Genomic DNA, 57,223 nt, shown 5'->3' on the forward strand with positions numbered 1-57,223 from the left:
GAGCCAGATAGCCGCACAGGTGGAGGACGATTCAGGCAAGCCGATCGAGGTGGTCACCGTGGGCGACGCCATGCCCTGCGCCCAGACCGATGCCCTGCTCAACGCGGCTCGACAGGCCCTGGTCAATGCTGTAACCCACGGCGGTGAACCCATCTCCGTCTATTGCGAGGCCCGCAGGAATCAGGTTGAGGTCTACGTGCGCGACCACGGTTCAGGCTTCGATATGGATGCGATTCCAGCCGACCGTCTGGGAATCCGAGAGTCCATCATCGGCCGGATTCGGCGGCGTGGCGGCAGGGTCGAGATCGTCTCCCGCCCTGGTTGGGGCACCGAGGTCAGGATGCATATGCCGCTGTCCGAGGCCAGCCAACACCAGGAGGGCAAGGTTGGTCAGACTGAAAAGGGGACTGAGGCCCAGCAATGATAGGATGCATGGTGAACCATTCATTCACAGACGCATGCCGGTCCGATCCCACCCACACTTGAGGACCCCGCGTCGGGAAAGGCGGGCTGAACCACGCCCATGACCACGACTGCAGCAGAGCCCCATCAAGCCGAGGATGGGCCCGCAAGTATTCGCGTGGCCGTCGTCGACGACCATGAGATGTTTCGTACCGGAGTCATCACCACCCTGCAGCCGCATTTTCACGTCGTGGGCCAAGCGGCAGACGTGGAATCCTCCATCCTCATGGTCAGGCAGACCCGGCCCGATGTGGTTTTGCTGGATGTGCACGTGCCCGGTGGCCAAGGCGGCGGAGGTGCCGAAATCTTAAGCCGCTCGCATCCCCTCTCCCCCAGGTCGGTCTTTCTGGCTCTTTCCGTATCCGACTCGCCCAGGGACGTGGGCTCGGTCATCCGCGCCGGAGCCCGCGGTTACGTGACCAAGACCATCTCTGCCAAGGACCTGGTCTCCTCAATCCGCCAGGTTCACGAGGGGTACGCGGTCTTCTCCCCAAAGCTGGCCGGATTCGTGCTCTCCGCCTTCCAGGAGGACGAGGCAGCAGATGCTGGTCTGGCGGAAGACGACGAACTGAATCGGCTCTCCGCACGCGAGCAGGAGGTCATGCGCCTGATCGCCCGTGGCTACACCTACCGCGAGGTAGCCTCTGAGCTGTTCATCTCCATCAAGACGGTTGAGACCCACGTCTCCAACGTTCTGCGCAAACTCCAGCTATCCAACCGAACCGAGCTGACCCGCTGGGCCGCTGACCGCCGCATCGTCTGAAAGTCCGCTCAACAGGCGATGCCGCGCTGACGAAGCAGATGACGCAGACCGCGGATGTCATGGGCAACAATCCCATCCATGCCCAATCGGTCAGCCACAGCAACATGCTCAGGATCCGCATCAACGAAGATCGTATGTCCGGGGCTGATGGCGAAACGACGCAGGGCCAGACGATAGAAGAGCGGATCAGAAAGGTCCAGATGCTCCTGTGATGAAATCAGGACACCTTTCAGGGAAGAGAGCGGCGAAAGCACCTTGGATACCGACTCGATCAATTGACGAGTCGTTGCCGACAGGCCCCAAAGCGTCAACCCGGCTCGCCGCAGATTTCCCAGCAGCTCCGATGCTCCAGGAAGCAGGCCCTTCACTGCCAGGGTGTAGTTTTCCAGACAGACCCTAACCACCCAGGTGACCGCAGGCCCGTGAGTAGTTTCATAGTCGGCCAGTGCCTGCTGTGGGTCCACGCCCAGATTGATCTGTCTTCTGACGCAGGCGAAGCCCCAAGGGTCCTCCGGGTCCAGCACCATATCGACCACCCCGTCAGGGTACTGCCCGACCAGGGCTCGGCGCGGGTCCCAATCCACCAAGGTCCCAGGCAGAGCGAAGAGAATGCTGCCGCCGGGAGCTACTGGATCGGGGCGGTCATCGCTGAATTTATCCTCGCCTGGCAGGTCGTCCAATACGCCTTGGCCAGATCCCTGCTGGAACTCCTTATGCTGCCTTGCCATGCCCCCAGAATAAACATCCGGACCTACAGGGCCTGTGCCGGATTCCAGTCGACATGTAGTCAATCACTATGTGGAAGCCCATTGCATGGATATATTGAGGTCAGCAATGGTCGGATTTTATACTTTGCGACCTGCCCAGGGCGAAGTCCCGCCTGGCATGAAAGGAGCCGTCATGCATCGACTGCTGCTCACATCCTCATTCTCTGCTACCGCTGAAAGGTTGCCCACCTTTCTGGAAAGCTCTCCTAAGAATCGTACTGTGGCTTTCATCCCCACGGCCAATCTTCCACAGCGTTCGGATAGTTATGTCCAGGAGGCTCGTCGAGCCTTCACCGACATGGGCTGCCGGATCGACGACCTGGAAGTCTCAACAGCCGATCCGGAGACCATACGTCGCAGCCTGGAGGAGGACGATCTGATCTACCTGTCCGGCGGCAACACCTTCTTCCTGTTGCAGGAGTTGCGTCGCTCAGGCGCTGCTGATCTGATCAGACAGCAGGTGGATCAGGGCAAACCTTACATCGGCGAATCGGCTGGCGCTGTGGTGACCGGTCCCGATATCGGCTTCCTGGATGCCATGGATCCGCGCTCGGCCGCCCCGAATCTGGACTCCACCGCCGGGCTGGGTCTGGTGGACTTCCGTCTCCTCCCCCACCTTGATTCCGAACCCTTCGCCGAGGTGACCAGGAAAATTCTGGACCGCTACGGCGACGATGCGCCCATGGTGGCCATCAACAACAGCCAGACCGTGGCAGTCCACGGGCAGTGCCTGACCATCCTTTAGAGAACATCAGTCAGCGACACAGGCTTTCCATGACCCGTCGGGCCTGATCCAGACGATCACCGGGACAGAGCAGGATGACACCGTCTCCGGCGAGCAACCTCAGATCACCAGCAGGAATCAGCCGATGCTCACCCCGGCGAAGACCGATTACGGCACATCCGTGCGGCCAGGGAACCTGCCCAAGCAGACGACCAGCCGCCGGACTGCCATGCTCTATGGGGAACTCCACAGTGACCCTGTCAGGAACCTGAGCATCGGGAGCACGTCCTCGGCGATAACGCTCCAGCAGAGCCTCGTAAATAGGCTGGACACCCAGCAAATCGGACACCATCAAAGCCGTAAAAGCGCACAGGGCCACAGGGAGCATGTGGACCAGAGAGCCTGACATCTCCACCGTCAGCAGGATGGAGGTTATGGGGGCCTTGACCGAGGCCGTCAGAGTGCCCGCCATGGCACAGACCGCGCAGACCGGAATGATCCGAACGGGCATTCCCAGGGCGGCCGCACCCATCCCGCACAGTGATCCGGTCAGCGTGCCAACTGCCAGGATGGGCATGAAGATGCCCCCGGGGGCACCGCTGCCGAAGGAGGTAGCCGTAAAGAGCATCTTGACCAGAAGCAGAACCAGCAGGTTGATGGCCACCGACCAAGCCACCTCACGAACACCTTCCGCCTTGCCAATCAGGTCCTCGCCGCCACCCAGGACAGCAGGCAGCAACAATCCGACCGGTAGGGCCAGGAAGAGGGAGATCACCGGTCCCAGCTTCGATGGCAGGTGCTTGTAAAGGCTCTGAGCACCCAGCAGCAGACGGTTCATGGCAGCTCCCACAAGGCCGGCCACCAGCCCAAGGGGGATCATCAGCAGATACTGGGCAATGGTCAACTGGGGCATAGCGGTAAAGTCCAGGACCGGACGCAGGCCGAAACGGTTTTTGGCAATGAAATCAGCACTCAGGCAGGCCATGGCTGCTGACAGAAGAATCATTGGAGAAAAGGACCGGTGGATCTCCTCCAGGGCGAAGACCATCCCCGACAAGGGCGCGTTGAATGCTGCAGAGAGGCCGGCAGCCGCGCCGGAGGTCACCAGGCAGGTCTCCTCCACACGTTCTCGGCGCAATCCTCGGGAAACCAGCTGGGAACCGGCCGCGCCGATCTGCACCGAAGGCCCCTCGCGCCCCAAAGACAGGCCGAACATGCCGCAGGCCAGACCGCCCAGGAATCGTACGCCCAGTACAGGCAGGGCAGGCATGCGCATGCCGTGGATGACCACACCCTCCACCTGCGGGATGCCGGAGCCGGAGGCCATGGGAACCCGGCCGACCATCCAGGCCAGGGCCAGGCCCACCAGCAGGGCGGCCAGCAGCCAAGGAAGAATCATCAGAGGCCGGTCACGCATCTGTGCGTAGGCCCATCGAGCGAACTGTGTGCCGTAGCCGATGCCCTGCCGGTAGAGCACCACCAGCACTCCCACCAACAGTCCGCAACAGGCGGCCCTGAACGCTACCAGCCATTGGCTGGCACGACCCGGCCTTGTGGCCTGCACCGAGTCGGAAGGATAGGTCTGATCCATTTCATCTGCCGACGACCCTCTGTTAGACAGATTCAGCCTCACCGGCCTGCTCCTTCCCGCCTTCGCGCACAACGGTTTCCAGCATCCCCCAAGGCAAAGACCAGAAGCAATGACCCAGTCGACGACTTCAACTCTCCGGCAGTATGAACACCCGGGATGCCAGCTTCCGAGCAAGATCCAGCAGCGAGACCCGGCCCGGCACCGTATCCAGACACTGGTGCAGGGTGGCAGCCGAGGCCATGTGCAGCCTTCGGCATCCGACCACTTCCCGCACCTGGTGCAAATCAGGGCGCACTATGCCCTTGGACACCAGAAGCATTAGCAGACCTCCAGCGTCCTCTAACAGCAGGAACTTGGAGAGGTTTTCTACAGAGAGCCCCAGCAGATCAGCAATGCCCAGTTCCATGCCCTGGTCGATAGTGTCCAAGGGCGGATGCTGAACGACGCGCCAATTCGTCCTCAAACCGTCCAGTAGCTCTCGCATAGCCATGGGAACAATCCGGTTTCCCGCGTCCACTGGTCTCTTACCCATACTGCTCAAAGCGTCAAGATCTGCTCTTGCAGCAGGTTCAGTGTTGTCATTGTCTAGGCTCATGAGCACCTTGTCAGTCGTTGGCCACCTCTGAGTCGGGCTTCAGCTCCTTCTCCTTCTGGCCTATCCGCTTTCTGTCTATGCGATAGTAAGCGTTGAAGAGACCGCCGGAGGTCAGCAGGAAGACAAGAAGAACCAGAAGCCATATGTTCTCTTCGGCATCGTATGTCTCAAGCAATTCATAAGAGGAGGAGATCATCTTCAGCCAACCTGCAACTGACACGAAGTACCAGGCAGTCGCCTGGTCAAGAAAGCTCAGCGCCCGTCGCCGTTCCGACCGGGTCCTGGTGGCCTGGCGGAGAATTTCGTGCCCGCGTTTGCGTTCCAAGTGGATCTTGACGATGGGGGCCAGCCACCACCAGGGCGAGACCTCATCCCAATTCTTGCTGAGCTGATCAAAGTCGTCCAGGAGCTCCTGATATTCCTGCAGCTCCATCAGCCCCTGGAAGAGAGGGAATGTGAAAAGCAACCAATCCCCGATCAGAGAGACAATGGCGATGAATTGATCCACGACCCGACCTTTCCCTTGCAGAGTCGGCGCCCAAGGGTCGGCTCGCGTGATTACGCATGGCTACCATCCATCATTGTAGGCACCAGGTTCCAGCCCAAACCGCTCTGCGAACACGGGATTTTAAGCGAATACAAGAATGCCCCGGAATGAGCTCCGGGGCATCCACCAGGCGGACAGGGCGGGATTCGAACCCGCGGTGGCTTGCGCCACAACGGTTTTCAAGACCGTCTCTTTCGGCCGCTCAGACACCTGTCCATAAGACGTGCCGATCAGGCACGCCACTTATCATACGACATCAAGGTTGGTCCAACCACCAACGGAATGTCGACCAATCCCGGCAGAGGCGGTTCAGGCCTCCCAGGTCTTGGGCTCGATGACCTCCTTGCCACCCACATAGGAGCGCATGGCCTCAGGGATGACGATGGAACCGTCGGCGTTCTGGTGGTTCTCCAGGATGGCGACCAGCCAGCGGGTGGTGGCCAGGGTCCCGTTCAGGGTGCTGACAGGACGCGTGGAGCCGTCCTCCAGCCGCTCACGTTCGTTGAGGCGGCGGGCCTGGTACTCGGTGCAGTTGGAGGTTGACGTCAGCTCACGGTAGCGACCCTGGGTGGGCACCCAGGCCTCGCAGTCGAACTTGCGCGCGGCTGAGGACCCCAGGTCTCCTGCCGCGGTGTCGATGATCCGGTAGGGCACGTCCACCTTGGCCAGCATCTCCTGCTCCATGGCCAGCAACTGCTGGTGCTGGTCACGGGAGTCCTCCTGCTTGCAGTAGACGAACATCTCCACCTTGTCGAACTGGTGGACGCGGATGATGCCCATGGTGTCCTTGCCGGCAGAGCCAGCCTCCCGCCGGTAGCAGCTGGACCAGCCGCAGTAGCGCAACGGGCCTTGGCTCAGATCCAGAATCTCATCCTCGTGCATGCCGGCCAGGGAGACCTCCGACGTGCCCACCAGATACTGATCGTCAGGCTCACGCAGACGGTAGATCTCGTCGGCGTGGGCATTCAGGAAGCCGGTGCCGGCCATGACCTCAGGACGGACCAAGGTGGGCGTAATGGTGGGAATGAATCCATGCTCCATGGCCTGGTCCACGGCCATGGTCAGCATGGCGATCTCCAGCCGGGCCACGTCCCCCCTCAGGAAGTAGAAGCGGGAGCCGGAAATCTTGACACCCCTGCGCATGTCGATGCCAGCCACGCCCACGCCCAGGTCCAGGTGGTTCTTAGGCTCGAAGCCCTCTCTGGTGAAGTCGCGCGGGGTGCCGACCTTCTTGACCACCACGTAGTCGTCCTCGCCGCCCTCCGGCGCCTCGGGTTCCACTACGTTGCTGAACTTCCACATGAGATCGGTGTACCTGGCGTTGGCCTGGTCGGAAGCTGACTTGCAGGCATTCACCTTCTCGGACAGGCTCTTGGTCCGGGCCAGAAGGTCGGCTTTCTCATCAGGAGACGCCGAACCCATGCGCTTGCCGAGCGACTTCTGCTCGGCCCTGCAGCTCTCGTAATCCTGGAGTGCAGCCCTGCGCTCGCTGTCCGCCTTCAGCACCTCGTCGACGAGTTCGACCGATTCGCCGCGTTTGCGCTGTGATTCACGGACAACATCCGGATGTTCCTGAATGAACCTGATATCTAACATATCTGAATTGTATGACTTTCAAGGGACACGAAAACCGGCCCCGCACACCTCATTCCAAGTCCCATGGCCTCTGCTGCAACCGGCCCGGCCGCCGCCGACCAGCCAGGGGAAGCAGCACGCCGGGAAGGCAGACGCGAACCATCCGTCCCTTATATGCGTCTGCCACGCATCACTTGCCGAATACAGTCTTGCGGAACCGTTTGCCGGTGGGAGTGCCAGCCAGTCCGCCTATGCCGGTCTCTCTCAGTGATGAGGGCATGCTTTCGCCGATGGACTTCATGGCTGCGATGACCTCGTCGGGCGGGATCCTGCTGACGCCACCCGACAGGGCGATGTCAGCAGCGATCAAAGCATTGGCTGTACCGATGGCGTTGCGATTGACGCAAGGCACCTCCACCAGTCCGGCCACGGGATCACAGACAAGTCCCAACAGATTGCTCATGGCTATGGCGAAGGCCTGGGCGCTGGCATCAGGATCGCCTCCTGCACCCTCAACCGCAGCAGCTGCAGCCATGCCGGATGCGCTGCCCACCTCGGCCTGGCAGCCGCCTGTAGCTCCTGAGATCATCGCCTTGTTGGCCGTGACCAGCCCGAAAGCGCCTGCCGTGAACAGGCAGCGGATCAGCCCATCGTCATCCAGCCCCAGTCGGTTCTTGAGCACGGTGAGCACTCCGGGCAGGGTTCCCGAGGAACCGGCCGTGGGCGTCGCGCAGATGATGCCCATGGCCGCATTGACCTCATTGGTGGCCATGGCGGCCTCAACGGCCTGCAACATGGCATCGCCGCTCAGACTGGTTCGCGTCTTCCGGTAATGCTCCAGCAAAGCAGCCTGGCCACCGCTCAGCCCAGTCTTGGAAAACACGCCATCGCCCTGGGACCCCCTGGCCACGGCAGCCTGCATGACCTGCAGGTTCTTGGCCATTCTCGCCCAAATCTGCTCGCGCGTCTGATGCGAACGCCGGACCTCCTCGTCGATGGCCACTTCGGATATCGACGAGCCGCGCTCTTTAGCCATACTCACGAGTTCAGCGATCGAAGTGAACATGCGCCATGCCTCCTAGTCGATATAAATCATCCGGGACGAGTGACCGGCGATTTGCTTCTGCCGCTGCGTAGACAGCGGATTGTCCAAATCGAACTCGTACACTGCCATGCCGGCCGGACCCGCGGGCTCATACCTGGTCTGCTTGGTCACGCCCTCTTCCCGGAGCAGATCGCGTATGCCCTCCAACTGCTGACCGGAACCCTTGTCGGATTCATCCAGTTCCACCAACAGGATGGGCAGCAGCCCTGGAGGAGTGATCAGGCAGCCGTCCAGGTTGATACGCCGCACTTCAATGGTTCCGCCTCCGATGGAACAAGCCGCGTAGATCACCCGACCGGCTGGGCCCTGCAAGTCCAGGACGGCGGTGTTCGGGTGGTCGATGGGACTGGGTTCGTCCTCCTCGTGGAAGGTCAAATCCATGCCCTGTCTGCGGGCGATGCCGATGGCATCCGGCACCCGGGAGTCATCCGGCGCAAAACCCAGCAGGCCGCTGATGATGGCATAGTCGGTACCGTGGCCGCTGTGCGTGCGAGCGAAGGAATCATAATAATGAATGTCGGCACGGCTGGGGACACCGCCGGCAAGGATGTGCCCAACCCGTCCAATGGCCACTGCCCCGGCTGTGTGCGAGCTGGAGGGTCCAATCATGATGGGTCCTATGATGTCGAACACGCTCTTGTACTTATCCATGCCCGCCTCCTCTTCCCATACCCCCGGGCTTTCCCGGACTTCCAGCGCACGAAGCCGTTGCAGCTCCAGACCGAAGGGACCACATGGACCGAATGACATCATAACTTTCCGCTTTTCATAACTCAATCAGCTCATACTGTCAGCGTGATTGCTGTAGAGGGTTCGTTCACGTCGGACACACCCAAGGGGTTCGGGTCGACACCACGAGCAAAATGGAGTCATGCCAATTCCAGCGGTCGTCATCCTCGGCATCCTGGCGGTGGCGGCCATTGTCGTCACAGCAGTGGTGTTGATCATTCGCGCCCAAAGACGGCATAGGTTCGCCATGCAGATCCTGGCCCGGGATGACGACCAGCTCAGCTACGCTTTCGTCATCAACCCCTCCAAGCCCCAGGCCGCTGCTGCCCGCGAGCGCATCCAGCAATACTGCCGGGACAAGGGCATCCGCGAATTCAGTTTCATCGAAACCCAGCTGGATCGGGACGGAAAGGCCTGCGCCCGCATGGCACTGGAGCGCGGAGCCAACGTAGTCGTTGCCGTGGGCGGGGACGGGACCGTACGCACCGTAGCCAGCGCCATGGCATCCAGCGACCATGTCATGGGCATCATCCCTATAGGGACCGGGAATCTCTTTGCAAGGAACATGGGCATTCCCGTTGGCGATCTGGACGCCGCCCTGGCCGTGGCCACCTCGTACGGATCCACCCAGGTCGACGTGGGTCGCATGGCTCTGCTGGACCAGGACGATCAGGAACAAGGCCGTGGTCATGCCTTCCTGATCATCGCCGGCATCGGCTTCGACGCCCTGATGATTGATGACACCGACCCCAATCTGAAGAAGACGGTCAGCTGGCTGGCCTACTTCATCAGCGGCGCCAAACATCTGTTCGCGCCCAAGTACACAGCCGACATCACCATCACCCGGCCCGACCATGTCACACAGACCAACACCTCGGTGACCTTCCGCACTTTCATGGCCGGCAACTGCGGGGAGATCCCAGGATTCTCCCTGATGCCCGACGCCTCCTACGAGGACGGCATCCTGGACTTCGAGATCATCGACACCTCCGCTGGCTTGATCGGCTGGGCCAATCTCTTCGGAGACGTCATGCATCAGACCATCACCCGAAAGGCCAGCCAGAGCCCCCTGTCGACCAACTCCACCATCGTCCAGCTGCAGGGGACCAAGGCAGAAATCCGTCTGGAGAAGCCCGCCCTAGCTCAGGTGGACGGCGACATTCTGGGCGAAACCTGCCACATCGCACTCAGCGTGGAGCACCGGGCTCTGAACGTGCGGGTTCCCCAGTCCGACTGAGACCGAAGGAGCCTGTTCCCCCATCTGCACGCTTTCTCATGACGGGGTGGCATGATGGGAGCCATGACAGCACAGAATGCGGGCAAGCCTGCCAGCCCAGAAGATCTGATCAACGTCGACGATCTGATCGGCAGGTACTACGATCTCATCCCCGACCCCTCCACGCCCTCCCAGCGGGTGTCCTTCGGCACCTCCGGTCATCGCGGCTCCGCCCTGACCGTCTCCTTCAACGAGGCCCATATTGTGGCCATCAGCCAGGCCATAGCCGAACAGCGAGCCAAGGATGGAGTCACCGGACCGCTCTATCTGGGCCGCGACACCCACGCCCTCTCCCTGCCTGCCTGGAAGACCGCTATCGAGGTCCTGACAGCCAACGGCGTACGGGTGCGCATTGACGCCAATGATGACTACACTCCCACCCCCACCGTCTCTCAGGCCATCCTGACACACAACCGGGCGGCCGACGGGACCCAGCGCTTCTCCGGCAAGGACCTGGCCGATGGCATCGTGGTCACCCCCTCCCACAACCCGCCCACCGACGGCGGATTCAAGTATGACCCGCCCACAGGCGGCCCGGCTCCGGCTGAAACCACCAATGCCATAGCGCAACGGGCCAACGAGCTCCTGGGCGACTACAGGCGGGTCAAGCGGATCCCCTTTGAAGATGCCATCAAATCCGACCTGGTGGAGCGCTTCGACTACCGGGAACATTACGTGGCCGACCTGGGCAATGTCATCGACTTCGACCTGATCAGATCCTCTGGGGTCCGCCTGGGCATCGATCCGCTGGGCGGGGCCTCGGTCAATTACTGGCCGCTGATCAACGAAAAGTACGGGCTGAACATCGGCGTCGTCAACCCCGAGGTGGATCCGACCTGGCGGTTCATGACCATCGACCACGACGGGAAGATCCGCATGGATCCCAGCTCCCCCTATGCCATGAAGGGCCTGGTGGATCGTCTGAATGCAGGGGCTTGGGACTCCTACGACCTGGTGGGCGGCACCGATCCGGACGCCGACAGGCATGGCATCGTCTGCCCAGGAACAGGGGTCATGAACCCCAACCACTACATCGCCGTCTGCGTGGAATACCTCTTCTCCGGCAACCGTCCCGGATGGCCTAAGGGCGCCGGCATCGGCAAGACCCTGGTCTCCTCCTCCCTGATCGACCGTGTGGCTGCCTCCATAGGCGCCAGGCTGATCGAGGTGCCTGTGGGCTTCAAGTGGTTCGTCGACCCCCTCTTCAAGGGAGAGGTGGCCTTCGGCGGCGAGGAGAGCTCCGGGATGAGCTTCCTGCGTCGGGACGGCCGCGTCTGGACGACCGACAAGGACGGGCTGATCCCCGACCTCCTGGCTGCCGAGATCACAGCCAAGACCGGAAAGAACCCGGCCCAGCTCCATCAGGAGCAGGTGGAGCGCTTCGGCCAAAGCTGGTATAAGCGGGTGGACACCCCGACCACATTGGAGCAGAAGCAGAAGTTCGCCCGGCTGAACGGCGACGATGTGACGGCCTCCACCCTGGCCGGCGAGCCCATCACTGCCAAGCTGACCGAAGCCCCGGGCAACGGGGCCAAAATCGGCGGCATCAAGGTGACCACCCGGAACAACTGGTTCGCCGCCCGCCCCTCCGGCACCGAGAACATCTACAAGGTCTACGCCGAATCCTTCGTTTCCCCCGAGGCCCTGGATCAGGTTCTGGACGATGCCGACCAGGTAGTAGCCAAGGCCCTGGGCTGAGCTGCGGACAAGACCATCGCTGGCGCAGGGGTTCTCTATCTATTTGTCTAGGCTGGAACCATGACCAATGACAAGAATCTGGTCGTCTCCACCGACGGCAGCGCACTGAGCAATCCCAACGGCCCCATGGGCTGGGCCTGGGCCGACCATGAGGGCGGCGACGCGGATGCAGGCGGCGCAAGCAACGGCACCAATCAGATCGGCGAGCTATGCGCCGTCCTGCAGGCGCTACGAGCCCACCCAGGCGAGCGCCCGCTGGTCATCGAAACCGACTCCCAATACGCCATCAACTGCTCCACCACCTGGGTGCCCGGGTGGAAGAAGAAGGGCTGGAAGAACTCCCAGGGTAAGCCGGTCAAGAACCGCTCTCTGATCGAGGCTATCGATCGGGAGATCCAGGCACGGCCGGGATCAGTCAGGTTTGTCTGGGTCAAGGGCCACGCCGGCGACACCTTCAACGAGAAAGTGGACACGCTGGCCCGCGGCTATGCCACAGCTGCAGGCAAAGGCGATCGGGAAGGCTGTCTGCCCGTTGAGGGCTGGCGATCACTGCTGGCCTCCCCCTACGCCAAGGGCACGCAGGTGCCGTCCGCAGTCAAGGAGGAGCTGGACGGAGGACCCCAGGTTCTTGACGATCTTGGCCGCAAAAAGGTTCGCCTGGATCAGAAAGAGCAGAAAGACCTGGCCGAAACCGCCGTCGAATCCGAGGCCGTGGATGCCGAGCAAGCCGAGTCCGTAGCCGCAACATTCTCAGGGTCGCCGGCCGCAGCAGCAGACGAGCGGGACGACGTGCCGTCTGAAGCCATCAATGACACGCCCGCTTCTGACATAGCCGATGATCAAAATGACGACCCCTCGCCGGCTTTCAACGATACTTCGGACACCGACACGGTTGATCAAGAGACCAAGAATTCCGGCGCTCGAGGGCTGAGAGCCAGCGGCCGGATCCGCATCACGCCTCCTCCCTCTGGCAGCAGCATGTTCACCGGACAGGACCTGCATATAGTCGGCAGCATTGATCTGGACGCCGCCATCGACCCTGACGGCTACGTGAACATTCAGGAGGCCCCCTTCCGCCTGCACGCCATCGAAGTCAAGGATTGAGCCGTTCATGGACCGTCAAGGGCCATCGTCTACACTGGAGTGAACCTGAACGAACAAGACCCGCGGATATCAGCTGTTGAAGGCATGGCGGGCATGAAGGAGCGTCTATGGACAAGACCGAGCAGGACAGACTGAAGAAGGCCGCCGGCATCGAGGCAGCCAAGCTGGTCGAGAACGGCATGACCGCCGGGCTGGGCACCGGATCCACGGTCCGGTTCTTCGTGGATGAGCTGGGACGGCGCGTCAAGGAAGAGGGCCTGGAGTTCACCGGCGTGACCACCTCTCGGCGTACCAAGGAGCAGGCTGAAGGCTACGGAATCCGCATCGTCGACATCGACCAGGTGGACCACATCGACGTCACCATCGACGGTGCCGACGAGGTCGACAAGGACTTCAACGGCATCAAGGGCGGCGGCGCAGCCCTGCTCTGGGAGAAGATCGTGGCCGTCAACTCTCGAAGGATCGTCTGGATCGTGGACGAGTCCAAGGTGGTCGACACCATCGGCCGCTTCCCCCTGCCAGTGGAGGTCATTCCCTTCGGCGAGCGCCACGTCCTGGACCGCTTCAAGGAGCGCGGCTACAACCCGGTACTGAGGCTGGACGGCCAGGGACAGCCGGTCCTGACCGACGAGCACAACCACATCATCGATCTGCATCTGGATCGGATTGAGCACCCTCAGGATCTGGCTCAGGACCTGATCACTACCGTGGGCGTCGTGGAACACGGTCTCTTCCTCAACATGGTTGACACAGTCATCGTGGGCGACCCCAATGGTCCCAGGGTCATGACCAACGCCAACAAGTGAAAATAAACGGATATACACGAAGCCCCCCGCGTCCAATCGATGCGGGGGGCTTCGTCGGCCCTAGCGGGCCATAAGCCATAAAGAGCTACTTGCGCTGGTGACGAGTCTTGCGCAGCAGTTTGCGGTGCTTCTTCTTGCTCATCCGCTTGCGGCGCTTCTTGATGACAGAACCCATCCGAGCCTCCGATCCTTAGTTACCTGGAAGTGTCCAACTTGCTTATCGTACACCGCTTGGGGGACGATCAGAGCGGGAAGGCCTTATAGAAAGCCTCCAGCGCCGTCCGCTGACCCTGAGCGCGGAAGACCACCGTGTCGTTCTGCCAGATGACCAGCGCCTTGTGCTCGTCGTCACCATCCGCCTTCTCCAGGTAGGATCCGGTGACCGTGCCGCCGCTGCGAACCTTGCCCGAGGCCAGCTCCTTGCCGGACATACCGGTGGACTGGCTGTCATAGAGGGCCTTGGCATCCTCGCTCCTGGACCACTGGGCCAGGTGGAGGGTCACGTCCCCGCCCGATCTGCCGGTGGAGTAGACCAGGCTGTACTCCTCTATAGGCGTACGGGTGCTCCACTCGCTGTCGGAATCAGCCTTGACTCGGGCGAAGCCGCCCACTGTGTCAGGCATGGCCTTGAGCAGCTCCGAGGCCGAGTCCGGCAGGGGCGCCGCCGTGGCCTTTGGACTGGCCTGGGAGGGACGGGAAGAAGCGGAGGTCTGAGCCTGTGCGTCTGGTTGTTGGCTGCGCACCGCCCAGTGCGGCCATACGAAGGCCGACAGGAGCACCAGAACCACTACCGCAGCCAAGGCGATGACCACGCCTATACGTCGACGGCGTTGCCGGGCATGCGCAGAGGAATCGGGCGAAGAGGACAGGGGTGCAGAAGGATTGTCAGCCATGCCTCCATTCTCTCATGGGAGGGGTGTCGGCACTGCGAAGATGACGTGAAAGCCCGGGCCCTCGTCCCTGAATCCCGATAGCGTGCAGGTATGGCCAAGACGACGACGCAATACGTGTGCACGGAGTGCGGATGGACCGGCGGCAAGTGGTTCGGACGCTGCCCGGAATGCGGCCAGTGGGGAACCATCGAAGAGTTCCACGAAGCCCGCGTGGGTGCAGGAGGGGGCTTGTCCTCCTCAGGAGGCAGCCATACGGCGCCTGCGCCTCCAAAGACCGGCCTGGCCCGGCCCATCACCAGGGTGGGCACGGACCAGGTCAAACGCATCCCCACAGGATTCGAGGAGTTCGACCGGGTCCTGGGCGGAGGCATCGTACCCGGGTCGGTCATCCTCCTTGCCGGCGAGCCGGGAATAGGCAAGTCCACCCTCCTGCTGGAGACAGCCGGCCGCGTAGCCGGCCGGGGCGGCCAGGGAGGCAAGGTGCTCTACCTGTCGGGCGAGGAGTCCCAGGCCCAGGTACGGATGCGGGCTAGTCGGGTGGGGGCCCTCAAGGACTCGCTGCTGCTGGCTTCCACAACCGACCTGGCCACGGTGCTGGGGCTGATCGAGCGTGAGAAGCCGGCGCTGGCCATTGTGGACTCCGCCCAGACCATCGTCTCCAACCAGGTTGACGGCATTTCCGGAGGCTCCACACAGGTGCGTGAGGTGGCCATCAGCCTGATCGACATGGCCAAGTCGCACGACATCCCCATCCTCTTGGTCGGCCACGTGACCAAGGACGGCTCCATAGCCGGGCCGCGGACCCTGGAGCATCTGGTCGATGTGGTCTGCCAGTTCGAGGGCGACTCCCAGACCGCCCTGCGCCTGCTGAGGGCCGTCAAGAACCGGTTCGGCCCCACCGACGAGGTGGGCTGCTTCGACATGAGCGAACAGGGTATCGAGGAGGTCAGCGATCCTACCGGGCTCTTCCTGTCCACGGCCGGGCAGGAGGTGGAGGGCACCTGTGTGACCTTCACCTTGGACGGCCACCGCAGCCTGCCCATCGAGATCCAGGCCCTGGTCACCTCCTCGGTTCTGCCCACGCCCAGACGCAACACCAACGGGATCGACGCCAACCGCCTGGCCATGCTGGCCGCGGTGCTCTACCGTCACGGCCGGGTCAACCTGCTGACGAGGGACCTGTATGTGTCCACCATCGCCGGCGGGCTGGCCAAGGAGCCCGGATGCGACCTGGCCATTGTGGCCGCCCTGGCCAGTGCAGCCAAGTCCCGGCCCATCCTGCGCACGACCTGTGCCATGGGCGAGATATCGCTGACCGGGCAGGTCAGGCCTGTGCCTCAACTCAACCACCGGCTGCAGGAGGCCGCTCGGCTGGGATTCACGCGAGCGCTGGTCCCGCCCGACCGGCATTCAAGAGGCCGCAAGCCCATTCAGGGACTGGAAGTGGTCGAGGTCACCTATCTGGCCGAGGCCCTGGAGGCCCTTGGACTGGTCTAAGCCAGTGGCCGCTGGTCCCCTATCGCACCCCATGGCGCTCACCTGCCGACTCGTTAACCTGCCGGACTAGGATGGAGTCGCCGGAAGACCGACACCCATCATCATCGCGAGGAGCAGATCAGCATGACCATCTTCACCAGGAAAACCATACGCAGGCTGACGGCGGCCGCACTCACGACAGTCACGCTCATGGCCGGCGCGGCCTGTGGCTCCTCATCGGGCAATAGCGGGCAGTCAGCAGACAAGCAGGACATCACCCAGCAGACCATCAAACCCGGCACCCTGACCATTGCCACCGGAGATCCGGCCTACGCCCCATACGTGCAGGACAACAAGCCCGAATCCGGCAAGGGCTACGAGGCGGCCGTGGCCTATGCAGTGGCAGAGAAAATGGGCTTCGACAAGGCACACGTCACCTGGACCCGGACCACCTTTGATGCCGCCATCGCCCCGGGCAGCAAGGACTACGATCTGAACATCCAGCAGTTCTCCATCACCCCGGAGCGCCGTCAGGCTGTGGACTTCACTCCCAGCTACTACAACTCCACCCAGTCGCTGGTCGTCAGAAAAAACTCCCCATATGCTTCCGCCACCTCCCTTGCCCAGATCAAGGACGCCAAGATAGGAGCCATGGTCGGCTCTACCTCCTACGAGATGGCTCACAAACTGGTCAAGCCTGACATCGACACCTTCAACGACGACGTGGCTTCGTCCCAGGCCTTGGATGCCAATCAGATCGACGCGCTGGTCGTGGACACCCCGTCAGCCGTGACCATGGTCGATTCCGGACAGGTCAAGAACGCCAAAATCCTCGGGCAGATCAAGGGCTCTCAGGACCCGGAGGGCATGGGCATAGTCCTGCCCAAGGGCTCCAAGCTGACCCCTGCCGCTTCCACGGCTGTCACGGCCCTGAAGAAGGATGGAACCTTGGACAAGCTGCAGAAGCAGTGGCTGCACGTCTACACCTCCCTGCCCATGCTGGGCTGAGAGAAGAAAGGAAACCTTGTCGTTCATGGCCACCTCGGCACAGGACGCGGTCAGCGATATCCAACGGGAACGGGAACGCTACGGGCGTCGACAGAATCTGCGCTCTGTGGCGATCAGCATCGCCAGCACGCTGGTGTTGGCCCTGCTGATCGCCCTGGGTCTGCACGCCTCACCTGGCTGGCCCCGGGTCAAGCAGTCGTTTTTCTCCGGTGCCTACTTCGCCCAAGCCTTCCCCAAGGTCCTCCAGGGGCTCTGGCTCAATCTGGAGGTCCTCTTCTTCGCAGTCATCGGCGTGGCACTGCTGGGCACCCTGCTGGCCATGATCCGCACCAGCCGGAACCCGCTGCTCTTCCCTCTGCGGGTGCTGGCCCAGGTCTACACCACGATCATGAGAGGCATCCCCATGATCGTGGTTCTCTACCTGATCGGCTTCGGCATTCCCGGGCTGGCCATTTTCAACCGGATTCCGGCAGCCCTGCTGGGCACTGTGGCGATCATCCTCTCCTATTCGGCCTACATCGCCGAGGTGCTGAGGGCAGGATTCCAGGACGTCGGCCCCTCCCAGAGGGCGTCGGCACGCTCGCTTGGCCTGACCTCGGGGCAGACCATGCGTCTGGTCGTCATCCCCCAGGCCCTGCGCAAGGTGGCTCCGGCACTGATGAACGACTTCATCTCCATGCAGAAGGACGTGGGACTGATCTCGGTTCTAGGGGCTGTGGACGCGGTCAGAGCGGCCCAGATCATCGTGGCCACCTCCTACAACTTCACTCCATACGTGGTGGCCTCGGTGCTCTTCATCGCCACCTCGGTCCCCTTCATTCTTCTCAACGACTGGTATTCCAACCGGCTGCGCAAGCGCGAACAGAGCGGAGGCATGGTATGAGCGAACAGGCAGGCGCCGAACAGAACCAGCCGGTGCTCCGTCTGGAGAATGTTCAAAAGACCTACCCTGGTGGCAACAAGGTCCTGCGCGGCATCTCCATGACCATCATGCCCCATGAGACCGTGGCCCTGCTGGGCCCATCCGGGTCGGGCAAGTCCACCTTGATGAAGTGCATCAACCTGCTGGAGACCGTCAACGACGGCAGGATCTGGCTGGGCGGCACCGATATTACCGACCCCCGGATCAACCAGGATGCCTGCCGGGCCAGAATCGGCGTGGTCTTCCAGCAGTTCAACCTCTTCCCCCACATGAACGTCCTGAAAAACGTGACCCTGGGGGCCGTCAAGGTTCATGGCATGCCCAAGGAAGAAGCCAGAGAGCGGGCCCTGGAACTGCTGGACCGGATCGGCATGAGGAAGAAGGCCGGAGCATACCCCGACCAGCTCTCCGGCGGCCAGCAGCAGCGGGTGGCCATCGCCCGAGCTCTGATGACCGACCCGGAACTGCTCTTGCTGGATGAGATCACCTCAGCCCTGGACCCCATGCTGGTGGGCGAGGTCCTGGCCATGGTCTCCGAGCTGACTGCCGGAGGCACCACCATCCTCATGGCCACCCACGAAATGAGTTTCGCCCATCATGCAGCCAACCGGGTGGTTCTGCTGCTGGACGGTGTCATCGCCGAGAACGGAACGCCGCAAGAGGTCATGGACGAGTCTGAGAATCCTCGCACCAGGGAGTTCTTCAGCCACTTCCGAGGGCTGTGAGTTCCCAGATTCCTGCAGTCTTCAGTCGGCGGAAAACGCTCTTTCTGCCGCCTTGGTCAGCTCCAGGGTGCGATCGGCGTCCAAGGCCAGCTGTCGTTTGAGGGGCTCCTCGCCCGCATACCGCTTCTGACCGCGCAGACGGCTGAGAAACTCCACGCGAACCCGGTGGCCATACAGGTCCACCCAATCCGGCCGCACGGCGTTGGCTTCCAGGACTTGTGGCATATGCTCACCCGGGGCCAGGAAGGTCTCCTTGGTGCCGATGGAGATAGCGGCAGGCATCCGCCAGGGCGATCCCTGAGCCAGACGACCCTCCCGGCCCTCCGGCGTGGCCATGGGATCCGTAGGCAGACCCAGGTCAACCAGCCAGCCCGCATAGACCCCATCTGCGGGCATCATCCCCTGGCTGTCGGGTGCAAGATTGGCAGTCGGAAATCCCAAGCGGCGTCCCCGCTGCTCCCCATGGACCACTGTGCCTTGAACCATGTGAGGCCGACCCAGAATATCCAAGGCCGTATCCACGTCACCGTCCTGGATCAGTTGCCGAAGGTGGGTACTGCTCCAAGCCCTGACCTGATGTCGCTCCAGGCCGTCAGCGTCAGGCAGCGTGCAGTCGCCGGGGCCCTGGTCGTCCACGACTTCCAGGTTGAACAGTCCGGTGTCTGCTAGGGCGCCGATGGCTCCGATGTCGCCGCTTCGCCCTGCGCCCATTCGCGCATCGCGGCCCAAGACCAGGGTTCGCATGGCCAGCCGTTCGGTAAGCTGCTTGAGGAAGAACCGATAGGATTTGGCCGCAAAGGCCAGTGTGTATCGCACCACCACAACCTGTTCCAGCCCCAGCTGGGCCATGAGCCGCAAGCGCTCCTCCATCGGCATGATCTGATCAGGGTCATGGCGAATCAGATCCGAGGGCGGTTCAACCATGTCATGGCTGTCGGCGTAGCTGTGAACCAGTTTGGGACTGGGGTCGAAGACCAGGGCCATGGGCCGATCCTGGCCCTTGGCCGCGAGCTCGACCACCCGGCGCAGGAGGGCCTGATGACCCCGATGCATGCCATCGAAGACACCGATGGTGACCACACTGGACCGGGCCCCCAAGGTTCCCGGCCACCTGACAATGCCCAACTCATCCGGGCTGACCTGGCTGACCTTCATCCGCTTCCCATCACTTAGTCATGGCGGCCCCCGAACACGGGCGCCGAAAATTCCTTAAGCACTGTATGCCCACCGTCGCACCCTGGCAAGACCCTGGGGCTCAACCCGAGCCTGCACACTCAGGACTCGGGGTGGAAGACCACATCCGGTTTGGCCCCGCCTCGTGTACTGGGCACTAGGATAGCAGCCAGACGCTGCCTGCCCTCAGGTCCGGCCAGGGCGGCCGTGGGCCCGGCGACAGGCAGATCCAAGAATCCACCATTGCCCACTCTGGCGGCCTGGCCGGCATCCAGGCTCAGGACGGGCATGCTCATACGTGCCGCCTGTGCCAAACTCAGCGAACCATCCAGGATCGCCTGCCGGTCGCGGTCCAGGACCATACGACTGCGGATAACCGTCTGACCTTGTCGGTTCCGGTAGGTGTGAGGAACCACATGACCGCCCGCAACCGTAGACGCCAGTTCGGGATTCTCCAGATCGAATGGGCCCACGCGAATCCGTCTCAAAGCAGTCAGGTGGCCGCCCAGATCCAGCTGCTCGCCCAGATCGCGAGCCAGGGCCCGGATGTAGGTGCCGCTGGAGCAGGTCACCTCCACATCCACATCAACCACTATGGTGCCCTGATCGGGCAGATCCACACGGCGAAAGTCGAGCAGACGGAAGGATGCAATCCGTATGCGTCTGGGCTCCAGCTTGACCTCCTGGCCTGCGCGAGCCAGGTCATAGGCCCGCCTGCCCTTGACCTTGATGGCGGAGAAGGCATCCGGCACCTGGTCGATCCAGCCGGTGAAGCAGCGATCAATCAAATCCTGCAGACCCTGGGCTGTCAGCTCGTCCACCCTCTGCGCAGCTCCAGGACGCACCGGCAGCAGATTCCCGTCTGCGTCGTCCGTAGTGGTGCCCAGTCCCAGGCGCATGGTGGCGCGGTATGTTTTGTCATGGCCGACGATGACCGTCAGCAGCCGCGTGGCCTGTCCGAATCCAATGACCAGCAGACCGGTGGCCATGGGATCCAGGGTGCCAGCGTGGCCTACGCGGCGCATGCCGAGGCTGGACCGGACGGCTGCCACCACGTCATGGCTGGTCACACCGCTCGGCTTGTCAACAAGGATGATGCCCGAGGTCGGTTCACCGGCGCCGGACTTTATGCCGTCCGACGGCTCAGCGGTCGGCCTCATCCGTATCCTCTGCCGCAGGTTCGTCAGGGGCGGAGCCCGACCCATCGGACTCTTCCTCGTCGTCATGCCGGTACGGGTCGGGGTCGCCGGCATAGCTGGCATTGACCCGGGCCTTGGCCATGGCCTCGTCCCGGTGACGGGCCGCAGTCAGCACATCCTCGATCTCGGTCGCCTCGGCAGGCACCTCGTCGTAGATGAAGCGCAACGCAGGCGTCAGCCGCAGACCGGCCCGGGCGCCGACTAGGGTGCGCAGCCTGCCGGAGGCCTGCCGCAGGGCCTGCTGGGCGCGCTTGCGTTCCCCGGCCTCATGACCTGACCGACCCAGCTGGGTCCAGTAGATCTTGGCTATCTGCAGGTCGTTAGTGACCCGAACCTCAGTGACGGTGACCCCTGCCAGGCGCTTGTCGTGCATCTGGGACTCCAGCGCAGAGGCCACGACCCGTTGTATCAGGGCCGCTATGCGTACAGCGCGGGGATTTCCAGCCATCATGATTCCTTTCTCGAACCGTCTGCGACTAATCGTCGCATTCATGGACATCCGCCCCGGCCAGGGAGTACCCGGACCGGGGCGGATCGCCACGAACCCTCCGACGCACAGTCGGATGGCCGACAGGCTCTACTTGCGTTCCACTTCCTGCATCTCGTAGGTCTCGATGATATCGCCGACTTCGATGTCGTTGAAGGAGCCCAGGTTGATGCCAGCCTCGTAGCCTTCGGACACCTCGTTGACATCGTCCTTGAACCGGCGCAGGGAGGAGATCTCCAGGTCGTTGATGGTGACCACCCCATTGCGGGCGATGCGAGCCTTGGTGCCCCGCTTGACGGTGCCGTCCTGGACCATGACGCCCGCGATGTTGCCGAACTTGGAGGAACGGAAGATCTCGCGGATCTCGGAGTGGGAGGTGGTGACCTCCTCGTACTCCGGCTTGAGCATGCCCTTGAGCGCCGCCTCGATGTCCTCGATGGCGTTGTAGATGACCGAGTAGTACTTGATCTCCACACCCTCGCGGTCGGCCAGATCCTGGACCTGCCGGTTGGGCCGGACATTGAAGCCGATGATGACGGCCTTGTCGACCGTGGCCAGGTTGACGTCGTTCTGGGTGATGGCTCCAACGCCCCGGTGGATGACCTGGATACCGACCTCGTCGGATACCTCGATCTTCATCAGGGAGTCCTCCAGGGCCTCGACCGAGCCGGAGGAATCGCCCTTGATGACGATGTTGAGCATGTCCACCTCGGACTTGGCGAACTGCTCCTTCAGGCTCTCCAGGGAGACCACCTTGCGGCGCTTGGCCAGCTGAGCGGCACGGGCCGAAGCCTCGCGCTTCTCGGCGATCTGACGGGCGGTGCGATCGTCGGGCGCGACCAGGAAGAGGTCGCCGGCGGTGGGCACCGAGGTGAGCCCCAGCACCTGCACGGGCGTGGACGGGCCTGCGGCATCCATCTGCCGGCCGTTCTCGTCCAGCATGGCGCGCACACGGCCATAGGCCGATCCAGCCACGATGGCATCGCCCACATGCAGGGTCCCCTGCTGGACCAGCACAGTGGCCACAGCTCCGCGACCCTTGTCCAAGCGGGCCTCGACCGTGGCGCCGCGAGCGTCCATGTCGGGGTTGGCCCGAAGGTCAAGATCGGCGTCGGCAGTCAGCAGGACGGCCTCCAGGAGCTTGTCCACGTTGGTGCCCAGCTTGGCGGAGATGTCGACGAACATGGTGTCGCCGCCATACTCTTCGGATACCAGGCCGAACTCGGTCAGCTGACCGCGCACCTTCTGGGGATTGGCTCCCTCGACGTCGATCTTGTTGACAGCCACCACGATGGGCACATGGGCGGCCTGGGCGTGGTTGATGGCCTCCACGGTCTGCGGCATGACGCCGTCGTCCGCGGCCACCACCAGGACAGCCACATCCGTCAGCTCGGCACCACGGGCACGCATGGCCGTAAAGGCCTCGTGACCAGGGGTGTCCAGGAAGGTGATCTTGCGATCCTCACCGTCCAGGGTGACCGTGGCCTGGTAGGCTCCGATGCGCTGGGTGATGCCGCCAGCCTCCTGGGTGGTCGTGTTGGTCTTGCGGATGGTGTCCAGCAACCGGGTCTTGCCGTGGTCGACATGGCCCATGACCGTAACCACCGGAGGCCTGGGCTGCAGGTTCTTGTCATCCTGGTCCTCGCGTTCTTCGTCCAGGTTGATGTCGAACTGCTGAAGGAGCTCCTTGTCCTCCTCCTCGGCGGAGACGATGCGAATCTTCCATCCGATCTCGTCGCCCAGAATCTGGAAAGTTGCCTCATCTAGGGACTGGGTGGCCGTAGCCATCTCGCCCAGGTGGAAGAGCACCGTGACCAGGGCAGCGGGGTTGACGTTGATCTTGTCAGCCAGGTCGGCCAGGGTGGCGCCCTGGCGCAGCTTGACGGTACGCCCATTGCCAGCGGGGATGCGCACGCCGCCGATGACGGGTGCCTTCATCTCCTGGAATTCATGCCTCTTGGCCATCCGGTTCTTGCGGGCCTTGGAGGACTTGCCTCCCTGGCGGCCAAAGGCTCCGGCAGCGCCGCCGCGACCACGACCGCCGCGACCTGAACCACCGCGGAAGCCGCCTGAGGGTGCCGACGAAGCGCCGCCGAAACGGCTGCCGCCCTGATGCGTCTGCTGGCCTGGACGGTTATGGCCCCACTGACCTGGACGGGCGCCCTGCCCGGAACGACCGCCACGACCGTTGCGGAATCCGCCCCGGCCCCTGCGGGAGTCGTTGACGGTGGGCCTGGCCATAGGATGCGGCCTGGGGATGTCCGAAGGCATGGGAGCCTTCATCCCCTGCTTGCGGCTGAAAGGATTGTTGCCTGGACGAGGCGTGGATGCTCCCGGCCGTGCACCATGACGCGCTGCTGCAGCGTTGGATCCGCCGGGACGACCGTTGTTGCGCGATCCCTGGGGTCCGGGCCTGCCCATGGCTGAAGGCTTGGGCCCACGGGACTGGTTGCGCTGCTCATGCTCATGGCGGTTGCCCTGGGGGGCACCGGGCTTGGGGAAGTGGCCACCGGGACGCTGCTGACCCCGTGGCGCGTCGCCACCGGCCGAAGGCCGATGGCCCTGTCCGGGCTTGGGCCCAGGCGTGGACTGGTGGGTGCCGCCGGACTGCGGGCGGCCGTGCTGACCCTGGCCGCTTCCATGATTAGGGCTGCCTGGCCGGGCATTTCGTGCAGCGGCCTGGCCAGCGTCGCCCTGTCCCTTCTGAGGGAAAGCGTTCTTGAGTCGACGAACCACAGGGGCCTCGACCGTGGAGGATGCGGATTTGACGAACTCGCCCATGTCCTTCAATTTCGCCAGAACAGTCTTGCTGTCTACGCCAAATTCCTTGGCCAGCTCATACACGCGTGCTTTGGGCACTTACTTTCTCCTTACCGGACCGCGCATATGACCGGCGCGATCACTCTTTGATGACGGCGAACATATCCTGTCTCATCGTGCGACCATGATCGTGTTACCTCGTCTCTGTGCCGGGGCCGACGGCATGAACCACCGGACTCGGGATACCGGATCCAGCATACTCGTGTCGTCGGATGTTTGCTCTCAGGCGTCTTCACCAGCAGCCGAAGCCGATTGCGCCTGCAGCTCACGCAATTTTTGCTGGTGGGCCTCCTCGGATTCGATGCCGATCTTCCATCCGGTCAGCTTGGCGGCCAGACGGGCATTCTGTCCCTCTTTGCCAATGGCCAGGGAAAGCTGGGCGTCCTTGATGAAGGCAATGGCGGTGCGGTTGGACTCGCTGACGATCTGCACCTGGCGGACCACGGCCGGGGACAGGGCCGCCGCCACGAATTCGGCGGGATCCTTGGACCAGTCCACAATGTCGATCTTCTCAGGTCCCAGATTCTCCATGACGGCACGCACGCGAGCGCCAGCCGGACCGATCAGCGCACCCTTGGGATTGACCCCTTTGGTGTTGGCGCGGACCGCGATCTTGGTTCTGGCCCCTGCCTCACGGGCAATGGCCATGATGGAGACTGCACCGGAGACCAGCTCGGGCACCTCCCGCTCAAAGAGGCGGCGAACCAGCTCTGGGTGGGAACGTGACACGATGATTTCCGGCCCCTTGAGCCCACGGGAGACATTGACCACGTAGACGCGGATCCGCTGGCCGTGCCGGTAATGCTCTCCAGGCACCTGCTCGCGGCGGGGCAGAATGGCCTCGACATTGTCCACGGCCACATGCACATTGCCGGGATCGCTGGCATCCTGCTGCACGACTCCAGTGATCAGATGGCCCTTCTGACCCGAGAAAGCTCCGAAGACACGCTCGTCATCAGCCTGACGGAAGAGTTGGCGGATGACCTGACGGGCTGTGGAGGCCGCCAGCCGATCGAAATCCTTCGGTGTGTCGTCATATTCCTCGCCCAGGTCATATCCCGGTTCAGGCTCTTCTGGCGTGGGCTCGCGAGCGATCTCGTCCTGTGCCCAAATGGTAAAAGTCCCCGCACGTTCGTCCAGCTCCACCCGTGCGTGCTTGGCTGCGTGAGGCGACTTCTGGTAGGCCAGAAGAAGGGCCTCGCTCAATGCTTGATCCAAGGTCTCGGCATCAATCCCTTGTTCGTGTGCCAGCTGATGAATTTCAGCCAGGTCCAGTTCCATGTCAAGACCTCCTATGAAGTTATTCAGACTGCGCTTCTTTTAGTCTGCAATGCCTACTATTCTAGCCTTTCATGCAGACACAGCCGGTTCCTGAATACCACGGGTGGGCGAGTCGTCGGCCAGCGATCCTGGCACGACGGATGAGGACCGGCATCGCAGTGCTTCTGCTGGCCGTCACCATCTCAGGATGCGCACCCTCGGCGGTGCACATCAGCCAGCACGACCCCGACAACCTCCGCCCCACCGCCTGCGAACAGGCATGGACGCGGGCCCGGCAGTCGGAACGGGTTCAGCAGGATCAGGCAGACAGCCGGGCCCAGGCCTGGGTTCAAGCGGCCCGCGAGTGCCCTGCTCGCCTGGACGAAGCTACGGTACACGCAGCCCAGGCTTTGACGGCCTCCCAGGACGACGCACAGGTCAATCGCCAAAAGGCTACGCTCAGACTGGTCCAGGCTGCACAGCGGCTGGATCCGCTGGCCAAGGCGCTGCCCGCCGAATTAGCTGATCAGGCCATCACCGGCGAAGACCGTTCCGGATTCGAACTCTCGGTCCTTGCGGCCCGCAAGACGGATGCCGCATGGATGCTGACCTTAGCCGATGCACACACTACTGCAGCACAGATTCTGGTCGGTCACACCAAGCACGATCCCCGGCAGGGGGTCTATCCCACCACTGATCTGCTGGCGCACCCCGACGAGTGCACCGATCCTGCCAACGGCATACAGGCCCCTACCCCTGCCCTGATCGAGATGGATACGGCCCGGGCCCTTCTGGCTGTGGGTAGAAAACTGAACGGATCCTCAGGCACGATACGAACTGATGTCAACCAGAACGCGAAAAGCCGCCAGGAGGCCACATCGGCCCTGGTCGACATGATCGTAGCCCACATAACCATGGCCATGAACCTCGGCTACCCGACCACTTTGTCAACCCTGCTGCAGACACCAAGGCGCTGACTTCCAAGACGGATCAGCCGCCCGCAGGTTGCGCTCATATATGTGAGTAATCTCTGCCCATGCACGCCCAAACCTGACCAATCGTGAAGATTGCTCATCAAACCAATAAAGTGACCATTACCTCACATTTCACGAAACTTTGCGGGTGGCGTTAAGGGTTCAGACAGTGATACTATAGAACGTGTTCCACAGGAGCATTCCATAGGAACGCGGGGGGTATGAACCCGTGCAATGCAGGAGGCGACCCGGTGCTGGCCATCGCATCGCCTTCTGCATTGGACGGTCTTTTATTTGCTGAGCATCAATATTCAAGACCCTGCCAGACCGCTGGCGGTATTGGGTCGCGCGCCCAGCCGCATTGCATGTCTGGTAATCACTACGGCTTTGGTGGACATGCATCACTAACTACGCCAGCATCCGACCCAGTCAGCACACTGACAGTGGTCTATAAGGATACGGCGTCCTCGTTCAATCTGCTGACAGAACCAGACGCCCGCTCCGGGAAGCCTTACCCTCACCCATCCCCAGGCAACCGGTGAATTCCCGACCGTCCGAGGAAGTGATGGTTACTGTGCTTCCTGAGCGTTCCGCCTGGAAAACCAGGCTGCTTCCATCTTCCTCGGTCACCGTCGCACTGGCTCTTCCATCGTGAGCCAGGAAGACCGAGACCGTAGAATCGGTTCCATAAGCATATTCTGTTGAGTCCTGTCCCGGGCGAGTGACCAAAACAGTGCCATCACGCACCCAGAGCGGAACTGTGTCGAAGCCATGCTTTTCATGCATCCACTGGCCGGACTGCCGACAGTCCACCTGGCGACCAGTGAACCAATCCGTCCAAACCCCCTTGGGCAGGTAGTATTCCACATCACCCGTGTATGAGAAAACCGGCGCCACCAACAGCGAGGGCCCCAGCATGTACTGACGGTCGCAATCCAGCGCCGTCCTGTCGTCAGGGAACTCCATGAACATGGAACGCATGACCGGGAGGCCGCGCTCATGTGCACCAAGTCCGACCTGGTAGAGGTAGGGCATCATGGATATCTTCAACCTGGTGAACTTTCGCAGCACGCTCACTGCGGTCTGCTCAGGAGGATTGACCACTCCCCTGCGCTGATCCTCCTCATCGAAGAGCCAGGGGACCCGGTAGACAGTGGAGCCGTGCAGCCTGGAGTGAGAGGAGAGCAGGCCGAACGCTATCCAGCGTTTGTAAACGGCAGGGTCGGGTCTTGCTCCTTCAAAACCACCGATATCGTGGCTCCAGAAACCGAAACCGGAACTTACCAGCGACAGGCCGGCCCGCAAGGTCTGCGCCATGCCGTTGAAGGTGGATTCGCAGTCGCCGCCCCAGTGAACAGGCTGCTGCTGGCCACCCACCGTGGCAGATCGGGCATACAAGCAAGCCTGCCCTTTTCCGTACACCTCTTCGATGGCCTTGAAAACGGTCTGATTGTACAGTTGCGTATACCAGTTATGCATGCTCGCAGGATCCGAGCCGTCGAACCAGACCACATCGGCAGGGATGCGCTCACCGAAATCGGTCTTGATGGCGTCCACTCCTTGCTTGAGGAGATGCTTGACGTGCTCTTTGAACCACTTGCAAGCGTCCGGATTAGTGAAATCCACCAACCCCATGCCGGCCTGCCAAAGATCGGTCTGCCATATGTCTCCATTGGGTTTGCGAACCAGGTAGCCCTTGTCTGCAGCCTGGTCAAAGAGGGCGCTTTCCTGCCCGATATACGGATTGATCCAGGCGCAGACATGCAGCCCCTTCTCGCGGTGGAGGCGTCCCAGGGTCCCCTCTATGTCAGGGAAGAAGCGTCGATCCCATTGGAAGTCGGTCCAGTGGAATTCCCTCATCCAATAGCAGTCGTAGTGAAACACGCTCAGGGGAATATGCCGTCGAGCCATGCCATCGATCATGGATGTCACGGTCTTCTCGTCATATTTCGTGGTGAAGGATGTGGTCAGCCAGAGACCGTATGACCAGGCGGGGACCTTGGCCGGACGACCCACCAGAGCCGTGTATCGCTCCAGGATTCGTTCAGGATTCGGTCCGGCGATCAGATAGAAGTCCAGAACTTCGCCAGGCACACTGAACTGCACGGTCTCCGTGTTTTCTGTGGCCACCTCGAAGGAGACATGCCCGCGGTTGTTGACCAGAACACCGTAGCCCTTGCTGGTCATATAGAAGGGAATGTCCTTATAGCCTTGCTCGCTGGCTGTGCCGCCATCTTCGTTCCAGATGTCTATGCTCTGCCCGTTCTTCAGATATGGGCCGAACCTTTCGCCAAAGCCGTAGACCCTTTCCCCGACTGACAAGCCAAGTTGAATGGCAGTGAAGACCGGAGACTCATCATAGGCCCTGGCCGTGGGCGCTACGCCGAACTCCCCCACCGGTTGCGTACTTACGGCGGCGTCGGGAGCCAAAGCGAACCTTGCCAGAGACTTGCCCCTGGCATGGGTGAGCTCCTTGCCCTCGCAGGCAAAAGCCATGTCGAAGACGGGCCCCTTGGTCATGGTCAGGCTCAGGTTGCCCGATGTCAGAGTCACCGAAGCCCCGTCTTCTCCGACCTCGCCGTCGCCAGCACCTTGAGCGCTGGCCTTGACGAATCCGGAATCCGGATCCTGCTCGTGAACAGGGAAGCCCGGACAGGTCCTGGTCCCCTTCCAATGGGTTGCCTGCACCCGGATGATCCCTTCAGCCGGCGAGGTGGCATGGATCCGGAAGGTCGGCAGATTCAGGGTGTCGGCCCGGCCGGTCACGACCCTGGTCGTAGCCAGGACATCGATGCTCCTCCCATCCGGCCCTACCGACAATTCATAGGGAGAACGTGCGTAGAGAGCCTCGACGCCGGGCCGGGTCAGCCAATATCCATTGGTGAACTTCATGTTATTTCACAGCTCCTGTAGTAATGCCCTTGGAAAGGGTCCTTTGGAAGATCAGATAGAAGATCAGCGTGGGCACAATGCTGATCAGTGAGGCCGCAGCCGTGGTGGTCACATCCATCAGCCTGTCTCCTGTCAGCGACGCTATGGCAATGGGCACCGTCTGCTTGGAATTATCAATTAGGAAGGCCATGGGAATCATGTACTCATTCCAGGTCCAGATGAAGAAGAAGACCAGCATGACGCTCAGCGTCGGCTTGGAGATGGGGAAGACGATGTCTTTGAGAATTCTCCACCGGCTGGCCCCATCTATGGTGGCAGCTTCCAGAATGGCCTTGGGGAAGGTTCCGTAGACGCTGGACAGAAGATAGGTGCCGAATGCGCTCTGGATGACCGTGAATATGATGACGATCGACCATTGCGAGTTGTATAGGCCCATGGCCTTGAACATGATATAGAGCGGATAGAGCAGAGCTTCCTGCGGCATCATGTTAGCCAGCATAATCAGCAGGACGATCCAGCGCCTGCCCTTGACGCGGCCGATGCCCAGAGCGAAGGAGTTCAGCACCGACAGCCCGACAGCCAGGAATGACACCAGTGCACAAATCCATACGCTGTTCCAGACTTTCTGCGGGAATCGAACTCTGGTCCAGAATTTCACCAGTCCAGCGGCACTGAATTCGTGCGGCCAGGAAAGAGGACCTGAGGCGTTGTAGTCTGCCGTGGTTTTGAAGGCGTTCAGCAGAAGAACAAAAAACGGGAAGAGCATGATCAGTCCGCCGACGATCAGCAAGGCCAGAATCAGCCAATCTCCTGTCGTCCGATTTTTCCGTGCCTTTGGAATCTTGCTTACAGCTGTCATGATGCTACTCCTCGTCCTCTTGCTCGACCCGCTGCTGGACGTTGGTGAAAACGACAGAGATCACGATGATGACGATGGTCAGAGCCGTGGATATGGCGGCGCCATAGCCGACCTGTTGCGATTGGAAGAACTGCGTGTACGAATAGTATGAGGGCACGATGGTGCTGTCGCCCGGCCCTCCCTTGGTCAGCATGTACACCGGAGCGAAAACTTTCAAGGCTGCGATGGTGCAGGTCAGGGCTACCACGAAGATTTCCGGCTTGATTGCCGGCAGGGTAATGACTTTGAACCGCTGCCACCAATTGGCCCCGTCCAGACTCGCCGCTTCGTAGAGCTCAGGATCGACACGCTGCAGACCGGACATGAATATGACCAGGGGATAACCCAGCTGGATCCAAATCATGATGATCATCAGGAATATCAAGGCGGTGTCGGGCGATCCCAGCCAGTTATGCTGAAAACGTCCCAGCCCCATGCCTTTGAGTATGGCATTGAGAGCGCCGTTCTCGGGTCGGAAGATCCAGCCCATGACCAGAGCCGCCACCGAGATAGGCAGGAGCTGAGGGAAGTAGTAAACAGCGCGCATGGTTGAAGCGGTCTTGGCTCCGAACCTTTTTTGGACCACATCGAAAACCAGCGAGGCCAGAATCAGGCCGATAAGAATGGGAATGACGACCATGGCCACGATCATCCAGATGGAGTTGCGGAAAGAAGCCCAGAATGTAGCATCCCTGATCAGCCGCGACCAGTTGTCAATCCCGATCCACCGCGGAGGCCGTATCCCACGGTAGTTGGTAAAGCTTAAATAAATATTCCAGATTGCCGGCACGATGATGATCCATAAAAGAACCAGCAGCCCCGGTATCAGATACCACCAGAATCGATTGGAGGGATTGCCCGGTATCCTGGACATCCCGCGTTCCTCATCGGTCTTGGCAGCGACCGGTGCAGGATTTGCACTTCGAGATCCCATTGTTCGTTTCTCCTCAGCCTGAAAATGTGTCTATCAGGGCCCGCCGCAGATGGCAGCGGGGTGGAAGCCGGCGAGGCCGTATCAAGAGCGCACCCGCCGGCCTATGGTTTGACTACTTTTTCAGCCCCGATGTCTCGACGCCTTTGTCATATTTGCCCTGAAGCTCCGTCAGCACGGCCTTGGTGTCCTTGGTCCCGTTGACCAACTCCTGCAGACCCGCATTGAGCTCGTCATAGAAGGTTGAGGTAGGCCAGTCCGGATAGTAGCCCAGACGATCATCCTTGATGACCTGGTTGAAACCGGCGATCAGCTCCTTGCTCTTGGGATCGCTTATCTGGGCAGGATCTGCTGCAATGGGCAATCCGCCGGAGTTGCCCATCAGGTTCTGATTCTCTTTGCTCAGCGTCATGTCGATGAACTTCGCTGCAGCGTCCTTTTTCTTGGAACGCTCGGGAATCACCCAGATGTTGCCCGATCCGCCGGGAATCTTCTTGGTTTCAGGGAAGAGGCCGACCTCCCAATTGACATTGGGGATGTCGCTTTGGAAACGTCCGAACCACCAAGAGCCCGAGAAGAGCATGGGGTAGGTCCCCTTCATGAAGTTCTGTCCGGCATCCTCGGCTTTGAGACCCGTAGAGTCTTTGCTGATGTACCCCTTGTTGACCCAGTCCTTGATGGTATCAGTGGCATAGGTCATGGCCGGGCCTTGCCAGTCCACCTTGCCGTCGTAGCGCTGATAGGCGTTGATCAAGCGCTGATCGGCTTTTTGAAGGACCAACTGCCACCAGAGATGTTGAAGCGGGTATTCAGCCACGCCCTCAGACAAGGCTGTGACGCCGTTGTCCTTGAACTTTTGCATGGCCTGCTCCAATTCGGACATGGTCTTGGGTATGGCGATGCCGTACTTGTCGAACATGTCCTTGTTGTAGTACATGATCACCTCCTCGCCATAGGTGGTGATGCCGTACCAGTCGCCGGATCCCATAACACCCTTCTCGTCATAACGGCCCGGGACCGCCAAGGATCCAGTGATCTTCTTGTTCCATTGGTATTTCTTGACATAGTCGTTGAGGTTGGACAGCAGGCCCTGGCTTGAAAGCAGGCCCGCAGTAGCGTTGCCTTTGTTGTACTCCATCACATCCGGGGCGTCATCAGAGTTGAGGATCTGGCTGGCGTTTTGCCTGATTTGCTCGAAGGTCTTCTTCTCGAAGTTGACCTTGATGCCGGTCTTCTTCTGGAAATCAGCAATGGCCTGCTTCCAGGCCTTGCCCTGGGCACCGTTATCCTCCTCGTAATACCAGATCTTGATGGAATCAGGATGCTCCTCTTGGGCGCTGTCACTGCCGCCGCATCCGGATAAGGCCATGATGCCCGCCAGACTTGCCACAGCCGTAACAGCTGCCATGATTCTCCGGGGAAACTTCATCGCTCCTCTTTTCCTAGCTTCATCGCTTGATGATTCTCCTTATTGGACAACCATTTAATAATTTAATGATTTGACTATAATTGACATAGTATTTCGACGTTTTTCGATAACCTATGACACTACCGAGACTCCGGTTTTCCGCCAATGTGGCAGCCTGGGCGCCACAGCGATCGCTTACGGTTCTCAGCTATGTGGCCGAACCGGGCCCACGGATCCCCTGCGCTTATAGTCGGAACGGATCAGCTCCACTGTTCCCGGCTTTTTCCCAATGCCTTCCAAACACTCCATCAGCATGTCCACCCCGCGGGAACAAGTTTCATGCGGCATCATGGGAATCTCATCAAGAGGACGCTCGAGAACGGAAGCATTGCCAAAAGTGCTTAAAGCCAGCATGGAAATATTCTTCGGGATCGAAAGCCCTCGTTTTGACAACGCAACAATGGTGTTGTTCATGTGGCTGATGCTGGTCTGGGCCATGATCGCCGTTATCTCAGGGTCCAACCGGAAAGCCTGATCGATCAATTGACTGACATGCCTGGCATCGTCGCCGGTGGAACACAGGAAAGTCGTCTTTATACCCAGTACCCGGGCCCTGTCTATGGCGGCCTTTTTGGTCCGAACCAGGAAATTGGAGCCTTCCTCGTAGGACTGACTGTTGGATCCGATCATGAGCATATGCCGATGGCCCATCCGATAGAACTCATCGACAGCACGTCGGCCCATGGCATGAAAATCTACGTCAACGGAAAGCAGTTTGGACGAATCTCTGGCATATCCAATGGAGACATAGGGCACCAAGGAGGTATGCGCCTGGGCTACCCGCGGATCTTCCATGGTCACATCCAAGAGGAGGACGCCATCGATCATGCCACTGTATGACATTCTCAGGAGTTCGTCCGTATCGTCCTCATCCATCAAAAGGACCACGTTGTAGTGGTAGTGTCTGGCCCTGGCAACTACGGCGAAGAAAAAGGTGGCGTAGTTCGAATAGTCGGTATAGGGATGCATTGGCGAGCTCAGCACGATCAGATGGGTTCTGCGGTCCCTTCGGAGCATGGCGGCTCCTGATCCGGGGTGGTAATCCAATTGCTGGACTGCCTTGAGAACCCTGATCTTCGTCGCGTCGCTTACCGGTCGCTTGCCCGAGAATACATAGGAAACAGTACTTATGGAAACTCCCGCCAGAGCGGCCACGTCTTTGATGCCGACCAAAGGACCTCCTTCAGCAGGAAGGCATGAGCCCCTTTATCTCAATCGTGCACATGCCATCAACAGACAGTATACGAAAAAAGGCCCCGACCGTCGGGCCGGGACCAGTGGGGGCGGTTGAGGCGAGATTCGAACTCGCGGAGGGAGTTGCCCTCACACGCTTTCGAGGCGTGCTCCTTAGACCGCTCGGACACTCAACCATGGTCGTTGCCCGACACTGCCGAACAACAACTTTTCTATTATGCCACAGAGTCCCTACCAGGCAAGCGGCGTGGCGCAGGCAACGGTTACCATGAACAGGCAGAGGGTCATAGTGTACGGCGGGCCCGGATGGCCTGAGCCCGTTCAGCCAGCTGGTCATCAGGCGGGTAGGCCACATGCTCCAGGGTCAGGCCCCGGGCATCTATGGGACCGGTGGAACCTTCGCGCAGGGGGTGGGCCACCTTGTCGGCAAACCATTGCACGGACCGGCGTCCCAGGCCCACCTGAATGCATGCTGCTACCAGTGAGCGAACCATATTATGGGCAAATGCGTCAGCGACGATCCGAAAGACGGTCAGCCCGGATTCCATGAAAGTCGGAAGGTACCCGACAACACTCTGGTCCGGAGCCGCACCGAACAGATTCACGGCCGGAACCAGATCCCAGTGTGCGGCCAGGACCTTGCGGATGGTCGTGCCGCCAGGGTTTGGCCTGGCGAAGGATCCGAAGTCATGCAAGCCGATACACGCTCTTGCGGCCTCGTTCATAGCTTGCAGATCCAGGCTCCCCTCCAGATCCAGCACATAGCCCCGCATGCGGGGATCCCCTGGCTGGCCCCCCTGGCTGACCCGATACAGGTAGGTGCGTTCCATAGCAGAGAAGCGGGCATCGAATCCCGCAGGGGCCAATCTGAGACCGAGCAGAACGATGTCGGCAGGCAGCAGGTGCCGTAGACGGCGTTCCAAGGCCACAACACCATTGACCTCCATATGGCCCCTGCAGGACTCGAGCACAACATCGGGAATGTCCAGGTGAGCAACCTGGTGGGATGCATGAACCCCGGTGTCGGTCCTGCCAGCCACGACCAGTCTTGGTTCCCAGACGTCGTGGTTATGGGGAACGCCGCCTTGTGAGCTGCGGGCTCCAGTGATCAGAGACAGAGCCTGCTCAATGCAACCTTGAACCGTACGAAGCCCTGGCTGCCGGGCCCAGCCATGGAAGCCGCCACCGTCATAAGCCAGATCCATGCGCAGCCTGACAAGGGACATCTTCCCTTCCTGACCTTCCATCAAGACCTCCCTGGCAGCAATGACAAACGGGGCCGGAGAGCCATGCTCCCCGACCCCGTCATCGAATGCAATAACCGATTACTCGGCAGACTTCTCAGCATCCTCAGCCACGTCGGCATCTTCCTCAGCCTGGGCTTCGGCCTGATCCGCCTTGTCAGCGGTCTGTTCCAGATCCTCGGCGGCCTGGTCGGCCTGGGACACGTCCTGATCGGACTCGTTGGCCTCAACGGCCTGGTCGACGGCATCCTTGGCAGCGCCTTCGGCGACGGCGGCGTCAGTGGCCGCAGCCACCTCGGCATTGTCGTCCTTGGCGGCCACCTTGGCTGCGGACTCAGCCTCCTTGACGACGGCCTTCTTGGCCGACAGGGGCTCGGTGACCAGCTCGATCACGGCCTGGGGGGAGTTGTCTCCGCGGCGGGGCGCGATCTTGGTGATGCGGGTGTAGCCGCCCTCACGCTGCTGCATCTGCTCGGCGATCTGCGTGAACAGGATGTGGACCACAGACTTGTCGCGGATGACGCGCATGACGCGACGGCGGGCGGGCAGATCCCCACGCTTGGCGAAGGTGATCAGCCGCTCGGCCAGCGGACGCAAGCGCTTGGCCTTGGGCAGAGTGGTCGTGATACGGCCGTTGGCAAAGAGGCTGGTGGCCATGTTGGCCAGCATCAGCCGCTCGTGCGCCGGGCTGGAGGCCAGACGTGGGCCCTTGCTAGGTTTTGGCATTGGATTATCTCCTTACGGCCCGGGAGGACAGGTGGGCATACGCCCGAACATCCGACTTCCCGGAATTGCTGTCAGCAGGCGACGGAACCCTTCCCCCGCCCGCTCATACGAAGGCGGCTGCACTTCACTCGTCGTCAGGCGAGAAGAAGGTGCCTCCCTCGAGATTATTGGTGTCGAAGCCCAGCGGGGAGGCCTTCAGCGACAGCCCCATGCCCTCAAGCTTCTCCTTGACCTCGTCGATGGACTTCATGCCGAAGTTGCGGATGTCAAGCAGATCCTGCTCGGTATGCGAGACCAGCTCGCCGATGGTGTGGATTCCTTCGCGCTTGAGGCAGTTGTAGGAACGCTGCGTCAGGTTCAGGTCCTCAATCGGCACGGACATCTGCGGATCCGCCTCTTCCACCACCGGCTCGGGTCCGACTTCCACACCCTCAGCCTGAGTGTTGAGCTCGCGGCAGAGGCCGAAGAGCTCGACCAGGGTCGACCCAGCAGAGGCCACCGCATCACGCGGCGAGATGGCAGGCTTGGTCTCCACGTCCAGGATCAGCTTGTCGAAGTCCGTGCGCTGCTCGACACGGGTGGCCTCGACCTTGTAGCTGACCTTGAGCACGGGAGAGTAGATGGAATCGACCGGGATGCGGCCGATCTCATCGTTGTCCTGCTTGTTGAGCTGGGCCTGGACGTATCCACGCCCACGCTCCACCGTGAACTCGATCTCCAGCTCGCCATCCTCGGCCAGGGTCGCGATATGCAGATCAGGATTGGCCACGGTGACGCCGGCCGGCGGGGTGATGTCCCCGGCGGTGGCCTCGCCCTTGCCGCTCTTGCGCAAATACATGACCACAGGCTCGTCGTACTCGCTGGTCAGCACGATGCCCTTGATGTTGAGCAGGATCTCAGTGACGTCCTCCTCCACACCAGGCAGCGTGGTGAACTCGTGCAGGGCACCCGAGATGCGGACCGAGGTCACAGCCGCTCCCGGTATGGAGCTCAGCAGGGTACGACGCAGGGAGTTGCCCAGGGTGTACCCGAATCCGGGTTCCAGCGGCTCGATGGTGAAACGGGAGCGCTGGGCATTGACGACTTCTTCAGTAAGAGTCGGACGCTGTGCAATAAGCACTGTTGCTATCCTTTCAGCTCCGACCGGTGGTGCACTCACCGGTCTTCGCGGGTGGATTCATGGGTTTTTTAGTGCTCAGACGCGACGGCGCTTGGGAGGACGAACGCCATTGTGTGCCTGTGGGGTCACATCAGAGATGGAACCGACCTCCAGGCCTGCGGACTGCAGGGAGCGGATGGCGGTCTCGCGGCCCGAACCCGGGCCCTTGACGAAGACATCCACCTTCTTGACCCCATGCTCCATGGCCTTGCGGGCTGCGGATTCGGCGGCCATTCCCGCTGCGTAAGGGGTGGACTTGCGGGAGCCCTTGAAGCCTACGTCGCCGCCTGAAGCCCAGGCCACTACAGCACCGGAAGGATCGGTGATGGAGATGATGGTGTTGTTGAATGTTGACTTGATATGCGCCTGCCCGACCGGAACCGACTTGCGATCCCGACGACGAGGCTTGCGCGCGGCCTGCTTTGCTGCTGCCATTGATCCTCGTTTCCTTGTCACGAATAACTGATTGCTAGTGCGAATCACCGGGGACCCTCATCCCCGCTTCGCATTCGGCCTTACTTGGTCGCCTTCTTCTTTCCGGCGACGGTGCGCTTGGGCCCCTTGCGGGTGCGGGCGTTGGTCTTGGTCCGCTGGCCACGCACGGGCAGGCCCCTGCGGTGGCGCTGGCCCTGATAGCAATTGATCTGGATCTTACGGCGAATATCGGCGTCGATCTCACGACGCAGATCACCCTCGATCTTGTAGTTTCCCTCGAGGTAATCACGCAGCGTAATGAGCTGCTCGTCCGTGAGATCCTTGACGCGGGTGTCCGGATTCACTCCGGTCGCGGCAAGTGTTTCCTTGGCGCGAGTACGCCCCACACCGAAGATGTAAGTGAGGGCTATCTCTATGCGCTTCTCGTTGGGGATGTCGACTCCGGCAAGACGTGCCATTGCGATTCCTTTTTGTTCTACGCAGGTCGTGCACCGAGTCTTCCGGTCTCCCGGCCCGGGCCTGCGCACCCGGGGTTCAGCCTGTCGGCTGTGACTCAGCGCCTTTGGTGTTCGTTGCCGCTGGGAATCCGCTCAGCCCTGGCGCTGCTTGTGGCGTGGGTTTTTGCAGATCACCATGACGCGGCCGTGACGACGAATCACGCGGCAGTTCTCGCAGATTCTCTTCACACTAGGGCTGACCTTCATGGTTTTCCTTTGCTTGTGTACCTTGTTACTTATAACGGTACGTAATCCGTCCGCGGTTCAGATCGTAGGGACTCATTTCGAGCACCACCCGATCCTGGGGCAGAATGCGGATGTAGTTCTTGCGCATTTTGCCGGAAATGGTGGCCAGCACCAGGTGCTTGTTCTCGAGCTCGACGCGGAACATCGCATTGGGGAGGGCCTCGACCACACGCCCTTCCACCTCGATCACACCATCTTTTGCCATAAGCCTTCTATCCGATCCTCGGCCGGTTACACAGCGCGCCGAAAGACACGCCAAATGGTAAGTATAGCATTGATGGACCCAAAATTGGGCAATAGCGTGTTGACACGACAAAAGGGCCGTCTGAACGGCTGTCGCTCAATCAGTATAGCAGTCATTCAGACGGTCCGATAAGGACCCGAAGCCCTCAGTCCTCGATGGCGATGTTCTGCGTGTTGTCAGCCGGTTCGATGCTGGTCTTGGGCAGGGTCACCTCCAGGGTGCCGTTGGCATAGTGGGCATGAATGTCCTCCTGACGGACCTTGTCGCCTACATAGAAACTGCGGGAGCAGGACCCGGTGTAGCGCTCACGCCGAATCCACCGGCCCTGGTCATCCTTGTCGCCCTGGTCACCGTTCTTCTGGGCGGAGACGATCAGGTAGCCGTCCTCCAGACGCAGGCCGATGTCTTTCTTGTCGAAGCCGGGCATGTCGATGGAGAGCTGGTACTGCCCGTCCTTCTCGCGCACATCCGTGTTCATCAAGGGGCTGTTCAGCGCGTTCTTGGCGCCCTGGCCCTGCCGACGCCCGTCACGCCAGTTGTTGAAGAAGGGATCGTCGAAGAAGTCGCCAAAGATCGAATTGTTCATCAATGCGGGAAACATAGCCATAATCACATCTCCTGATTCTCAAAGTCAATAGTTCCTGCGGACCGGAACCCCGGGTGGACATCCTGACCTGTCCTCCCGGGCTCCCTGCCCTTCACTTTGTCCAAACCGCGGGAGCCGGGTTCCATACCCGATGTTCACCCAAGGAATAAAAGTTGAGTCTAGGAGACTCAACTTTCGTCATCAGCCTTGTCTGCCCTCCCTTGTTCTCTCATTCTTCGGGCCTTGAATGACCACATGTCAGACATTACGGGCCGGAATTCTTGTGACGTAACTTTGGGGCATTTACCATAGGATAAGATTCCGCCAGCCCCCGCAGGCTCTTGAGGGCGGACCCAATCGCATGTGGACCGGACGGACCGGCCATTCCTAGTCAAAGGAGCTCAGATGCTCACCAACGAATACATTAAGCGCGTATACCAGCAGGTTGAGAAGCGCGACGGCGACCAGCCGGAATTCCTGCAGGCTGTTCGTGAAGTTTTCTCCAGCCTGGAACCCGTGGTGGAACGGCATCCAGAGTATGAGGCCAACGGCGTGCTGGAGCGTCTGGTCGAGCCCGAGCGTGCAGTCAAGTTCCGTGTGGCCTGGACCGATGACCAAGGCCATGTGCAGGTCAACCGCGGCTACCGGATCCAATTCAATTCGGCCATCGGCCCCTACAAGGGCGGCCTTCGCTTCCACCCGACCGTGACCGAGTCGGTCATCAAGTTCCTGGGCTTCGAGCAGATTCTGAAGAATTCGCTGACCGGGCTGCCGATGGGCGGCGCCAAGGGAGGATCCGACTTCGACCCCAAGGGCCGCTCGGATGCCGAGGTCATGCGCTTCTGCCAGGCCTTCATGACTGAGCTGCAGCGCCACATCGGCCAGTTCACCGACGTGCCCGCCGGCGACATCAACGTGGGATCCCGTGAGATCGGCTACCTGTTCGGCCAGTACAAGAGAATGCGCGACGAGTACTCGGGCGTGCTGACCGGCAAGGACCTGACCTTCGGCGGCTCCCTGGCCAGGACCGAGGCCACGGGTTACGGCCTGTGCTACTACACCCAGGAGGCCCTGCAGACGCTGCGCAAGGATTCCTTCCACGGCAAGACCGTCGTCATCTCCGGTTCGGGCAACGTGGCCATCTTCGCCACCGAAAAGGCCCAGCAGCTGGGCGCCAAGGTGGTAACGGCATCCGACTCCAACGGATACGTCTACGATCCCAAGGGGATTGACCTGGATGTCGTCAAGGACATCAAGCTGGGTCACCGCGGCCGAATTCGCGAGTATGCGGACCGTGTGGACTCCGCTGAGTACCACGAGGGCTGCAAGGGCGTCTGGACTGTGCCCTGCGACATCGCCCTTCCCTGCGCCACGCAGAACGAAATCGACGGGGAATCCGCAAAGACCCTGGTCGCCAACGGATGCACCGTGGTATGCGAAGGCGCCAACATGCCCTCCACCCCCGAGGCCATCCAGGTCTACCAGGACAATAAGGTGCTCTACGGACCCGCCAAGGCCGCCAATGCCGGCGGCGTGGCCGTCTCCGGCCTGGAGATGAGCCAGAACTCCCTGCGCCTGCAGTGGACCTTCGACGAGGTGGATCAGCGGCTCAAGGACATTATGACGGGGATCTTCCAGAAGTCCTACCAGGCCTCCAAGGAATACGGGCATGAGGGCGACCTGATGCTGGGCGCCAACGTGGCCGGCTTCACCAAGGTGGCCGATGCCATGGTCGCCCAGGGCATCCTCTGAGCCAGGACCTAGCCAATCTGAACAGAAGGGGTCCGACCTGCAGAAATTACGGGTCGGACCCCTTATTGCGCTTTAGCGGGCTGCCGAACTCATGCGACCAGCTGGTCGATGACCTCGGGATCGATCCGCTGATGCGGGTCGAAGTCCTTGGAGCCCAGATACCGGTAGATGCTGGCCTGAAGGGCCCGCGCCTCGGGATATTCGGTCAGATTCTGCAGACCCATGGAGGAGAGCAGAAGCCGTCCCTTCCCGCAGCGGCATTCCAGTAGCTGGGTCATGGGTCGCAGGTAGGCGTAGCTGTCCATCTCGGTGATGATGGACTGGTAGCGCTCGGGCAGGATGATGGCCCGCTGGGTGGCCATGGGCCACCACTGCCAGTCAGTGTGCGAATCGGTCGGAAAATCTGCGAAAACAGGGTGGTCGGCCTGAATGAACTGCCCCATTGTGCCGCTCTGGTCCTTGAATGTCCCCACTGACCAGAAGTCCGTGGAGAAGTGGGCCTGAACGGATCCGGGCAGGGACTGGGCCGTGGAGTCGGGACTCAGATAGACTGTGCCCCCCTGGTCCAGAACCCGACGCGCCTGTTGGTCGAACCTCCTAGCCTCGTACAGACCGTCTGGCCGTTCTGGCTGGCTGTCCTGGTAGACCCAGACCGGATAGACGTTGGCCACACCGTCGATCTCCAGACTCAGACGGCAGCGTTGGTTGCCGTGAATGCCGTCCAGAGGCAGTTCGAAGATTCCCAGATCGGTCAACTTGCCCACCGGACAGGTGACCCGACGGAAGACATGTTCCAGATCAACCCCCTGTCCCTGCAACCGCAGCCGCAGATCACCCTGCAGTGTGCGTCGACCGTAGTTGGCCACCTTGACCGTCCCTGAGAGCTTCTCCAGGCTGGTATAGGCATAGCGGTCCATGACTGCCAGCGGCAACTGGTCGGTGAAGAAGGACCGGAAGCGTTCAGGGCGGGCGAAGGGAAAGCGCTTGGGGTGTAGATGGGCATCCATCATGCCCACCAAAGCCGTGCCTTGTCCAGGAAAGTCCTGAAGACCCAGCAGCGAAAGCCCGGACATGGAGGGGGTTCGCAGGACGGACTCCACCTCCTCCCGGTAGCAGATCCGCGACAGTTCGCCTGTAGCGGCCACCCAGTCCTGCCAGGTGCTCTGGTCCAGGCCAGATTCACGGACCCTGTCACGAATCATTGCGTAATTGTCGGGACGGGTGACCCCGGTGAACTCCTCGATCTCTCGAAAATCCGGCAGCACCTCATACTGGCCGACCTCGAATCCATAGACCGGAACCGTGCACTCTTTGCGGACTGCCAGCATGGAGTCCTCAAAACTGTGGGCAGTGCCCGGATGAACCGCATTGGTGGACCCACGCATGTTGGCGAAGCAGCAGCGCAGGTCATGGCCCTTGTAGGACTCTGAGGTGTAGACCTCGTTGCAGTCGTCACTGCCCAGCTGACCATAGTGCGGGTTGGAGGAGTTGGCATAGAGCCGGGTGTCGTCAATGCTCCGGGCATCCTCGATAAGCTGAGCCATGCGCTGGTGGCCGGTCGCATCCGCAGACAGCTCGTTGCCCAGGGTGAGCATGACAAAGGAGGGGTGGTTGGCCAGGAAGAGCAGTGTCTGTTCCAGTTCGATGCGATAGTAGCGGTAACTGACATCCTCTTGGAAGGCATGATAATGGTCCCAGTGGGAGAGCTCGGGCTGCATCATCATCCCCATCCGATCCGCCGCGATAAAGGCCGCTTCGGGCGGGCAGTGCGAATGGAAGCGGACCACATTCACTCCGTATGACCGGTAGGTCTCCAGAATACGAATCCAGGAGCCCACGTCCATGTGCGGGAAGCCGGTCTGCGGAAACTCAGCACAATTGGCCTCGCCACGTAGGAAGAAGGCCCTGCCGTTCAGAGCCAGTCTCCCCCGCTCATCGGCTGCGAAGTCACGGATGCCGAAATCCGTGCTGACCCGCGAAAGCACCCTGGATCCGTCCGGCGGCAGGAGCTCGATTGTCATGCCATGCAGACAGCCCTGGTATTCGTCCCAGCGATCCGCATGGACGTCAAGCGGCAGATCGGGCCAGGTCAGTGTTCGCCGCCCAGGTTCCAGGTCTGCAGTGACCTCCAGAGGCTGGGCCAGTGCATCGGAAGAGAGCCTCAGGCGACCATGGAATCCTTGACGCGAATCTACATCAGCCTCTACGCTCAGCGCATCGCCATGGGGGTAGACACGAACCCTATCCAGGAAGGTGTCCTCCTCCACACGCAGGCCGATGTTCCCCAGAAGCCCGTTCCAGTTGGTCTGGGTATGGTCAGTGGCTGTCGAGGAATCCAGAATGGCGTCGTGGGGCATGCCCTGGTAGGCGTTGTCGGAATCCACCTGCAGCAGGTCATCGCCCGTCAGTAGCCCGGTCAGCTCGAAGACATGCGGCGTGTTCAAGGTCTGAGGCCGATATGGCTCAGCCAGGCGTTCGCCCACCCTCACCTCCAGGCGGCGAGCGCGCTCCACCTCGAAGAAGATCCTCCGACCCGGCTGCGGGGTCCATCGAATCCGCCGGGACAGCCTGACAGTCCCCTCGAAGGCGTGCCGCCTGGTCAGCCGAGAGCCGATGGGGCCGGGTTTGCCACTGCCATAGTCAGCGGACAGCTCCTGATCATCATGTCCGAGTCCGTTGGTGTCCAGCGTGCCCGGCATCAGGACGGTTCCCTGCAGTTCAGGCGGGGAATCAACCCGCCAGGCTCCGGTCAATGCCACCTTGGTCATGCCTTCCTCCCGGTAAGAATTGCCCTGTGGTCCAATTCATCAGCGAACAACCCGGCCTGAATATGGCCGGCATCCAGTTCCAGCACCTGCTTCAAGCACTCCCGAGCCTGATCGATCTGCCTTGTACCGATGCGTGCCAGGCCCATCAGGTAAAGGCAGTGGACCCGGTTCATGCGGGTATAGTCCGCATCGAAGGTCAGGAAATCGGGCAGGGAGACCGCGAAATAGTCCTTTTCCACATGGTCGTCCAAGTGCTGCTCGCCGAAGTCCAGCAGCCGGTAGTAGCAGGCGTTGGCCGGACCCTGCTCGCCCAGGGCCTGATGGGCCAGCCCCTGGAAGAGGACCATCTCCGCGGGCTGATCGTTGTAATAGAGCGACTCCCCCACCTGCCCTGAACCCAGGCAGGCCAGACGGAACTCCTGATCCGCAGCTTCCTCGTCACCTGCTGATCGTCTGACCAGCCCCAGGTAGTAGTGCAGATCGTTGTCCTTCTGACCTTCCAGTTTGCCTTCGCCCAGGTTCTCCGGATAGGTCATGGCCCGCTCCAGCAGGCCCGCAGCACGATCCCAGTCCTGGACCGCCATGGCGTCCTTGGCCATCAGCGTCAGGGAGATTCGGTATTGGGCGGTGATCTTGCCCTCGCCACCCTCCCATGGGTGGAAGTGCCGGCCGCTCATCAGCCGATAGGCGCGTTCGTAGCTGCCGGTCTGGTTGAGCAGACTCAGGTATTCGATATAGAGATCATCCCTGCGGGCCACAACCGCTGGATGCTTTTCAAATTCCGTCAGTCGACGGGCAAAGCTCCAGCCCATCAGCCTATGGAGCTGATCCCGCTCCAAAAAGACCCGGGCGTCTTCGGGATCCAACCGGCAGGCGGTCTCGATTTCCTGATCGGCGGCCTGCCAATCGTGTCTCTTGTTGCCGTAGGCGATGGCCAGGTTGCGGTGGACAGTGGCGAAGTCGGGGTCCAATTGCCGGGAGTGCTCCCAAAGCTTGATGGCCCGATCCGTCAGCGACTTGTCGTAGTAGAGGCAGCCCAGATAATAGGCTGCCTTGGGACCATCAACCATGTCCATGGCCATTCGCAGGGGGGCGATATCATCGAGGCTATTGGGGAAGCAATAGTCCGAAGGCGCCGCCTCGGCCGCCTGGAAGGCCTGCAGGGCCTGGTCCTTCCGACCCAGCAGGTGCAGATACCAGCCTTGATAATACCGGACCATGGGTTGATGCTGATCGGCCTGGTCCAGTAGTTGCAGCGCCTCCTCATAGGCGCCGAATGCGGCATAGTCTCGTGCCGTCCGCAGCAGGTTGAGGTAATCCCCGCGCATCAGTCTGGACAGCTCGTCCGGATCACCGCCTGCCAGAACCCGCTCGTAGCCGGATACGAAGTCGAAACGATCCAGGGCCAGGTTCTCGCGAACCGCCTGGTCCGCCTGATCCTGCCTGCCCAGCCGACGCAGCAGATAGGCCTTGAGACCTCGGGCCCTGATGTTGTCGGTGTTGCGGGTCAGGGCACGCTGGACGAAATCCAAAGCCTGCTCCAGCTGGCCACGACATGCCGCGATGCAGGCCAGGCAGAAGAAGGCCCGTTCCTTTTGGGCATCGTCCCAGGTGGCCTTGTAGAAGGCGTCGTAGGCCTTGTCCAGTCGTCCCTGATAGCTCAAGGCGAGACCCAGATTGTAATGAGCCTCGGAATCATAGGGTTGGCTGTTGCGCCAGGTCAGCCGCTTGATGGCCGTGCGGAAGTGCTGCTCGGCTCCGGCGAAGTCGCCACGTCGAAGCAGGAGTCGGCCGTAGGCGTTGTTGATGCGCGCATCGCCCGGGTCACGCTTGAGCCCCTCCAGATAGTAGGGATCAGGCCGGTAGGTGGCATGGCGGTATTGTTCCAGGTGCAGACCGGTCAGCAGCAGTTCCTCGTTGGTGGCGATACGTTCCGGCCGATCGGCGGCCTGTGCCGGCTCGGGAATCTTTCCATCGGCGGGCGGCTGTGGACGATAGCTGACCAGGAGCCGCCCTTGAGCGTCCTCCACCCGGGCTGTCAGTGCAGTGGCCGGACGGTCGCCTGTCTCGAATTCGGCCCTGACCTGATTGTCGGGGCCGAGGGTGCCCTGCCACTGGTAGAGGATGGATCCGTCATCTGCCTGGACCTGGACGCGTGCATCCTTCTGAACCCTTGTAGCGTAGACGGTGACTCGCCCTTGCCCGGCCTTCAGCCCCTGGGCCTCGATCCCCTCATGCTCGCCGGCAGCTCCGAAGGTCTGCTCGGGGCCAACCTCCAGGTTGAGGGCCGCATTAACGCTGGCGTTCTTGACCAGACCCACCTGCTTGTAGGGCATGAAGTACTGGGTGAAGGTCTTGCCTTCGTATGGCTTGAGCCAGGTGAAGTCAGGCTGGTTGTCGGTGAAGACCCCGGTCATCAGCTCCACGTAGGGGCCGTCGGCATCGGTCAGATTGCGATCCCAGGCATGGCCGAAGTCCCCGCATCCCCAGGTCCACTGCTTCTTGCCCGGGGAGATGTGATGGTCAGCCACATGCAGAATGCCTGCCTGTCGGGAAAAATCGTAGCCGCCGACGAAGTCATAGTCCGAATGGGCGGCCATATAAGAGGTGGGCACCGGCACGTTCTTATAACGGCTGATGTCCACTCCCTGGGAGTAGTCGTGCTTGTAGTAGGTTCCCGTGGCGATGGGATAGCGGGAGACGTCGCGCTTGCCGTGATCCATGACCGCAGTGACATCGGGTGGCATGACGGTCCTGGTGTGCTCGTTGACCGCCACGGCCGGATTGGCCCACCAGAGGAAGGACTGGGGCAAAGGCGTGCCGTTGTAGAGCCTGGCCGAGATTTCGATGACGCTGACTCCGGGATGCAGGGCGATGGTGGTGGTGACCTGGGTGCCGTAGATGCGGTCGGTATCGTGGCAGACCACAGCCTTGCCACCGTCCGGCAGGTCCTTGAGCGTGCAGTCCACCGGAAGGAAGGTGCTGGGCCGATGGTGCTGTGGCCAGTTGAACTCGATACCCCCGGAGATCCAAGGGCCGGTCAGGCCTACCAGGGCAGGTTTGATGACCCGGTTGCGGTAGACGAAGTCGTAGCCGTTGGTCTTGTCCCGGGCATACTGGATGCGTCCGCCTAGCTCAGGCAGGACGGTCACCTCCAGGTATTCGTTCTCCAGAATGACCGCCTTGTAGTCCCGATCCTTGCATTCGTCCGAGATGGTCTCGATGACCGGGTAAGGATAGACCCGTCCCGAAGAGCCCTGGTAGACTCGATTTTCAATAAATTGCGGATTTTTGTCCGGTTTTCCGATCCCGTAGGTGGGGATCGTAAGCTCTGTGACCTTCACTGTGACGCCCATGGTCATCAGCCCCTTGTCTGCTCAGCAAAACTGTATATATTTGCTCTCAGTCTATAGTCGGAATCGGCCCTCAGAACTGCATAAATTGTTTGAAAATATTAAAAAATTGCTACCATGTCGGCTTAACCGATAAAGCACTTGCTGCGCTCGGGACAACTGGCGAAAATGAACGGATGCATACACATGGGGGGGGGGGTCGGCCCATAAAGGACCGACCCCTTAGGCTGGCGTTCACTTAATGCCGGATCAAGCCTTTCGGCATCTTCCTCCGACTTCGGCAATCCTGGAGAGCCCTACTCCAGTTCCAGGGCGCCGGTGTAGAGCTGGTAGTATTCGCCGTGCTTGGTCATCAGCTCATCGTGATTGCCGCGCTCGATGATCCGCCCGTGGTCCAGGACCATGATTACATCGGAGTTGCGAACCGTGGAGAGCCGGTGGGCGATCACGAAGACCGTCCGGCCGCGCATCAATGCGTCCATGCCCTGCTGGACCACCTCCTCGGTCCTGGTGTCGATTGAGGAAGTGGCTTCGTCCAGGATCATGGCCGGAGGATCGGCCACCGCTGCCCTAGCAATCGAGATCAGCTGTCGCTGACCCTGGGACAGTCCGCTTCCATCCCCCTCAAGAACGGTCTGGTAGCCCTGGGGAAGCATGCGGATGAAGCTGTCGGCGTTGGTCATCCTGGCAGCCTCGATACACTCCTCGTCCGTGGCATCCAGGCGCCCGTAGCGGATGTTGTCCAGGACGGTGCCTGTGAAGAGGTTGACATCCTGAAGGACGATGCCCAGGGAGCGGCGGAGGTCAGGCTTGCGGATATTCCTCACATCGATCCCGTCATAGAGGATCTGGCCTTGTTGGATGTCATAGAAGCGGTTGATCAGGTTGGTGATCGTGGTCTTGCCGGCACCAGTGGCACCGACCAGCGCCACCTTCTGCCCGGGCTTGGCGAACCAGGTGATGTCGTGCAGGACAGGCTTGCCTGGGTCGTATCCGAAGCTGACGTCGGTGAATCGCACATCCCCCTGGAGGAGGGTGTATCGCCCATCCGGGGATGTGATGGCCTGATCCTTGGCCTTCAGGGCCACATCACGGGCATCGCCGGGAAGCTTCATGGCGGCCTCCAGCGAGCGCCTGCCGTCGTCATCCGCCTCGCGCTTCCAGGCCCAGTGCCCTGTCTCATGGTCGACTGGGGTCATGGTCCGGCCGTCCGAGGCCAGTTCGACGCTGACCAATCTGACCGTGCCCTGGTCGGACTCGACGGGCTGGTCCATCAGGTCGAAGATCCGGGAGGCGCCTGCCAGGGCCATCATGACCATGTTGAACTGCATGGAGACCTGGCCGATGGGGTTGATGAAGGAGCGGGAGAGGGTCAGAAGGGAGACGATGGTTCCCAGGGTCAGCGGCCCAGCCCCGGTAAGTCCTACATTGCCCATGCCCGCGATGCCGGCCAGACCGCCCACGATGGCCAGGATGACATAGAGCAGGTAGCCCATGTTGCCCACGACCGGCATGGTGACGTTGCCGTAGGTATTGGCCTGGGCCGAGGCCTGGAAGAGCTCCTCGTTCCTCTCCTCGAAGACCTTGGCGGTGGCATCCTCATGGTTGAAGACCTTGATGACCTTCTGCCCGTTGACGGCCTCTTCCACAAAGGCGTTCACCTGGCCCAGATAGCGCTGCTGGTGAACGAAGTACCGGCCGCTTCGGGTGACCAGAACCCGGACCACCACAATAAGGACCGCCGCGAAGACCAGGGTCAGGACGGTGAAGGGGATGGAAAGCCAGAGCATGGAGATCAGGGCTGCCAGGGCGGACAGGACCGAGGAAACCATCTGCGGGAAAGACTGGGAGATGGCCTGACGGAGGGTATCCGTGTCGTTGGTGTAGCGGCTCATGGTGTCGCCATGCTCATGGGTGTCGAAGAAGCCGATGGGCAGCTCCTGCTGGTGGGCGAACATCTGGTCGCGGATGGTCTTCAGGGTGCCCTGCTCCACCTTGACGATCAGCCAGTTCCAGAACCAGGAGCAGAAGGTCCCCACTGCATAGAGGCAGCCCATCAGGATCAGGGTCCTCATCAGCGGTCCCCAGTCAGGGTCGGCGGCCCCGACCAGCGGCAGGATGTAGTGGTCGATCAGCGGCTGGAGGAAGAAGGCCGATGCCGCCTGGGCCCCGGCGCTGATGATGATGCAGACCACGATCACCGCCAGCTGCCAGCGGTAGGCAAGCAGGTAGCTCAGGATGCGACGGGTCGTTCCCGGCGCGGCCTTGTCCAGGCGGGGCTTGCGGTCCTTGAATGATCCGTCACTCATGGTCCTTGTCCTCCTCGCTCTGGTTCCTGGTCTGTGATTCATAGATGGATCGGTACTCCTGACATGTCCGCAGGAGCTCCTGGTGGGTGCCCTTGTCGAGAATCCTGCCCTCCTCCAGGACCACGATCATGTCGGCGTCCTCCACAGAGGCCAGACGCTGGGAGATGATGATCTTGGTGGTGTCGGGGATTTCCTGGCTGAAGGCGCGGCGGATCAGCTGGTCGGTCTTGGTGTCCACAGCGCTGGTCGAGTCGTCCAGAATCAGAATGTCGGGCTTCTTCAGCAGGGCCCGCGCTATGCACAGACGCTGTCGCTGGCCGCCAGAAAGGTTGGTGCCGCCCTCGTCCAGATAGGTCTGATAGCCATCAGGAAACTCCCGCACGAAATCGTCGGCCTGGGCCAGGGTGCAGGCGCGCACCAGATCTTCGTCCGTGGCCTCAGGGTTGCCCCAGCGCAGGTTCTCGGCGATGGTCCCGGTGAACAGGACATTCTTCTGGAGCACCATGGCCACCTGGTCGCGCAGGACGGTCAGGTCGTACTGGCGCACGTCCACGCCGCCCACCTGGAGGGACCCCTCGGTCACGTCGTAGAGACGGGGGATGAGCTGGACCAGGCTGGACTTGGAGGAGCCGGTCCCGCCCACGATGCCCAGGGTGGAGCCCGAAGGAACCTGCAGATTGATGTGGCTCAGAACGGGACGTTCGGACCGCTCCGAGTAGCGGAAGGTCACATCCTGGAAGCTGATGGAGCCGTCGGCCACCTTCATGACCGGCTTGGCGGGATCATGCACGGTGCTGACCTCGTTGAGCACCTGGCAGATGCGCTCGGCCGAGGCCTGGGAGATGACGACCATGACCACGATCATGGAGACCATGTTCATGGCCATCATGATCTGGATGGCATAGGTGACCAGGGCGGTCAGATCTCCTGTGGTAAGCCCCAGGGCCGCATTGTTCCCGGATGCCACAATCTGGGAGGCGCCCATCCAGGATATGACCAGCAGAGAGGCGTAGATGCAGAAGTTCAGCAATGCCGGGTTCAGGCTCATGATCCGCTCGGCCTTGCAGAAGGCCCGGTAGATGGCCGAGGAAATACCGTTGAATTTGCGCTCCTCGTAGTCTTCACGGTTGTAGGACTTGACCACTCTGATGCCCTGAAGGTTCTCGTCCACCACGTTGTTGAGGTGGTCGTAGGTGTGGAAGACCCGCTCGAAGATGGGATGAACCAGCAGGGACAGACCGATCAGACCGAAGCCCAGGATGGGGATGGCGATCAGGAAGACCAGGGATATGGGCCTGGAAATCCTATAGGAAAAGAGCCAGGCCACGATGACCATGATCGGCGCCCTGACCCCGACCCTGATCACCATCTGATAGGCGTTCTGCAGGTTGGTCACATCGGTGGTCAGCCTGGTGATGATAGACCCCGTTGAGAAGCGGTCGATGTTGGTGAAGCTGAAGGACTGCACCTTGGCGAACAGATCGCTGCGGACATTCTTGGCCAGGCCGGAAGAGGCGATGGCCGCATACCGGCCGGACATGAATCCGGAGAACAGGGAGACGGCCGAGCAGGCCAGCAGGATCAGCCCGAATTTGAAGATGGCCGGCATGGACCTCCCCGAGACCCCTTGGTCAATCAGGGAGGCCATGATGGTCGGGATCACGATCTCAAGGACGCTCTCCAAAAAGACGAAAGCCGGAGCCAGAAAACTGGCCTTCCGGTATTCGCGCAGGGAGCGCAGAATGGTTCGGATGGTGTGCTTTGGACGCGCTGGTTCCTGCTTATCCGATCTGACCACGGATACCGTAGACCCCTTCAAGTGGACCTCTTCTGTTTCTGTACTGATTGCTCTATCTTTTACGGCCTATCACCGACATGCAATATCCCTCGCAAGAGGGCCTGAATGCACCAAGGCTATCATCCTGTTCGCCAGAGTTGGGCGGACTCGCGGGTTTTCCGCCCTGCACAAAAAGAAGCTGTCACGCCCCTTGGGGTCATGCAGCTTCTATGCTCCAGGTCGTCTTATCTGCGAGTCTTGCCGGCGACCGGCCTCTCGACTGACAAGCTATGAATTGACAAGCTATGAATCAGCGCTTGTCCAGCTGAGCGACAATCTCCTTGGATATCTGGTCGACCTCGCCCTGGCCATCCACTGCGACCAGAAGGCCACGGGACTTATAGGTATTCAGCAGGGGGGCAGTCTCCTTGGCATAGATATCCAGCCGCTTGGCGATGGCCTCGGGGGTATCGTCTGCTCGCCCCTCCTCCTTGGCCCGCTTGGCGATGCGCTGCATGAGCACGTCATGGTCGGCATCCAGGGCCACCACAGCCGTCAGCGGAGTGCCCAGCTCCTTGAGCATCTTGTCCAGCGCCTCGACCTGGGATGCCGAACGGGGGTAGCCGTCCAGAATCCAGCCCTGGGCCGCATCATCCATGCCCAAGCGGTCCTTGACAATCTTGTTGGTCAGCTCGTCTGGAACCAGCTCGCCCTTGTCGGTGTAGGACTTGGCCTGTTTGCCCAGCTCGGTTCCGTTCTTCAGGTTGTAGCGGAAAATGTCACCAGTGGATATGGCCGGAATCCCGTAATGCTTGCTGAGCAAGGCCGCCTGCGTGCCCTTGCCTACACCTTGAGGTCCCATGATCAACAGTCGCTGTGCCATTCCCTGTCCTTTGCTTGATGTTCTTGGTCTGCAGTCCCAGGCGGACCAAACCGCGCAGGACCCTCTTTAACGTATGCTAGCGGCTGCCCGGTCCAAGAGCAGGTTCCGCTCCCAAACTCACACGAACGGTCTTCCTGGCACAGGCCTGACACAAAAATGGTCCGGCTCCATGCCAACAAGTGACAGGGCCGGACCTTAATCTGTTTGGATTGATACCACCAGCAGATGTTTGACCGAAGGGTCAGCCCTCCTTGTGGTCGCCCTCCAGCAGGAAGCCGGTGTACTGGAACTGCTCGGTCTGCGCCCTGGCCTGACGCAGGGTGTCCAGGCCGACGCCGGCGATGATCAGTATGGTTGTACCGCCGAAAGGCAGCTTGGAGTTGATCTTCAGCAGCATGATCAGCACCGTGGGAATCAGGGCCACAAAGAGCAGGTAGATTGCTCCCACCGTGTTCAGCCGGTTCATTACATATGACAGGTACCGGCTGGTGGCCCGTCCGGCCCTGATGCCCGGGATGAAGCCGCCGTACTCCTTCATGTTGTCGGCAGTCTCGTCAGGGTTGAAAGTGATTGAAGTGTAGAAGAAGCAGAAGAAGACGATCATGACCGAGTAGAGCACGATGTACCATACCGAGGTCGTATTGGCCATGTTGGCGTTGATCCACTTGACCCAGTTCTGATCGGACTTGCCGAACTGGGCGATAAGGGTGGGAATAGCCAGAATGGAGGAGGCGAAGATGGGGGGAATCACGCCTGACATATTGATCTTGAGCGGCAGATAGGTGGAGGACCCGCCGTACATCTTGCGGCCGATCATCCTACGGGTGTACTGGACGGGAATGCGGCGCTGCGCCAGCTCCACGTAGTCGACCAGAATCAGGATGACCACCAGGACGGTCACCACAATGCCGAATTTGACCCAGTCGCCGTTCTTGCCGTTGGTTCCCCAGCCGATGTTCCAGAGCTGCGGCAGGAAGCCGGAGCAGATGGAGATGAAGATCAGGACGGACATGCCGTTGCCAATGCCCTTGTCGGTGATCAACTCGGCCATCCACATGATCAGACCCGTGCCGCCGGTCATAATCAAAACCATGACGACCAGATTCCAAACGGAACTGTCGGGAATGACCTGTTGCTGGCAGGCCCCGTTGAAAAGCGCACCGTTGCGGGCTGTGACCAGAATGGTCGTGGACTGCAGCACGGCCAGACCGATGGTCAGATACCTGGTGTATTCGGTCAGCTTGGCCTCGCCCGACTGACCCTCCTTGTGCAGAGCCTCGAAGCGGGGAATGACCACGCGCAGCAGCTGCACCACGATGGATGCGGTGATGTAGGGCATGATGCCCAGTGCGAAGATGGACAGCTGCAGCAGAGCTCCGCCGGAGAACAGGTTTACCAGACCGATGAAGTCCTCATTGCCGGCCGTGGTGATGCACTTCTGCACGGAAGGATAATCCACGCCTGGGGTAGGTATGAACGACCCAATGCGATAGATGATGATGATGCCAAGAACGAAGAAGATTTTCTTCCTCAGCTCCTTGGTCTTGAAGGCCTGGATTAACGTCCTCACCTAAGTTCCCTCCCTACGCGACCGCGCGTTGGTCTCGGTGCATCGCACCTTCTTGCTCCGACCAGCTTAACCGATGGTTCCGTCAAATCATGATGGCAACCGGGTCGGAAACGAATTCCGGCCCCCGCCCGCTTGAAGCGGGGAGGGCCGGAATCATCTGCCTTGCGGTCTGTCCCCTGCGAGTATCAGTTCTCGGAGACGGACCCGCCTGCGGCTTCTATCTTGCTTCTGGCCGAGGCCGAGGCCTTGACGCCTTTGAGGGTGAAAGCGGCCTTGACGTCGCCGTCACCCAGGACCTTGACAGGGCGGCCCTTGCGGACCGCTCCCTTGTTGACCAGATCCTCGACGGTGACCTCGCCGCCCTTGGGGAAGAGTCCTTCCAGGGCACCCAGGTTGACCACCTGGTACTCCTTCTTGAAGGGGCTCCTGAACCCGCGCAGCTTAGGCAGCCGCATGTACAGGGGCAGCTGGCCGCCTTCAAAGCCCGGACGGACCTGATAGCGTGCCTTGGTGCCCTTGGTGCCACGACCGGAGGTCTTGCCCTTGGACCCCTCACCGCGACCTACACGGATGCGGTCGCGCTTGGCGCCCGGAGCCGGACGCAGGTCATGCATCTGCAGGATGGTGGGCTCTTGCTTGTCGCTGGCCATAATCAGTCTGCCTCCTCTACGTTCACCAGGTGGCGGACCTTGTTGGCCATCCCCCGGTAGACGGGGGTGTCCTCACGCAGGACGGTCTGGCCGATCTTGTGAAGGCCCAGCGACCTGACGTTCTCCTTCTGGCGGTCGGTGGCATGAGCCACGCCCTTGACCAGGGTGATCTTGATCTGCTTGGTCATCACTCACCTGCCTTCGACTGCTCGTCAGCCTTGGCCTTGGCCTCTTCGCGCTCCTTGCGCTCGTCGGCGATGCCGGCGGCACGTGCGCGCAGGAGGGAGTCGGGGGCGACCTCCTCCAGAGGCAGACCACGGCGTGCCGCGATCTCCTCGGGCTCCTCCAGCTGCTTCAGGGCAGCCACAGTGGCCCGCACCATGTTGACGGCCGTGGCCGATCCCATGGACTTGCTCAGGATGTCGGTGATGCCGGCGCACTCCAGGACGGCGCGGACCGGACCACCGGCGATAACGCCGGTGCCGGGGGCCGCAGGCCGCAGGAGGACAGTGCCGGCCGCATCGTGGCCGATCACCGGGTGGGTGACGGTGCCGCGGATGCGGGGAACAGTGAACATGTGCTTCTTAGCGTCCAGCTGACCCTTGGAGATGGCTGCGGGAACCTCGCGGGACTTGCCGTAGCCAACGCCCACAGTGCCCTTGCCGTCGCCCACGACCACCAGAGCCGCGAAGCTGAAGGTTCGGCCGCCCTTGTGGACCTTGGACACACGGTTGATGGTCACGACCCTGTCGAGCATGTCGTCACGGTCGTCGCGATCGCGACGGCCACGACGACCATCCCTGCGGCCGTCACGGGAACCGCCACGACGACCACCGCGGCGATCATCGTTCCGGTCGTTCCGGTCTCTTCTGCCACCCTGGCTGGACTGAGCGTTTGTGGAATCTTCAGTCACCTGGGTTGTTTCCTTTGTCGTTTCGTTGTCGCTCACAGTGCCAAACCTCCCTCACGGGCGCCTTCCGCAACCGCTGCGACCCTTCCGTGGTACTTGTTGCCACCACGGTCGAAGACCACGGTGGTGATGCCGGCTTTCTTGGCCTTGGCCGCGATCTGCTCGCCCACCTTGCGGGCAGCCTCGGTCTTGGTGCCCTTGAAGGAGCCGTAGTCCGAAGCCATGGTCGATTCGCTGACCAGGGTGACGCCCCTGGTGTCGTCGACGATCTGGGCGATCATGTTGCGGTTGGTCCGTGTGACCACCAGACGGGGACGCTCTGCCGTGCCGGAGACGTGCTTGCGCAGACGGGCATGGCGGCGCAGACGGGCGATCTTCTTGCCTTTGCCTAGTATCGAGACCGTCATATCACTTACCAGCCTTTCCAGCCTTGCGCAGGATGTGCTCGTCGGCGTACTTGATGCCCTTGCCCTTGTAAGGCTCGGGTGCACGCAGGGCGCGGATGTTTGCCGCAGCCTGGCCGACAGCCTGCTTGTCGATGCCGGAGACGACCACTTCGTTGGCGTTCGGCGTCTCGAAGGTGATGCCCTCCGGGGGGTCGACAGTGATGGTGTGCGAGTAGCCCAGCGAGAACTCCAGGGACTTGCCCTTGGCGACCACGCGGTAGCCGGTGCCGACGATCTGCAGGTGCTTGCTGTAGCCCTTGGAGACGCCCTCGACCATGGATGCCACAATGGAGCGGCTCAGTCCGTGCTTGGCCTTGGTGGTGCGGTCCTCGTCGGCGGGGGTCATGATAATCTGATTGCCCTCAACCTTGCCGGTGATGCCCTCGGGCAGCGTGTACTCGTCGGAGCCCTTGGGACCCTTGGCGGTGAATTCCTGGCCATTGAAGGCCACCTCCACACCTGCCGGAACGGCGATGGGGAGCTTGCCAATATGCGATGCCATGTTCAGCTCTCCTTTCTCACCATACGTAGGCGACGATTTCGCCGCCGATGCCCCTGTCGAGGCATTCCTTCTGGGTCATCAGTCCCGAGCTGGTCGAGATGATGGCGATTCCCAGACCGCCCAGGGGCATGGGCAGGGAATCCGACTTGGCGTAGCGGCGCAGACCGGGCTTGGAGACGCGCTTGATGCCCTGAATGGACTGACGTCCATCGGGACCGTACTTGAGCGTGATCTCCAGATCCTGCCCGACGCGCGCTTCCTTGGCTCGGTAATCGGCGATGAAGCCTTCGCGCTTGAGGATCTGCGCGATGTTCGCCTTGAACTTGGAGTACGGCATGTCGACTGTCTCATGCTTGGCCGCACTCGCATTACGCAGACGTGTCAGCATGTCTGCGATGGGATCTGTCATTGTCATGTGGGCTTATGCCCTTCCTCGCCGTGGTTTCCGCCGCCGGGCAGCAAACTGCCGCGACCGCGGACCTTCAGCGTCGATCTTTACCAACTGGACTTCGTCACACCCGGCAGCTCGCCGCGATGGGCCTTCTCGCGAAGGCAGATGCGGCACAGGCCGAACTTGCGATAGACGGAATGGGGACGACCGCAGACCTGGCAGCGCGTGTAGCCACGCACCTTGAACTTCGGCTTGCGTGCCGCCTTGTTTCTCAGAGCGGTTTTTGCCATATCAGTTCTCCTTGAAGGGGAAGCCCAGCTGCTTGAGCAGCGCGCGGGCCTCCTGATCGTTCTTGGTGGAGGTCACCACGGTGATATCCATACCACGCTGGTGATCGATCTGATCAGGATCGATCTCGTGGAACATGGACTGCTCCGTGAGACCGAAGTTGTAGTTGCCCTGGCCGTCGAACTGACGGTCGCTGATGCCGCGGAAGTCGCGGATGCGGGGCAGAGCCAGGGTCAGCAGACGATCCAGGAACTCCCACATGCGCACGCCGCGCAGGGTGGCGAAGGCGCCGATGGCCTGTCCCTCGCGCAGGTGGAACTGCGCCACGGACTTCTTGGCCTTGGTGATCTTGGGCTTCTGGCCGGTGATGGCCGTCAGGTCCTTGACCGCACCCTCGATCAGCTTGGAGTCGCGTGCCGCGGCCC

General features: G+C 61.2%; 54 protein-coding genes and 2 tRNA genes (2 of these 56 running past the window's edge). 13 read left to right on the forward strand and 43 right to left on the reverse strand.

All coding sequences use genetic code 11. From position 1 onward, the window contains the following. On the forward strand, positions 1-424 hold the 3' portion of the coding sequence (locus tag RAM15_RS06525; protein WP_306221262.1) for an ATP-binding protein. It extends 890 nt beyond the left edge of the window; only the last 424 of its 1,314 coding nucleotides appear in the window; the start codon falls outside the window, past its left edge; it ends in the stop codon at positions 422-424. 99 nt (positions 425-523) lie between these two features. After that, a complete protein-coding gene (locus RAM15_RS06530) occupies positions 524-1,225 on the forward strand; it encodes a LuxR C-terminal-related transcriptional regulator (RefSeq protein ID WP_306221263.1) in 702 nt (233 codons plus the stop codon). Positions 1,226-1,233: 8 nt separating this feature from the next. Here RAM15_RS06530 and RAM15_RS06535 read toward each other — a convergent pair whose 3' ends face one another. Further along, positions 1,234-1,953, reverse strand: a complete 720-nt coding sequence (locus RAM15_RS06535; protein WP_306221264.1) for a hypothetical protein — start codon at positions 1,951-1,953, stop codon at positions 1,234-1,236. Positions 1,954-2,125: 172 nt separating this feature from the next. On the opposite strand from RAM15_RS06535, the gene RAM15_RS06540 reads away from it, so the two are divergent. Then, positions 2,126-2,737, forward strand: a complete 612-nt coding sequence (locus tag RAM15_RS06540) for a Type 1 glutamine amidotransferase-like domain-containing protein (protein WP_306221265.1) — start codon at positions 2,126-2,128, stop codon at positions 2,735-2,737. Positions 2,738-2,747: 10 nt separating this feature from the next. Here RAM15_RS06540 and RAM15_RS06545 read toward each other — a convergent pair whose 3' ends face one another. The 7 genes from RAM15_RS06545 to RAM15_RS06575 all read right to left on the reverse strand — a co-directional run bounded on the left by RAM15_RS06545 (position 2,748) and on the right by RAM15_RS06575 (position 8,780). Further along, positions 2,748-4,307, reverse strand: coding sequence for a ClC family H(+)/Cl(-) exchange transporter (locus tag RAM15_RS06545; RefSeq protein WP_306221266.1), 1,560 nt, complete (start codon positions 4,305-4,307; stop codon positions 2,748-2,750). A 127-nt stretch (positions 4,308-4,434) separates the two neighbouring features. Continuing rightward, complete coding sequence (locus tag RAM15_RS06550) at positions 4,435-4,797, reverse strand: YbaK/EbsC family protein (protein WP_306221267.1); 363 nt, start codon at positions 4,795-4,797, stop codon at positions 4,435-4,437. A 115-nt stretch (positions 4,798-4,912) separates the two neighbouring features. Further along, complete coding sequence (locus RAM15_RS06555) at positions 4,913-5,410, reverse strand: hypothetical protein (protein WP_045924785.1); 498 nt, start codon at positions 5,408-5,410, stop codon at positions 4,913-4,915. A 170-nt stretch (positions 5,411-5,580) separates the two neighbouring features. After that, positions 5,581-5,665 (reverse strand) — tRNA-Ser (locus RAM15_RS06560). 93 nt (positions 5,666-5,758) lie between these two features. Further along, on the reverse strand, positions 5,759-7,045 hold the full coding sequence (gene serS / locus RAM15_RS06565; protein WP_306221268.1) for a serine--tRNA ligase: 1,287 nt from the start codon (positions 7,043-7,045) through the stop codon (positions 5,759-5,761). Positions 7,046-7,214: 169 nt separating this feature from the next. Further along, positions 7,215-8,090 (reverse strand): L-serine ammonia-lyase, iron-sulfur-dependent, subunit alpha, encoded by an 876-nt coding sequence (gene sdaAA, locus RAM15_RS06570; protein WP_306221269.1) that lies wholly within the window; start codon positions 8,088-8,090, stop codon positions 7,215-7,217. A 12-nt stretch (positions 8,091-8,102) separates the two neighbouring features. Further along, the gene (locus RAM15_RS06575; RefSeq protein WP_306221270.1) at positions 8,103-8,780 is read right to left on the reverse strand and encodes a serine dehydratase beta chain; all 678 of its coding nucleotides are present in this window, start codon (positions 8,778-8,780) and stop codon (positions 8,103-8,105) included. 220 nt (positions 8,781-9,000) lie between these two features. On the opposite strand from RAM15_RS06575, the gene RAM15_RS06580 reads away from it, so the two are divergent. The 4 genes from RAM15_RS06580 to rpiA all read left to right on the forward strand — a co-directional run bounded on the left by RAM15_RS06580 (position 9,001) and on the right by rpiA (position 13,742). Further along, positions 9,001-10,095, forward strand: a complete 1,095-nt coding sequence (locus RAM15_RS06580; protein ID WP_306221271.1) for a diacylglycerol/lipid kinase family protein — start codon at positions 9,001-9,003, stop codon at positions 10,093-10,095. 63 nt (positions 10,096-10,158) lie between these two features. After that, entirely contained in the window at positions 10,159-11,832 is a 1,674-nt protein-coding gene (gene pgm / locus RAM15_RS06585) for a phosphoglucomutase (alpha-D-glucose-1,6-bisphosphate-dependent) (RefSeq protein WP_306221272.1), read from the forward strand. Between the two features lie 60 nt (positions 11,833-11,892). After that, positions 11,893-12,936, forward strand: coding sequence for a ribonuclease H family protein (locus tag RAM15_RS06590; protein WP_306221273.1), 1,044 nt, complete (start codon positions 11,893-11,895; stop codon positions 12,934-12,936). A 107-nt stretch (positions 12,937-13,043) separates the two neighbouring features. Beyond that, positions 13,044-13,742, forward strand: coding sequence for a ribose-5-phosphate isomerase RpiA (gene rpiA / locus RAM15_RS06595; protein WP_029678040.1), 699 nt, complete (start codon positions 13,044-13,046; stop codon positions 13,740-13,742). An 85-nt stretch (positions 13,743-13,827) separates the two neighbouring features. Here the strand turns inward: rpiA and RAM15_RS06600 are convergent, their stop codons facing one another. Further along, a complete protein-coding gene (locus RAM15_RS06600; RefSeq protein ID WP_004268639.1) occupies positions 13,828-13,917 on the reverse strand; it encodes a 30S ribosomal protein bS22 in 90 nt (29 codons plus the stop codon). Positions 13,918-13,984: 67 nt separating this feature from the next. Further along, positions 13,985-14,635, reverse strand: coding sequence for a hypothetical protein (locus RAM15_RS06605; RefSeq protein WP_306221274.1), 651 nt, complete (start codon positions 14,633-14,635; stop codon positions 13,985-13,987). A 90-nt stretch (positions 14,636-14,725) separates the two neighbouring features. Between RAM15_RS06605 and radA the strand changes: the two genes are divergently transcribed. The 4 genes from radA to RAM15_RS06625 all read left to right on the forward strand — a co-directional run bounded on the left by radA (position 14,726) and on the right by RAM15_RS06625 (position 18,766). Beyond that, positions 14,726-16,132 (forward strand): DNA repair protein RadA, encoded by a 1,407-nt coding sequence (radA, locus tag RAM15_RS06610; protein ID WP_306221275.1) that lies wholly within the window; start codon positions 14,726-14,728, stop codon positions 16,130-16,132. Between the two features lie 123 nt (positions 16,133-16,255). Then, the gene (locus RAM15_RS06615; protein ID WP_306221276.1) at positions 16,256-17,119 is read left to right on the forward strand and encodes an ABC transporter substrate-binding protein; all 864 of its coding nucleotides are present in this window, start codon (positions 16,256-16,258) and stop codon (positions 17,117-17,119) included. A gap of 25 nt (positions 17,120-17,144) precedes the next feature. Continuing rightward, entirely contained in the window at positions 17,145-18,002 is an 858-nt protein-coding gene (locus tag RAM15_RS06620; protein WP_045924795.1) for an amino acid ABC transporter permease, read from the forward strand. Next, a complete protein-coding gene (locus RAM15_RS06625) occupies positions 17,999-18,766 on the forward strand; it encodes an amino acid ABC transporter ATP-binding protein (RefSeq protein WP_306221277.1) in 768 nt (255 codons plus the stop codon). The genes RAM15_RS06620 and RAM15_RS06625 overlap by 4 nt, the downstream gene beginning before the upstream one ends. 21 nt (positions 18,767-18,787) lie before the next feature. On the opposite strand, the gene ribF is transcribed toward RAM15_RS06625, so the two are convergent. The 5 genes from ribF to nusA all read right to left on the reverse strand — a co-directional run bounded on the left by ribF (position 18,788) and on the right by nusA (position 25,726). Next, a complete protein-coding gene (ribF, locus tag RAM15_RS06630; protein WP_306221278.1) occupies positions 18,788-19,921 on the reverse strand; it encodes a bifunctional riboflavin kinase/FMN adenylyltransferase in 1,134 nt (377 codons plus the stop codon). Between the two features lie 119 nt (positions 19,922-20,040). Next, a complete protein-coding gene (gene truB / locus RAM15_RS06635; protein WP_306221279.1) occupies positions 20,041-21,099 on the reverse strand; it encodes a tRNA pseudouridine(55) synthase TruB in 1,059 nt (352 codons plus the stop codon). After that, positions 21,083-21,586 carry a 30S ribosome-binding factor RbfA gene (rbfA, locus tag RAM15_RS06640; protein ID WP_306222264.1) on the reverse strand — a complete coding sequence of 168 codons (504 nt, stop codon included), beginning with the start codon at positions 21,584-21,586 and terminating at the stop codon, positions 21,083-21,085. The genes truB and rbfA overlap by 17 nt, the downstream gene beginning before the upstream one ends. Before the next feature lie 129 nt (positions 21,587-21,715). Then, entirely contained in the window at positions 21,716-24,484 is a 2,769-nt protein-coding gene (gene infB, locus RAM15_RS06645; RefSeq protein ID WP_144085060.1) for a translation initiation factor IF-2, read from the reverse strand. 183 nt (positions 24,485-24,667) lie between these two features. Next, entirely contained in the window at positions 24,668-25,726 is a 1,059-nt protein-coding gene (gene nusA / locus RAM15_RS06650; protein ID WP_121914088.1) for a transcription termination factor NusA, read from the reverse strand. Between the two features lie 140 nt (positions 25,727-25,866). Here nusA and RAM15_RS06655 point away from each other — a divergent pair, with 140 nt between their 5' ends. Beyond that, positions 25,867-26,682 carry a hypothetical protein gene (locus tag RAM15_RS06655; protein WP_306221280.1) on the forward strand — a complete coding sequence of 272 codons (816 nt, stop codon included), beginning with the start codon at positions 25,867-25,869 and terminating at the stop codon, positions 26,680-26,682. A gap of 468 nt (positions 26,683-27,150) precedes the next feature. On the opposite strand, the gene yicI is transcribed toward RAM15_RS06655, so the two are convergent. The 14 genes from yicI to RAM15_RS06725 all read right to left on the reverse strand — a co-directional run bounded on the left by yicI (position 27,151) and on the right by RAM15_RS06725 (position 39,220). Next, positions 27,151-29,571 carry an alpha-xylosidase gene (gene yicI, locus RAM15_RS06660; protein WP_306221281.1) on the reverse strand — a complete coding sequence of 807 codons (2,421 nt, stop codon included), beginning with the start codon at positions 29,569-29,571 and terminating at the stop codon, positions 27,151-27,153. 1 nt (position 29,572) lies between these two features. Continuing rightward, positions 29,573-30,430, reverse strand: a complete 858-nt coding sequence (locus RAM15_RS06665; RefSeq protein WP_045924802.1) for a carbohydrate ABC transporter permease — start codon at positions 30,428-30,430, stop codon at positions 29,573-29,575. 4 nt (positions 30,431-30,434) lie between these two features. Further along, a complete protein-coding gene (locus RAM15_RS06670; protein WP_121914085.1) occupies positions 30,435-31,403 on the reverse strand; it encodes a carbohydrate ABC transporter permease in 969 nt (322 codons plus the stop codon). A 112-nt stretch (positions 31,404-31,515) separates the two neighbouring features. Continuing rightward, complete coding sequence (locus tag RAM15_RS06675; RefSeq protein WP_257468522.1) at positions 31,516-32,808, reverse strand: ABC transporter substrate-binding protein; 1,293 nt, start codon at positions 32,806-32,808, stop codon at positions 31,516-31,518. A gap of 204 nt (positions 32,809-33,012) precedes the next feature. Further along, positions 33,013-34,041 carry a LacI family DNA-binding transcriptional regulator gene (locus RAM15_RS06680; RefSeq protein ID WP_306221283.1) on the reverse strand — a complete coding sequence of 343 codons (1,029 nt, stop codon included), beginning with the start codon at positions 34,039-34,041 and terminating at the stop codon, positions 33,013-33,015. A 111-nt stretch (positions 34,042-34,152) separates the two neighbouring features. After that, positions 34,153-34,238: transfer RNA gene (locus RAM15_RS06685), tRNA-Ser, on the reverse strand. Positions 34,239-34,346: 108 nt separating this feature from the next. Continuing rightward, positions 34,347-35,309 carry a tRNA pseudouridine synthase A gene (locus RAM15_RS06690; RefSeq protein WP_306221284.1) on the reverse strand — a complete coding sequence of 321 codons (963 nt, stop codon included), beginning with the start codon at positions 35,307-35,309 and terminating at the stop codon, positions 34,347-34,349. Positions 35,310-35,387: 78 nt separating this feature from the next. Further along, entirely contained in the window at positions 35,388-36,032 is a 645-nt protein-coding gene (rplQ, locus tag RAM15_RS06695; RefSeq protein ID WP_101432775.1) for a 50S ribosomal protein L17, read from the reverse strand. 124 nt (positions 36,033-36,156) lie between these two features. After that, positions 36,157-37,152, reverse strand: a complete 996-nt coding sequence (locus RAM15_RS06700; protein WP_015022327.1) for a DNA-directed RNA polymerase subunit alpha — start codon at positions 37,150-37,152, stop codon at positions 36,157-36,159. 75 nt (positions 37,153-37,227) lie between these two features. After that, positions 37,228-37,626, reverse strand: coding sequence for a 30S ribosomal protein S11 (gene rpsK / locus RAM15_RS06705; RefSeq protein WP_015022328.1), 399 nt, complete (start codon positions 37,624-37,626; stop codon positions 37,228-37,230). Between the two features lie 80 nt (positions 37,627-37,706). Beyond that, entirely contained in the window at positions 37,707-38,084 is a 378-nt protein-coding gene (rpsM, locus tag RAM15_RS06710) for a 30S ribosomal protein S13 (RefSeq protein ID WP_015022329.1), read from the reverse strand. 132 nt (positions 38,085-38,216) lie between these two features. Next, positions 38,217-38,330 carry a 50S ribosomal protein L36 gene (gene rpmJ, locus RAM15_RS06715; protein ID WP_015022330.1) on the reverse strand — a complete coding sequence of 38 codons (114 nt, stop codon included), beginning with the start codon at positions 38,328-38,330 and terminating at the stop codon, positions 38,217-38,219. Between the two features lie 25 nt (positions 38,331-38,355). Continuing rightward, complete coding sequence (gene infA, locus RAM15_RS06720; protein ID WP_015022331.1) at positions 38,356-38,574, reverse strand: translation initiation factor IF-1; 219 nt, start codon at positions 38,572-38,574, stop codon at positions 38,356-38,358. 184 nt (positions 38,575-38,758) lie between these two features. Then, positions 38,759-39,220: an Hsp20/alpha crystallin family protein gene (locus RAM15_RS06725; protein WP_029678055.1), complete on the reverse strand. Its 462-nt coding sequence runs from the start codon at positions 39,218-39,220 to the stop codon at positions 38,759-38,761. 384 nt (positions 39,221-39,604) lie between these two features. Here RAM15_RS06725 and gdhA point away from each other — a divergent pair, with 384 nt between their 5' ends. Further along, positions 39,605-40,951, forward strand: a complete 1,347-nt coding sequence (gene gdhA, locus RAM15_RS06730) for an NADP-specific glutamate dehydrogenase (protein WP_306221287.1) — start codon at positions 39,605-39,607, stop codon at positions 40,949-40,951. Between the two features lie 89 nt (positions 40,952-41,040). On the opposite strand, the gene RAM15_RS06735 is transcribed toward gdhA, so the two are convergent. The 14 genes from RAM15_RS06735 to rplE form a co-directional block, all read right to left on the reverse strand. Then, a complete protein-coding gene (locus tag RAM15_RS06735; protein WP_306221288.1) occupies positions 41,041-43,719 on the reverse strand; it encodes a glycoside hydrolase family 2 TIM barrel-domain containing protein in 2,679 nt (892 codons plus the stop codon). After that, a complete protein-coding gene (locus tag RAM15_RS06740; RefSeq protein WP_306221289.1) occupies positions 43,716-47,075 on the reverse strand; it encodes a DUF5107 domain-containing protein in 3,360 nt (1,119 codons plus the stop codon). The genes RAM15_RS06735 and RAM15_RS06740 overlap by 4 nt, the downstream gene beginning before the upstream one ends. Before the next feature lie 293 nt (positions 47,076-47,368). Continuing rightward, on the reverse strand, positions 47,369-49,381 hold the full coding sequence (locus tag RAM15_RS06745) for an ABC transporter ATP-binding protein (protein ID WP_306221290.1): 2,013 nt from the start codon (positions 49,379-49,381) through the stop codon (positions 47,369-47,371). Beyond that, positions 49,374-51,179 (reverse strand): ABC transporter ATP-binding protein, encoded by a 1,806-nt coding sequence (locus RAM15_RS06750; protein ID WP_372338651.1) that lies wholly within the window; start codon positions 51,177-51,179, stop codon positions 49,374-49,376. The genes RAM15_RS06745 and RAM15_RS06750 overlap by 8 nt, the downstream gene beginning before the upstream one ends. Positions 51,180-51,468: 289 nt before the next feature. After that, the gene (locus RAM15_RS06755) at positions 51,469-52,041 is read right to left on the reverse strand and encodes an adenylate kinase (protein WP_306221292.1); all 573 of its coding nucleotides are present in this window, start codon (positions 52,039-52,041) and stop codon (positions 51,469-51,471) included. A 241-nt stretch (positions 52,042-52,282) separates the two neighbouring features. Continuing rightward, positions 52,283-53,611 (reverse strand): preprotein translocase subunit SecY, encoded by a 1,329-nt coding sequence (gene secY / locus RAM15_RS06760; protein ID WP_024626782.1) that lies wholly within the window; start codon positions 53,609-53,611, stop codon positions 52,283-52,285. Between the two features lie 185 nt (positions 53,612-53,796). Continuing rightward, on the reverse strand, positions 53,797-54,261 hold the full coding sequence (gene rplO, locus RAM15_RS06765) for a 50S ribosomal protein L15 (protein ID WP_029676013.1): 465 nt from the start codon (positions 54,259-54,261) through the stop codon (positions 53,797-53,799). Positions 54,262-54,263: 2 nt separating this feature from the next. Next, entirely contained in the window at positions 54,264-54,449 is a 186-nt protein-coding gene (gene rpmD / locus RAM15_RS06770) for a 50S ribosomal protein L30 (RefSeq protein WP_024626784.1), read from the reverse strand. Next, positions 54,449-55,210, reverse strand: a complete 762-nt coding sequence (gene rpsE, locus RAM15_RS06775; protein ID WP_045924815.1) for a 30S ribosomal protein S5 — start codon at positions 55,208-55,210, stop codon at positions 54,449-54,451. The genes rpmD and rpsE overlap by 1 nt, the downstream gene beginning before the upstream one ends. Next, complete coding sequence (gene rplR / locus RAM15_RS06780) at positions 55,207-55,578, reverse strand: 50S ribosomal protein L18 (RefSeq protein WP_015022343.1); 372 nt, start codon at positions 55,576-55,578, stop codon at positions 55,207-55,209. The genes rpsE and rplR overlap by 4 nt, the downstream gene beginning before the upstream one ends. A 1-nt stretch (position 55,579) precedes the next feature. Next, complete coding sequence (gene rplF, locus RAM15_RS06785) at positions 55,580-56,119, reverse strand: 50S ribosomal protein L6 (protein ID WP_306221295.1); 540 nt, start codon at positions 56,117-56,119, stop codon at positions 55,580-55,582. Between the two features lie 16 nt (positions 56,120-56,135). Next, positions 56,136-56,534 carry a 30S ribosomal protein S8 gene (rpsH, locus tag RAM15_RS06790; RefSeq protein WP_024626787.1) on the reverse strand — a complete coding sequence of 133 codons (399 nt, stop codon included), beginning with the start codon at positions 56,532-56,534 and terminating at the stop codon, positions 56,136-56,138. Positions 56,535-56,614: 80 nt separating this feature from the next. Further along, the gene (locus tag RAM15_RS06795) at positions 56,615-56,800 is read right to left on the reverse strand and encodes a type Z 30S ribosomal protein S14 (protein ID WP_015022346.1); all 186 of its coding nucleotides are present in this window, start codon (positions 56,798-56,800) and stop codon (positions 56,615-56,617) included. A gap of 1 nt (position 56,801) precedes the next feature. Then, positions 56,802-57,223 carry the 3' portion of a 50S ribosomal protein L5 gene (gene rplE / locus RAM15_RS06800; RefSeq protein ID WP_024626788.1) on the reverse strand. 151 nt of this gene lie beyond the right edge of the window, so 422 of the gene's 573 nt are visible here — the last part of the coding sequence; its start codon lies off the right edge, out of view — the gene reads right to left on this strand; the stop codon is at positions 56,802-56,804.

This window comes from Bifidobacterium asteroides, assembly GCF_030758775.1.
Taxonomy (GTDB): Bacteria; Actinomycetota; Actinomycetes; order Actinomycetales; family Bifidobacteriaceae; genus Bombiscardovia; species Bombiscardovia kimbladii.

Bases quoted from the DNA above. Each gene is read 5' to 3' on its own strand.
- RAM15_RS06530 (WP_306221263.1), top strand. From the start codon at position 524: ATGACCACGACTGCAGCAGAGCCCCATCAAGCCGAGGATGGGCCCGCA.
- RAM15_RS06535 (WP_306221264.1), bottom strand. From the start codon at position 1,953: ATGGCAAGGCAGCATAAGGAGTTCCAGCAGGGATCTGGCCAAGGCGTA.
- RAM15_RS06540 (WP_306221265.1), top strand. From the start codon at position 2,126: ATGCATCGACTGCTGCTCACATCCTCATTCTCTGCTACCGCTGAAAGG.
- RAM15_RS06545 (WP_306221266.1), bottom strand. From the start codon at position 4,307: ATGGATCAGACCTATCCTTCCGACTCGGTGCAGGCCACAAGGCCGGGT.
- RAM15_RS06550 (WP_306221267.1), bottom strand. From the start codon at position 4,797: ATGGCTATGCGAGAGCTACTGGACGGTTTGAGGACGAATTGGCGCGTC.
- serS (WP_306221268.1), bottom strand. From the start codon at position 7,045: ATGTTAGATATCAGGTTCATTCAGGAACATCCGGATGTTGTCCGTGAA.
- sdaAA (WP_306221269.1), bottom strand. From the start codon at position 8,090: ATGTTCACTTCGATCGCTGAACTCGTGAGTATGGCTAAAGAGCGCGGC.
- RAM15_RS06575 (WP_306221270.1), bottom strand. From the start codon at position 8,780: ATGGATAAGTACAAGAGCGTGTTCGACATCATAGGACCCATCATGATT.
- RAM15_RS06580 (WP_306221271.1), top strand. From the start codon at position 9,001: ATGCCAATTCCAGCGGTCGTCATCCTCGGCATCCTGGCGGTGGCGGCC.
- pgm (WP_306221272.1), top strand. From the start codon at position 10,159: ATGACAGCACAGAATGCGGGCAAGCCTGCCAGCCCAGAAGATCTGATC.
- RAM15_RS06590 (WP_306221273.1), top strand. From the start codon at position 11,893: ATGACCAATGACAAGAATCTGGTCGTCTCCACCGACGGCAGCGCACTG.
- rpiA (WP_029678040.1), top strand. From the start codon at position 13,044: ATGGACAAGACCGAGCAGGACAGACTGAAGAAGGCCGCCGGCATCGAG.
- RAM15_RS06600 (WP_004268639.1), bottom strand. From the start codon at position 13,917: ATGGGTTCTGTCATCAAGAAGCGCCGCAAGCGGATGAGCAAGAAGAAG.
- RAM15_RS06605 (WP_306221274.1), bottom strand. From the start codon at position 14,635: ATGGCTGACAATCCTTCTGCACCCCTGTCCTCTTCGCCCGATTCCTCT.
- radA (WP_306221275.1), top strand. From the start codon at position 14,726: ATGGCCAAGACGACGACGCAATACGTGTGCACGGAGTGCGGATGGACC.
- RAM15_RS06615 (WP_306221276.1), top strand. From the start codon at position 16,256: ATGACCATCTTCACCAGGAAAACCATACGCAGGCTGACGGCGGCCGCA.
- RAM15_RS06620 (WP_045924795.1), top strand. From the start codon at position 17,145: ATGGCCACCTCGGCACAGGACGCGGTCAGCGATATCCAACGGGAACGG.
- RAM15_RS06625 (WP_306221277.1), top strand. From the start codon at position 17,999: ATGAGCGAACAGGCAGGCGCCGAACAGAACCAGCCGGTGCTCCGTCTG.
- ribF (WP_306221278.1), bottom strand. From the start codon at position 19,921: ATGAAGGTCAGCCAGGTCAGCCCGGATGAGTTGGGCATTGTCAGGTGG.
- truB (WP_306221279.1), bottom strand. From the start codon at position 21,099: ATGAGGCCGACCGCTGAGCCGTCGGACGGCATAAAGTCCGGCGCCGGT.
- rbfA (WP_306222264.1), bottom strand. From the start codon at position 21,586: ATGGCTGGAAATCCCCGCGCTGTACGCATAGCGGCCCTGATACAACGG.
- nusA (WP_121914088.1), bottom strand. From the start codon at position 25,726: ATGGAACTGGACCTGGCTGAAATTCATCAGCTGGCACACGAACAAGGG.
- RAM15_RS06655 (WP_306221280.1), top strand. From the start codon at position 25,867: ATGAGGACCGGCATCGCAGTGCTTCTGCTGGCCGTCACCATCTCAGGA.
- yicI (WP_306221281.1), bottom strand. From the start codon at position 29,571: ATGAAGTTCACCAATGGATATTGGCTGACCCGGCCCGGCGTCGAGGCT.
- RAM15_RS06665 (WP_045924802.1), bottom strand. From the start codon at position 30,430: ATGACAGCTGTAAGCAAGATTCCAAAGGCACGGAAAAATCGGACGACA.
- RAM15_RS06670 (WP_121914085.1), bottom strand. From the start codon at position 31,403: ATGGGATCTCGAAGTGCAAATCCTGCACCGGTCGCTGCCAAGACCGAT.
- RAM15_RS06675 (WP_257468522.1), bottom strand. From the start codon at position 32,808: ATGGCAGCTGTTACGGCTGTGGCAAGTCTGGCGGGCATCATGGCCTTA.
- RAM15_RS06690 (WP_306221284.1), bottom strand. From the start codon at position 35,309: ATGGAAGGTCAGGAAGGGAAGATGTCCCTTGTCAGGCTGCGCATGGAT.
- rplQ (WP_101432775.1), bottom strand. From the start codon at position 36,032: ATGCCAAAACCTAGCAAGGGCCCACGTCTGGCCTCCAGCCCGGCGCAC.
- rpsK (WP_015022328.1), bottom strand. From the start codon at position 37,626: ATGGCAGCAGCAAAGCAGGCCGCGCGCAAGCCTCGTCGTCGGGATCGC.
- rpsM (WP_015022329.1), bottom strand. From the start codon at position 38,084: ATGGCACGTCTTGCCGGAGTCGACATCCCCAACGAGAAGCGCATAGAG.
- rpmJ (WP_015022330.1), bottom strand. From the start codon at position 38,330: ATGAAGGTCAGCCCTAGTGTGAAGAGAATCTGCGAGAACTGCCGCGTG.
- infA (WP_015022331.1), bottom strand. From the start codon at position 38,574: ATGGCAAAAGATGGTGTGATCGAGGTGGAAGGGCGTGTGGTCGAGGCC.
- RAM15_RS06725 (WP_029678055.1), bottom strand. From the start codon at position 39,220: ATGGCTATGTTTCCCGCATTGATGAACAATTCGATCTTTGGCGACTTC.
- gdhA (WP_306221287.1), top strand. From the start codon at position 39,605: ATGCTCACCAACGAATACATTAAGCGCGTATACCAGCAGGTTGAGAAG.
- RAM15_RS06735 (WP_306221288.1), bottom strand. From the start codon at position 43,719: ATGACCAAGGTGGCATTGACCGGAGCCTGGCGGGTTGATTCCCCGCCT.
- RAM15_RS06740 (WP_306221289.1), bottom strand. From the start codon at position 47,075: ATGGGCGTCACAGTGAAGGTCACAGAGCTTACGATCCCCACCTACGGG.
- RAM15_RS06745 (WP_306221290.1), bottom strand. From the start codon at position 49,381: ATGAGTGACGGATCATTCAAGGACCGCAAGCCCCGCCTGGACAAGGCC.
- RAM15_RS06755 (WP_306221292.1), bottom strand. From the start codon at position 52,041: ATGGCACAGCGACTGTTGATCATGGGACCTCAAGGTGTAGGCAAGGGC.
- rplO (WP_029676013.1), bottom strand. From the start codon at position 54,261: ATGGCCAGCGACAAGCAAGAGCCCACCATCCTGCAGATGCATGACCTG.
- rpmD (WP_024626784.1), bottom strand. From the start codon at position 54,449: ATGACCAAGCAGATCAAGATCACCCTGGTCAAGGGCGTGGCTCATGCC.
- rplR (WP_015022343.1), bottom strand. From the start codon at position 55,578: ATGACGGTCTCGATACTAGGCAAAGGCAAGAAGATCGCCCGTCTGCGC.
- rplF (WP_306221295.1), bottom strand. From the start codon at position 56,119: ATGGCATCGCATATTGGCAAGCTCCCCATCGCCGTTCCGGCAGGTGTG.
- rpsH (WP_024626787.1), bottom strand. From the start codon at position 56,534: ATGACAATGACAGATCCCATCGCAGACATGCTGACACGTCTGCGTAAT.
- RAM15_RS06795 (WP_015022346.1), bottom strand. From the start codon at position 56,800: ATGGCAAAAACCGCTCTGAGAAACAAGGCGGCACGCAAGCCGAAGTTC.